Raw genomic sequence first — 57,671 nt, forward strand, 5'->3', positions numbered from 1 at the left:
TTGAAAAAATGCTACATCAACATAGTCCCGATACCATTTACGAGGATGAGAAGACATCGATAATTAGTAAGGAGATTTACCAAGATTTACTATTAAAAATAAAATCATTTGAGGATAGACAAGAATATACTCAAATAGGATTAACATTAAATCAGTTGGCGGCTCAATTCAATACTAATACAACATATTTATCAACTTTTATCAACGAATCAAAAGGCGTTAATTTTAAAAATTACCTAAACAATCTTAGAATTGATTACATTACCAATCTAATGAATACTGATAAAAATTACTTGAAATACACAATTGAAGCATTAGCTGAAAAATGCGGTATAGCATCCCGTCAGAATTTTTCAGATCTTTTTTATGAAATTAATGGGATGCGTCCAACAGATTTTATCAAAAAAAAGAAAGAAGAGCAAAAAAATAATAACGGTAAATAGAAATCGAAAATACTAATCTATAATTTTCAAGTGAATTTTACATAATTTTGATGATCTAATCAGGAGAAGAATCTTCTCGTTTGCAAATTGAAATGTGCGAATCCTAATTAGGATTGCCTTAACTATTTTAAAAAATTGCCAAATGAAAGATTTAAAAACCTCAGGCAGATCAAAGACTGCACGAATTACTTTAAGGCTACATGACGAAGTAAAAGAAAAATGGCTGAATCACTGTAATAAATACAACCTTCATCTTTCCGATTATATCATTAGCGGCGTCGAAGGAAAGCTACTTGATAATGACAGGAAAGAAATCATGAATTTCATCGAAAATCAGGTTAATTTATTCTCTAAAATTGAGAATAATATCAATCAGATTGCAAAACATATCAACACCAACAAGCACTTACCCACTACCCTTTTATCTGATTATAATTCAAAGCTTGAAATTCTCAACAGTCTGAAAATTGAGCAAAACAGAATAATCAAAAAAATCTATATTGAACTTGCAAAATGATTGTTAAAATATTAAACAAATCATCCAGTGAGTTCAATGGTGTGATTTATAATGACAAGAAAATTGAAAAAGGAAAGGGAGAACTTTTATCAATTAAAAATTTCCCGGCTCATCTTAATCACTCTTCGGGAGCTCCAGACATAAAAAACTATCTGAAAGCAGTTTCCAAAAATAATTCAAGAATAAAAAATCCGCAGTTTCACGCTACAATATCCGCAAAAGGACGCGAATATTCTAAGGAACAATTGGCGCTTACAGCAGATAAATTCATGGATAAAATGGGCTATGGTGAACAACCGTACATTGTTGTTTTTCATAATGATACTGCCAACAACCACATTCATATTGTAAGTACAAGGGTTAATAAAGACAGCTCAAAGCGTATTGAGAGAGATTTCGAAAAATATAAAAGTCAAACTGCTTTACAGGAAACAATTAAAGAGTTGTACGGTACTGACGTACATCAAAATTTAGAAAAATTGATTGATTATAATTATAGTACGTTACATCAGTTTAAGACACTGCTGGAACTTAATGGATACGGCTATTATGAAAAAAATGATAAGTTAAATATTACAAAAAACGGCGCTTTTATCAAAGTTTTAAATGTCAATGATTTAAATTTTTCAAAAAAAAGTTTTGACGAGAAAAGAAAAAAACAGATATTTGCTCTATTCAAAAAATACAAAGAGGTATTTTCCAACTCGGTTTTCAGAGTATCGGATAAAAACCATGCCTCCTACCAATCAGAGCTTCAATACCATCTGAAGAAAAAATTTGGGATTGATGTTGTTCTTTCATTCAAAGATGATAAACAGCCTTTCGGCTATTCCATCATCGACCACAAAACCAATACGATTTACAAAGGCAGTGATATAATGAAAATGAGTGACCTATTCATTATCAGCTCCCAAGTATTAGACAAAAAGATCTTTGACATTCTGGCCAATTCAAATTTGACAATCGAAACGAAGAACGTTTTTAAAAAGCATTTGGAACAAGAGTACAAATGCGAAATCCAGGATTATATGCTTTTTTTGAAACAATCGAAAAAGACAAATTATAATATCTGGAAAGACACACGAAATTCAACAATAGATCACATCCTAAACTTAAGGAAAGTAAGTAATAATTCGCAGGATAAAATAAAGATCGTCAGTTTCTCAAATGAGGCATTCGTCATTAATAAGATTGACAATGTTGTCTTTACCGTAAAAGAATTGGTCGGAGATTACTATTACAACCTTTATTTATCTCAATTACTAAATCCTCAAAATCCAGGACACCAGTCTATTGTCAATGGCGTGCAAGCTGCAGAAGCATCAAGTTTAGAAGAAATGTTAAAACGCACTTCCCTATTTGATATTTCAGCAGCTTCTCCGCCATCAAGCGAAGAACTAGAAAATAGAAGAAGAAAAAAGAAAAAAAAGAGATGATTATTACGTTTGCAAATCAGAAGGGCGGAGTTGGCAAGACCACTTTAGCCATTGCATTTGCCAACTATCTTTCTATGTTTACCGATAAAAAGGTAAATGTCATCGACTTTGATTTTCAGCGTTCATTTTACAGGCAATGGTCAGAAGACAAAGAATTAAAAGCAGATTATCTTTATGAAGTAGAGAAAATTTCGGAAGAAAATATTCATCTCACGCAGAATGAAAAAGTTTTAATGCAGTTAAAGGAAAGTCAGGAGGTTATTCTTTTTGATACCGCCGGAAATATTCAGAATAATTACACGCAGGTATTACAATACAGTGATGCCATAATAATTCCTTATGGATACTCCAGTGTTACAATGATGTCTACAGTACTGTTTCTCAATCTTCTTAAGCTTATCAAAGTCAAGGCAAAAATATATTTCATCAGAAATAATATGCGCAAAGACGACAGCTACGAATTGAAACCTGTAATGGATGCTGAATTCAATACGATAGGGAAAGTAATTGGCGGATCAGTTCTAACCAGAAAATGTATGCTTAGCATCAACACAAAAGGACTGACATATGAACAAAAGTTAGCTGTCAAAGAAACATTCGATGAATTAATTTATCATCTATGGGAATTTTAGACCGCTATACGACCGATGAAGATAAAGAGGAATTAGCAAAGAATCTCAATATTCTGAGTGACGAGGCAGTCTTATCGAAAAAGGGCATTAAACACAAAACAGCAGATGCAGCAAAAAACACTCGGACAAAGAAAAAACCAACCAATCTAACCGAACTTGATGATAAAACCTTATGCATAATTAATGAATTTGTTGACTCTTACAAGAGTAATGACAAAACCAGCAGAATGATAAGGATACAGGATCATCATTACAGAAAGTTGGTGGGCCTTCGTGCTGACGGGATATCTGTAAGCGAATTTGTAAGTTTTGCGGTGCATCTCGCTCTAAAATCTGACGATTATGAAAATTTCTTAAACATTTTAAAAAAGTGAAAATTTATGGGAAAAGTCCTAATGATTACTGGTTTACTATACATTCTATATTATACCGGCATTGCAGTTTATGACTTATTTATAAAAAAACAGATCGTAAATAGAAATGAAAATGATGGCGAATTGATCAGCCTTGAGAACTTTATTGAAGAAACTCCAGGAGAAATAATAAATATTTATGAAGATGACGTAGAGAATTTAAACTTACCAAGTTCCTATGATTATGAAGAGACAGAATTATCCTCCGAAGAAAACGGCGAACCTTTTAACCATCGACGTTTTGAGGAAGAGCGGGAAATTGAAAACTTCTATGGCGACAATCAACAGGGCAAAGATGAAAAAGAAGTGCGTCAATCATTTCTTTCAAATTTAAGTTCAGTGATCGGAAGCAAAAATTCGGAGGCAATACCTCATCAGAAGGAAATAATTCCGTCAGTTATTTCGGATGAGATGTTTCGAAATTTCTTTGAAAAAGCATCAAGACATATCGTTGTCGGCTCTGAAAGCGGTCAGAGTTTTTACAAATCAAGTTTAGTTTTTTAATTACATTCAGTCAATGATACGGAAAACGCCGTATCTGTTTCGATTCCAAAGCACTTTATGGAGCTTTGGAATCTTTTTTTACCAGACGGTTTCAAATGAAACAATTCAATTATTGTTCAATTAAAATTTTAAAAATCAAATGAAAAATAATATTACAAGCATTAATAAACACCATAAAATTAAAAAAGCGCTGTTCTCCGCAATCTTGGTATTATGCACAAATTTACTTTTTGCTCAGACAGGAGGCGCCGGAGCTATATCTTCGGCAACATCGGATATCGAAGAGTACGTTGAGCCAGTCTCAAACTTAGTTCAAATGATAGGTGCGATCGTAGGCATTGTCGGAGGTGTCCGAATTTACAACAAATGGAACAATGGTGACCAAGACGTCAATAAAGAACTGATTGGCTGGGGAGGTGCCTGTATCTTCCTGCTTCTCGTTCCCACAGTAATTCAGGCATTTTTTGGAATATAAGAAATGGAAGAAAAGAGTTTCTTTCTATACAAGGGGCTAAAGAAGCCCCTTGTGTTTAAAGGTCTGAAAGGAAAGTATATCTATTATGCCGGTGGTTCATTTGCCGGCACAATGGTTTTAGGCATCATTCTAAGCAAAGTTATAGGATTCTTTATAGGGATAGTTCTTGCTTTAGGTATTGGTGCAGGATTGATTTGGAATGTCTTCAGATTACAGAAAACCAAAGGTCTTTTTAACAAAACGCTTAACAAAAATGAGATTTTTATGATTCCTGTAAAAATAAAACTGAAGCAGAAGTACAAACGTTAGGAAATACACACAATGAAAAAGAAAAGCTTTAGTCTGCCATTTATTGGCTACGACTACGGTTCAGAATTTAATGTTAATTATGATGTTCTTATCGGTGAATTTGGAAACCCGATCATTGCCATCCAAATTAAAAATATTGTCACACAGTATTCGGCAGACCGTGCCTTGTATCTGAAGTATCATTCAATACTACTTAATATTATCAGTATTATTGGAGAAGGATATATCGTTCAGAAGCTGGACATTTTCGATAAAAAGATCTACCAGGCGGAAGCACATGAAGAATATTTACAGCAAAAATATTCAGAACATTTTGCGGGAAGAATTTACAAAACAATCGATAGCATTCTGGTATTTACCCACAGGATCGATCAAAGCAAAAAGAAAAACCAGTACAAATATTCAGATAAAAAGTATAAGGAATTGCGAGACAAAGCAGAAAAAATCTTTATGCTTCTGAAGGAAAATGATTTTGAGCCCCATTTTTTCTTTGAAAAGAATTTTGAGTATTACATCTCCTCTATTCTTTCCATGAACTTTGGCAGATCAACAAAAGCTTTTGACAATATAAGGTCACTTGACAGTAATCTCCAGATTGGTAATTCCTATGTGAAGACCATTTCTTTAGTAGATGTTGAAAATATTGAACTGCCCAATGAAATTTACCCTTACACAACGTTGGGTGGAAACGGAGCTATCAAAGATACCGCAGTTGACAATTTTTCTTTTATTAATGACCTGGAACTGTACAATACCATTATTTACAACCAAATTATTGTCATTCCTGATCAGACGGAAAGAGTTAAATTTTTAGCCAATAAAAAAAATCGTCACGAAGGATTTCAGAATGAACCTTTGAATAGGATCTGCGCCGAAGAAATAGGTATTTTGCTGGATAATATTGCTAAGGACGGTCAGCTTATTGTTGACGCACATTACAGTCTTGTCACCAGCTGCCCAACTATTGAGGATTTGGAAAAAATCCAGTCGATGATTGAGAACCAGCTCTTTCAAAAAGGAGTAATTTCCAGTAAAAATTCTTTCAATCAATTGGAGTTGTTTCGAGCATCACTACCGGGGAATGCCAATGAACTAAAAGAATACGATTTGTTTACCACAACGAGTGAAGCCTCGCTGTGCTTTTTTTTTTAAAGAGAGCTACCCCGTAGATGAACCATCCAGTTTTTACCTGAGATTTACGGACAGACAGGGAGTTCCGTTAAAGGTCGACACCGCTGATCTGCCAATGCAGATCGGCAGAATCAATAATCGAAACAAATTTGTTCTTGGACCGTCAGGAAGCGGAAAATCTTTTTTGATGAATAATATCATTGAACAATATTTAGCCTACAATTATGATGTTGTAATTGTGGACACCGGAGACAGTTACAGCGGGACGGCAAAATATAAGAATGGGAAGTATATTCAGTACACCGAAGAGAAGCCAATCACAATGAACCCCTTTGTAGTCAGCCAATCGGAATTTAATATTGAGAAAATTGAGTTTCTAGGAAATCTTATTTTTCTGATATGGCAGGGTGCAGATTCATCGATGACCACCACACAAAAATCCATTATTGATAATCTGCTCTTAGCGTATTACCATCAGTTTTTCAAAGGTGGTACCAATTGGTATCAGCAAAAGACCTCGCGTGAGCTGATTCTATACCTAAGTAAATACAACATCTACGAAGATGATCTTTATAATGAATTTGAGAGCCAATACAGTGAAAATGAAAATTACTATCAAATTTTAGGAATACCAATGGATGCTGAAAGCTCGGACATTAAAAAGGCGTTTCGAAAATTGGCGGTACAGTATCATCCTGATAAAAATCTTGATAAAGCTGATTTTGATGATTCCATATTCGACAAAATACACGAGGCTTACGAAACATTGGTCAATACCGAAAAAAGAAAGACTTACGATGAAAGCCAACTGATCCTTTCAAATACTAAAATAATTGAAAGACCCAAAATCAACAGTGCGGAGTGGGAAAATGCCTTCAGAAAATCACTCATCAAAAAACTGGTAGAGCTTGAAGAAATGCTAGACGTGGAAGAACTTTCTTTCAACACTTTTTATGAGTATTCTGAAAAATTTCTTCCTATTTATCTTTCCAATAAAAAGTTCAAAATTTCTGAAGCTGAATTCAACCTGAGAACATTCCTTTATGTATTGGCTGATTTTTACAAAGGAGGTAGGTATGGAACGACTTTAAATGAAGATGCAGACAACTCATTATTTTATGAGCCCTTTATCGTCTTTGAGATTGATAATGTTAAAGATAATCCTAAGCTGTTTCCTATTGTAACCCTCATTATTATGGATACGTTTATCCAGAAAATGCGTCTGAGAAAAGATAGGCGAAAAGCACTCATTATTGAAGAAGCCTGGAAGGCAATTGCGAGTAAACTAATGGGAAGTTATATTTTATACCTGTATAAAACAGTCAGAAAATTCTGGGGTGAAGCCGTTGTTGTTACACAGGAGCTGGATGATATTATCGGGAATGCTGTCGTAAAAGACAGTATTATTAATAATTCGGATACCTTCATACTTCTCGATCAGACAAAATTCATCGATAATTTTGATAAGATTGCAAAATTGCTCTCACTTAATGAGGTTGAGCAGAGTAAGATTTTCACCATTAATAATCTAAATAATAAAAGCGGTAGAAGCCGGTTCAAAGAATTTTATCTTAAACGGGGCAGCAAAGGTGAAGTATATGGTAATGAAGTTTCACTACAGCAATATTTGACTTATACTACTGAAAAACCTGAAAAATCTGCACTCGAATACTATGTTAATGAATATCGAAACTATCAGGATGCATTGGAGCAGTTTGTTCTAGATATTGATCATCTGAAAGACGGTCTACCAAACTTGGTATCATTGGTAAATATTTACCAAAAACCTATTGACAACGGGTTAATCGAATACTATCATTCATTCAAAAAGCAAAACCCTAGTAAAGATTTCTTCAAAAGTATCAAACGGCTACTTATAGATCAAGATATAACGCTAAAGGAATTTATTAAAAGCAAAAATCAGACTTATGAAAAAATATAGCATCATACTCATGGTCTTTATCATGAGTTTTTATAAAACACAAACTCCCTATATAGATGTACTGACAGCTCCTGCTATGATTTTATATGCCAATCAAATTAAAAGCGAGCAGGAGAAAACAGTCGACGAGATGAATAAACTGCAGCAGGCGCAGGCGGTTGTCTCAACTCAGATGGTTCTGGCCAACGATCTGCAGAATAAATTGTACAAAGGATTAAAAGAGGTAAATGGTACTTTGAAAAACGGCATTCAAGTTCAGAATATTTACAACAACCTTAGCAAAATAATCACGAATGTTGATGGGATATATAACGAAGTGCAGGATGCACCGGAGTACAGCATATTTGCGACAAAATCAATACAGCTGGTAACTAACAAAGCGACCGACATTTATACTGATGTTGCTGATCTGCTGACAAGTGGTGAGCTGAATCTTGCAACTTCAGGAGATCGGAAAAGGCTTCTGTACAATATTGAAAATAACACCCGTCTGCTGAATGTCTATTTGATCAACGTAAAGATGACGATAAGGAGAGCCAAAAGAAAAGGATTCTGGAAATCTATCAATCCATTTCAGACGTATGTCAATACTGACAGGCATATTTTTCAGCAAATATTGAACAACGCAGGAACATTGGGACTATGAAAACTTTATCAAAAACTAAAGTCTGTTTCCTGATTCTGATTTTTTCAAATATACTTAAAGGTCAGCTTACTGGAGGGAATTATATCTGCTACTACCTTATTAACTCTGAAATTCAAAAAACAATGGATGAAAATGAGAAGCAGAAAGAAATGAGAAATAAGCAGCTGACCAATTTAAGTCTGGAATCAGCCAATAAGGAACAATGGAGCAAATACAGGGATGTGACTGAAAAAATTCGTGGAAGGCTTAACAACCTTTCGTTTGCAGTTCAGGCTATTCCGACATCGGTGAACATCGTCAGAGAAATTGATAAGATTTATGAGATACAGTCGAAAATTTATACTGAATTATCTGATGCCCCAATCTGGATTCCTGTCGCACTCAATGGTCAGTATGAGTTTATAAATAGTCTGCAGTTGTATATCAGGCTGATGGCAGGTATAGTTTTATCGTATGGGACGATAAACGAAATGGAAAAGGCCGAACGTAAAATTCTTCTGGATTTTGCTCAAAGTGAAATCAAGACTCTTCGGCAGCAGTCCTACTCTACCCTTCAGAAAATCATCAATGTCAAGAGAAAAATAAAACTGCGTAATAACCTGCTTCAAAATTGGGTGAACAGGGACAAGAAAATCATTCAGGATATCATTAACAATGCAAATCTTTATTAAAATGAAAACATTTCTAATTGTATTTTTTCTGCTTTTACTGAATAATGCAAAGTCACAAACCTATTATCAGCTCTATTATAATTTAGAACTGCAGGCTCAGGTAACGGCCAACCAGGCTGCAAGAGTAGCTTCTGAAAAGCTTTACCAAAATTCTTACGAGAAACAAAGAAAAGCTTACGATGATATCAAGGAAAAGGCTGTGCAGGTTGTGGTCATAAAAAATCACATATATAATCAGCTTCGTAATGTCAATTCAGCACTGAAGCAGGGAAAACAGCTTGAAGCCATATACTATGATTTTACCAAACTTATTGGAAACATGGAGAAAATGCTGGAGCTTTCAGCTCAAAAACCTCAGTATGCCGTATTGATTATGAATTATTATTCTAAGCTTTATCTGCATGCGATGAACTCATATGAAAATATAAGCGAATCGGTTCTCAATGAAGAAAATGATTTTCTTATGGACAGCTACGATCGGCAGAAAATTCTTTCAAAAATACAGCATGAGATAAAAATTATGAATGGCTGGACAGTTCACATTATCAATTACCTGAGGAATGCTGAAAAAAAACCATACTTCCGTCATATTGGTGTTTTCAACAGCTGGTATATACGGGACAAAGGTTTAATCCAAAATATTATTAATAATTATAACCAGAATTTAAACGGTTGGTAAAATTATAATCTATGAAAAACATACTATTAATACTATCATTTCTTCCCCTTTTATCTTTCGTAAAGGGACAGACCATAAAAAGAGTTAAGGACAAACACATTGTAGGTCAGGAGAAAAGGCAGGTCTTTTATCAATGGGGAGACTGGCAGCCTGAACCAAAATACTTTTTGGGCATACAGACTAATTATGCCTATGCCATGGTATGGGGCTGGCTGGCTCCAAGTCGAAACCGTGATTACAAAGGCGGAAATGACATCAGACCTTTAGGACTGGCGGGATTGCAAAACCAAAGATATGCAACAACCTTGGTACAGCAGGACAAAACAAGCGATATTCAGGAAGAAGCAAAGACAACATATGAAGAAAACCTGAAAGAATTCTATCATTATTCCAGTGCGACCTCAGGGGCTGATCCTCTTTATCTGCTTTATTATAAAGATGTACTGAACAGTCTGGATAATTTTGACACCGGATCTTCGGCATTATCTCAGTGGGGATTTACTTCTTCGAAAGCCTGGGAACGATTCAATAATTACGGCATCATCGGAGAATGCAGGCGAAAGATCAACGTCATTCAGGACAAATACAAATTTGCTAAAAGTGCAGATATGCCGAGAGGCAAAAGGATTCTTGCCTACCATGACTGCCTTATCGAATGGCGAAAAATGAAAAAATACCTAGCGTACTTAAACCAGCAGGGAGAGAACAGGTTTAGAGCCGAAGTTAAACTTGAAAGTTACAAAACAAAAAATCCCGGAAAGATTACAAAAGAACGGAGAGATGCAGAGATATTCATGGATGTAATGACGGGGCATTTATAGTTAAAAAAATTATGAAACGAAAAAAGATTTTAAAAAGCATTATGAAAATAATGCTTTTATTCATTCCGTGCTTTGCATTCTCACAGGATACACACAGTGATGAATATTACCAGAAAGCAATGGATTTTCTGCAGGGTGAGGGCGTATTGGAAGGCTGGTTTACTGAAAAGTTCCTACCGCTTTACGACAGCTTTATGACCGCAGAATATGGACAATTTATATTATTTGGACAGGCTGTAGCGGGTTTAGGCGCACTACTCTATCTGGGGAATATAGGATGGCAGATGATAGGCGGAGATCGTGAATGGGAAATAGTACCGATGCTAAAACCCTTCGCCATTGGACTGGTTATTGTGAATTGGGTATCATTTGTCGGTATTCTCCGTACTCCTCTAATCAAGCTTCAGGACGTCTCAGAGAGCAGCTTTGTTGAGAGTCAGCAGGAATTGAATTCTTTAAGATGGGTACGTTTTAAAAAACAGCAGCAGGTTGTAGACAGAATTGTTGAAGAGCAAGCTAAAGCACAAGCTGAAATCCAACAACAGGAAGCCGGAGACCAATCTTTAATAGAAGAAGGACTGGATATGGTTGGAGATGGATTAACAAGTCTTATGAGTCCTGTCTATGAACTTTATCTCAGATTACAGGTTGGTTTACAATTAGCCATATCGAGCGCGCTGGAATTGATTGGGTTATGGATACTTCGAATATGTGTCTATGGGATATTTTTTATCCAGCTGATATTTTCGACCATCTTAATTATTATCGGTCCTATACCGGTTGGGTTATCAGTTTTTCCTGCGTTTTCAAGTTTTCTTTCTCAATGGGTTTCCAGATTCATCAATGTCAATCTTTACGGATTTGTGGCATTTATTATTTTAAAAATCGGAACCCTCCTTCAGCTATTTGCCTTTGAGGCAGAAATTGAGAGATATGATCAGATTATCAATACAGACGGCAGTATAAAGAACATGGATTTGCTGCTTACCTATTCTAGCAGTGGGATCATGTCATTTGGATTGGTCATCGTCTGTTTTTTAATTACAGCCGTAGGAATATTATGTGTTCCTACCCTGGCCAATTATATCATTCCGTCGGGCGGTGGTAATACAGGAGCCATGAGTAAGATGAAAAAAGCAGGAATGGCAATAGCCACTAAAGGAGTTTCATTATTAAAAGGATAATTATGGCAGTTGTAAAAAACATTGAAAAAAAAATCAAGATCAATAAAGTAACTTCCATTGGCTGCATAATTTTATCAGTCATCGTCGTTATTGCAGGATTTGTTTTCTCATATAAACAGATAAAAGATGCAAGAAAATCCATCTATATTTTAGATAACGGGGTTCCTGTTTTAGTCAAGCAGACCGATTTGCTCCTAAACAGACCTGTTGAATATAAAGCTCAAGTCGATATGTTTCATTCTTTATTTTTCACACTTTCAGCAGATGACGATTATATAAAATCTCAGACACGAAAAGCATTGTATCTGATCGATGACAGTGGTATGAAGGAGTATATGAATCTGAAGGAAAAGGGATTTTACAACCAGATCATTTCTTCCAATAGTGTGATGACTATAAAAGCAGACAGCATTAAACTCGATGAGCAGAACTTAAAATTTATTTACTATGGCAAACAGACCATTAACCGAAAGACGCAGCTTATCGTCAGAAAATTGATCACTGAAGGTTTTTTGCAAGATCTTCCCCGATCTCCCAATAATCCTCATGGTGTTCTGATCGAAAAATGGAAAACATTAGATAACTCGGACATTTCCGTAAAAGAAAAATTTAGATAATGGAACAGCAAAATAAAATCATCAGTAAAAATCCATCAACCATATGGAAAAGTGTGGAACAATTTGCAGAACGTCAGCCGAAGAGAACATTTTATCTCATGTTTGGATTGATTTTTTTGTCCACCCTATTCTCAATTGGAAGCTTGATTTACATACAAAAAGTTTCCATTCCTGAATACGAAACGATGAAAAAGCAAAATGTCCTAAAGGATGCTGCTACCTCATTCAACTCGCCGTTTACAGAGACAGAAAAAATTCTGGGTATAAGAGAAGCGCTGAAAGAACTTGATTACTATCGGAAAAAAAAGATATTGAGTTCTTCCGATAGTTCGAGAATTAAATATCTCCTCGATAAATACAATATAAATAATTCAAGATGAAAAAACTCAATTTAAAACAACCTAAATATGTTCTTCCCCTCATCGCCCTGCCATTCGTTTTAATGATAGGGTATTTTTATGTTCAATTCACGGAAAACTCAGGAAAAGACAAAAATAAACTGGCTGAGAGTAAAGACATTTCCACCGATTTCGGAAAAGTTGGAGAACGCTCTGAAATTAAAGGAAAGGCCGACGCTTATGCTGATTTCTTTGATAAAAGAACCGATGGAAGAACCATGATTGACGGTTTCGGTGATGAGCATGAAAGTCTTGAAAAATTTGATGATGATCTTTCAGAGCGACAGAAAAGGCATATTGACAGTATGAATTATGTCAGAGAAAAAGAACGTCTGAATAATCTTTCCCGACAGGCCAATCGACAGTCCTACTATAACGCGATGGATGCTAAACAGTCGAAAGAACGTGAGGATGATCAGTACGACAGAAGTATGAAAATGTTAAAAATGCTCAATGGTGACAATAACGGGGTAAACAATTCAGGAAAAGCTGATACTCGGAGTGCTGAAAATTCCGACTGGAAAAAGGATCAGATGACCTTGATGAGAGAGCAGATGATGTTAATGGATAGTATCGAAAAAGCAAACAACCCTGAACTTAAAAATCAAGCCAAAGCCATTGAGAAAATGAAGAAAAATGAGAAAGAGATGGATTTTTTTCTCAATTCTACATTGGATGTAACAAAAGCCTCGAAAAGCACAGAATTCAATTCGATCTTCAGACAACGTGAAAATAACTTTATCAAAGCTGTGATCGACGAAAACATTAAGGGCTTTGCAGGAAGCAGAATAAGGATTCGCCTACTCGAAGATGTATACGTCGGAAATGCAAAAATATCGAAAGGTACTCCCCTTTACGCATTGATCAGTGGATTTTCACTGCAAAGGGTGAACCTTAACATCGTATCGGTAATGCATCAGAACGAGATTCTTCCTATCAGTCTCAATATCTATGATGTTGATGGCATGGAAGGATTGTATGTCCCAAGTTCGGCATTCCGTGAAATGACAAGATCTATGGGAGAAAACATTGTGCAAGGTCAAAATCTTTCCAGTGGTAGCGCTGATTTTTTTACCACGACGCTTAGCTCAGTATATCAATCCACCTCAAAAACAATATCGGACGTAATACGGAAAAACAAGGCAAAAATTAAATACAATTCTTTCGTTTACCTCATTGACAACAAAGAACTTGAAAAAAAGAAAAAGAACATTTATAAGAAAAACACCAATCCATAATCTATGAAAAATTTCATTATTATCCTTATGCTGATGCTTGTTTCTACGGAGACATCCGCTCAGAATACAGTACTATCGAGAGTATATAAAAATAATCTTCCCGAAATCTATATTACAGGTAATGTCAATCTTCATTTCAGGAGCCCCCAGCCTATTCAGTTTGTTGATTTAAGTACGAAACACCTTATAGGCGATCTTCCTACAGAAAATGTTGTAAGAATTAAAATACAACAGTTTGAAGAGGAAAGCCATTCCGCTACCGACAGTATTAGAATAAAAGAGGAAACTCCGATTTATTATTATGATAATCAGGAATTAGGAATTGTTACCATTGTCGGACAATCCTTTATGGCTCAGTACAAGCTGATCTATAAAGTTGACAGCAGTGCGACTATAATGACCAACATTGAAATTTTACCTGAAGACATGCAGGCTCTTGAATATCCGGATTACCAGATGTCCAGTGCCGAACTCAGAAAATATTCGGTGGAGATTATCAGAAAAAAAGAAGCAAATAAAATACGTAGAAACAGAGATTTGGGAATCGAATCGCAGCTTAATAATGTATACGCTTTTGGTGATTATGTATTTCTAGATATTAGTTTTAAAAACAATACAAATCTCATCTATGATATTGACAAACTTAAGTTTTCTATCGATGATAAAAAGGTTTACAAAGCCACGAATGTTCAGTCTATTGAGATAGAGCCTGTATTCCGTCTGTATGACTTAAAGACATTTAAAAAGTCTTACAGAAATATTTTCGTTTTTAAGAAATTCACTTATCCGAATAACAAGGTTCTAAACATCAGGCTGATCGAAAATCAAATCAGCGGCAGAACAATTAATCTGGAGATTAAATACTCAGATATTTTACAGGCTGACACTTTTTAATATTCATTTACATCTAAAGTATAGCAGACAGCTGGGAACTCCTGGCTGTCTGCTTTTTATATAATTCAATTTGAGAAACAATGCAGGAAAGTAAAGAACAACAAAAAATCTACGGATTCTTTCAGAAAGCAGTCTATATGCTGGTTTTGATTGAATGCAGCATTATCTTTTTTGGAGGTACTCAGATTCCGATACTTCCAAAGCTATTGAAATCATTTGCGAAAATGCCATTTCTATTTCCTCCGTACCATGCCAAACTTGCTGAACTTCTGTTAATCATACTAATTGCAATTGGTACAAAGCCAAAAAAAAATCAAGATATTAATATTACAAAATCAATCCTTTTACCAATAGTCGTTGGATTACTGATGATGTTTGGTTCATTGGCATTTATAGATGATACATTTAGAAAAGACATCCCGCAGTTTACTCCCTATTTTAATATCTATCAGGCTGTTTACGCATTACTTTCATTCGTAGGTGTTTTAATAACCCTTTTAGGTGCTGACAACATCAGCAAGATTATGAAAATCAAGCTTGGTAAAGACCGCTGGAACATTGAAGAAGAATCATTCGATCAAAACAAGGAATTAATTACGAATGACTTTTCAATCAACATCCCTTACTTATTTTATTATAACAAACGGATGAATCACGGATGGATTAATATCAATCCATTCAGAGGTACACTTGTAATAGGAACGCCCGGTAGTGGTAAATCTTTTGGAATTATTAATCCGGCGATCAGGCAATTGATTGGCAAAGGATTTTGTCTCTGTATTTATGATTATAAATTTCCAGATTTGGGAAAGATAGCGTACTATCATTATCAATTGAAAAGGCAACATGACGAGAGCTATAAGCACGAGTTTGCGGTAATTAATCTTAATGAAGTTGAAAGATCAAAAAGAGTCAATCCTTTAAGAAAAGAATATCTCGCTACATTAGCAGAAGCTCAGGAAATGGCGGAAGCAATGGTGTCTTCACTTCAAAAAGGTGGTGGGTCAGGAGGTGGAAGTGATCAGTTTTTCACCCAGTCAGCCATCAATTTTCTAGCATCATGCATCGCTTTTCTTGCAAAATATGAAGAGGGCAGATTTTCGACCTTACCGCATCTGCTTTCATTTATGAACCGTGGTTACGAGGAAATTTTCAATACTCTTTTCACCAATATAGAGCTGCATTCTCTATTATCAACTTTTAAATCGGCTTTTGATAACAGGGCTTTCGACCAGCTGGAAGGACAGATCGGAACACTTAAGATATTTCTATCCAGATTGGCAACGAAGGAAAGTTTCTGGGTATTTTCAGGTGATGATGTCAAACTTAAAATTTCTGACAGAAAAAACCCTACAATCATTGTCTTAGCGTCTGATCCCAATACACAGGATATTAATTCTGCATTATATTCTACCATATTAAATAGACTATTAAAACAGATTAATTCCAAAGGCAATTTACCAAGCGGAATTATTGCCGACGAGCTGCCGACTATTTATATACATAAGATAGATAATTTAATTGCTACTGCAAGAAGCAATAAAGTAGCTGTACTCCTTGGACTGCAGGAAATTCCCCAGTTCCGCCAATTTTATAAAAAAGAAGTTGCAGACACGATTACAGCAATCATCGGAAATATTCTCAGTGGCAGTGCTCGAGATAAAAGTACACTGGATTGGCTTGAAAAAGTATTTGGCAAAGTAAAACAAAAAAGCCAGTCTATGTCAATCAATAATAATCAAACGACCATTTCAATTCAGGAAAAGATGGATAACCTCATTCCTGCCGGTAAAATAGCAGGATTAAAAACGGGAGAAATGGTGGGTATTATCGCAGGTGATGAAAATAATCAAACTGAAGAATATAAAACTTCGGCCATACACGGCAGAATCAATCTTGATATGAAAAGTATCGAGGATGAGGAAGCTAACTATATTGAAATGCCCGTGTATTATAACTTTAAAGACAAGTCAGGAAAAAATGATAAAGAGAAAATCCTGATGTCGAACTTTCTACGAATCAACAGAGAAGTAGAGTTGATCATTAAGGACTTCAATCCGTAACTCTAACAACATAAAATTTAAAAAAAATGAAAAAAACAGTAATACTGATGCATTTGTTAATTTTTTCAAATTTCCTACCTCAATTTAATACGGCTTCCTATAAAGGAAAACTCAATACTATTCGATTGAACTCCTCTTTACAAAATCAATTCACCACCAGCTTTTTGTCTTACCATATTGCAGGGAAGTTGAATAAAAAATATTTTGAGAAGAGTAAAGATTCATTGAATAATGCAGCAAATGAAACTGAGCAAACAACTACTCCACAAGCCAATTCAATTAAAAAAGATGATGATATTCAAGCGACGTCGGAAGACGATTCATTGTCAGAGAATCATCCATCCGAAAAAAAATACAGAAATAAAAAACTTTCATTATTAGAATACGAAAAATACCCAACTGAAGAACTACAGATTATTTATATGCCTTTAGAAAAAATGAAGATCACCTCGAATTTCGGGCATCGCTTTCATCCCATCGATAAAATTGAAAAATTTCATGCCGGTGTTGACCTGCGGGCTAACAGCGATTATGTATTTGCAGTATTGGATGGAATCATTAGTGATACAGGTTACAGTAATGGTGCAGGAAATTACATCAAAGTACAGCACGGCGATTTTGAGACCATATATCTGCATCTGCAAAAAACTTTTTTTTCATTGGGCGACTTCGTCTATGCCGGTGATATTATCGCTATAAGTGGTAATAGCGGGAAAAGCACTGCACCGCATCTGCATTTTTCAGTGAAAGAAAGAGGAAAATATATAGATCCGGTTCATTTCTTAAATGACTTAATAAAAACAAACAACGCAATTTCAGATTACAATTATGGAAAATACTAGCACCTTACTTACAGATGAACTTAGAAAGTTCGGAATCATGAATCAGCAGGATCATTTTTCCGAGAAACTCTCAAAAAAAGAAATTGATGATTTTCTTAAAGGAGGAATTCTCATTGCCGAAAATGATAAAAACAGGCTCACTTTTAAAATAAATGACGATAAGCTTGATGTCAATGTTTATAATAAAGATATAGTCAATCACAAAGACCTTTCAACTGCCGAACTTTTTGAAATTTCTTCAAGCAATAGAAATCTTTACAAAGTGATGGCTGACTATGGAAACATCACTCATATTGGAACAGGGTACTTTAATAAGAACCCGGAAAACGAAATGACCACATTTGTTGAAATAGAAAACGAAAGGGGAAAAACAATCTTTTTCGGAAACAAGCTTGAAGATAGTCTTAAAGATTTTAAAGTTGGAGATAAAATTCAGATTATTCAGACCGGTGTTGAAAAAACGGTTCTTAAAATAGATGATGCTGATGAAAAGGAACTCGCAAAATTTGATAATGTTTTTATAATAAACCCGTTCAAAGAAAAAAATAAGCAGTTCCAGTCCAGGATTTTTGAATTGGATAAAAAAGACAATACGATAAAAGATGTGGATACAACAAAATACGAGCTCAAAAATGTTAACGGTCACAATATCTCAGAAAAACAGCTTCAGCAATTACGAAAAGGTAAAGAGCTTAAGTTAGATGATGAAACCACCATACAGATAAGTCCGGCATCAAAAAATGAGGCTAAATTGAGCGCAAGTTCAAAATCACTCCTGATACTATCCCTTGCGACGGATGGCGGTCTTAGTTTCTTGATCATAAAAGGCATTCAGAAGCTTGCTAGAATGCAGGAAGAAAATCAACTACAAAAAGAAAGTATAAGATATCAGGTCGAGCTTCAAAAACTAAAAGCACACCTGAAATCGAAATCAGAGCAATATCCTGATAATAAAAATATCATAACTGACCTTAATATTGTCAGCAAAGAAATCTCTGCTTCTCAATCCTCTTTAAATGAAAATACTAATAAGGAAAAAGAAAAGAGCAATATTAATCTTCAGGTTAACGATCCAGATATGTATCAAGATGCTAATCAAAAGAAAGAGGAAGAGAAACGAGATGCAGAAGAAGCATCAAGGTCAACATCTCATTCCAGAGGACGGTAATAATGATAATTATCATGCTCCTAAGCTTAGAAACGCTAAAGATATTTCAGGGAAAAATCAGTGAAAATGGAAATCTCTACTTTTTAGGATTCAGAAAGAATAGCTGGACTATTATTTACAGAGATGGCTCATCACTAGAGACAAAGTCTTTTTACCAGATTATAAATCATTTTGGTGATTTGATCATCCATAATATATACTGTTTCAGATACATTTTGGAAGCAATGCTTTTTTTACAAAATAAACATTGTGATTATCTAAGGAATTCGCTAATTATCATTACCGCGTCAAAAAATAAAAAAGAAATAAAATCCTTTTTATTTAGACGATACATTCAGAAAAATCTTGTCGTACCAAAGATTCATTTATTTCATTCACTGCGAAATTTTGAATTAACTGTACTCTATCTTGAACTTTTAGATAAAGGAGTTGTCTCTGAAACCATTCAGCTAAAAGGTCAAAATTATCTAAAGATAAAGTATAAATCAATTCAGATTATACTTGATACAGAACAGCAGACGAAAAGTAAAATTTTGTTTCTGTTAGGTATAAATGATAAGATCTTTAAAATTCGCAATTATGATCTATCACATTTAATGAGTGATAGAAATCTCTATTGGTAACCTCACATCCAAATATATAGCAATAATGAAAAGCGATGACGCATTAAAATCAGAAGTTGAGATTATATCTGAATACTTTAGAAATACAAACAACAGTATTTGGTTAAAAGAAGGGCTCCGTGGTTCAATCTCAAGTGAAATTGACAGCTATAACTCTCTTATAGAAAATCTTCAAAACAAGAGAAAAATGTTTTCCGGAATTGATCTAACTATTTCACCTTTTAATTCCTCAGGAGCAGACTTCAAAATAATTATAAAAAATGACAGCGAAAGACTGCAGCTACTCTCGGGATTGCTAAATTTTCGATCCAAGCAAATAAATGATTTAGATAACAAATTACATAACAATCATAATATTAACAACATGGAAAATAATGTATTTCAATCCAAAAAAGCCGATTTAGAAGTAAAAATCGAACTGCCCAATCAAGAGAAACCGTTTTTTGAAAAAATGTCCACTCCTAATAATTTGGTTAATATGCTGCAAAAAGCGGGGCAGAAATTAAATCCAAATGAGACACTACGCGTTAATTTGAACGGTACTTCATTAGTGCTCACCAAAGAACAAACCGAGAAGCCAGAAATTCTTCAAAACCTGGAAACAGAATACAATAAAGTTAACAGGCTAAAAAACGGGCATCCTGAAGAAAATAGAAATCTACAAGATTTAAAAGATCAGATCAAGTATTTAGGTTTTGGCGAAGAACAAAAAGTTCATACGGAACTGGCTGATAATTTAGCTTCAGATAAAAAAGAATTTATCATCAATATTTCTTCAGATAAAGCATCTTTCAAAAACAATGAAATCAATTTTGAGCTGAAATTTCAAAAATCTGAAAAAAATGAAAACTTCTACTTAAACTCTTTCCTTGCAAATCTTAAGAACAATGAGAAGGATGTCAACTTAAACCATACATTTTCCGCTAATGGAAACTTTACGGCTAAAGAAGCGATCAATCTTTTAGAAGGCAGATCTGTTAAAACGGAGATTTATAATAAACATTTGGATGCAAAAGAGGATGCTTTTGTAAAGCTACAATTGAATGAAGAAAAGAATGAAAAAGGAAATTTCAAGCTTCAGGTTTTTAATAAAAACTACGGAATTGACATTGAAAAGATCATTGATAAAGCAAAACTTCATTTTGATAACGATAAGCACAGAGAAATTACCACCAAATCACTTGAAAAAGGCAATATTGTTTCGGTAAAATTTTCAGATCTGAAAAATAATATAGTCGAAGGAAAAGCAATTCTCAACCCCCAATACAAGATGCTGAATCTGTATGATAATAAGATGAAAAGATTCAACTCTAATGAGCAGGCCTTTCAAAAGGATAATTCGGAAACTAATGAGGTAAAGAATCAGCAGAGCCATTCCCGAAAAATTTAATATCTATGAGAGTTTTTGCTTTATTATTCTTTTGTTTATTTCTAGTTTCTTGTAATAAGGGAAAAAAAATTCAAAGTAAAAGAGGTGGAATTGATATAGTCACGAATATTTATTACAGTGCTTCAAAAGGTCTTGAAGAGCACCAACAGATCATTTTGTCCAAAATGAACTACCAGGATAAGGACTTAATAGAATTAGTCCCCAATATTCAAATTCCAGAAATAATTGACAGTGTATATTATATCCGTGATTCATTATATTTCAGCATTGGAAATACTTTACAGTCAAAATCTTTGATTTTTAAAGATCAAAAATTTGAAAATGGTAGAAATGTCAAAAATAAAAGGTACGGAGCAATGTGGATTGACTTACCTATATCCAACTATCAGCAACGGAAAAATCTAAATGACACTGTACTTTATGGAAAAAAACACTTTAAAAGATTCCAAATTATAAGTAGAGAGACCTACAGTATTTTCTATCTAAATAAAACCGATACTATTCTACCCTATTCTCTTAATCCGCTTGCTGACAAGGACTATGGAGGACGGCTTGAAAGAATTGACAGCTATGATAAAAAAAGAGATTTATTCACAACAATCGTATTGCTGCCTAGGAAACGATGGGATAAAGAAGCTGCGGATATTTTTGAATATAATCATCAAACAAATATTGATTCCAAATAAAAAATCCCAAGCCAAATTGGCTTGGGATTTTTTATTTGATTGAAGTACGTTTTTTTGAAAGTTTAATCAACACTTGATCTGAATCTTTAATTTCAATTAATTGCTCTTCTATAAATAAAAACACATTTTTATCCAAAATAAAAATATCAAAAACAGTGTATCGCTGTTTTGAAAAAAATTTCCCCGTCAAAATAATGCAATTATTATACTTGACTGGAGGAGAAAGCTTAAGAGTAACTTTTGATTTGTTTGTCTTAGCGTAGAAGACAATAAATTTTCTTTTTTCGCTGTACTCAAGAACAAAATAATGTTTGTTATTTAGAACTTTTAGTGAAGTTAAGTAAAATAGGTTTTGAGCATCAATTTCGATCTCTTTTTTTTGATCATGACTATAAATTACGTTATTAAATATTTAAAAAATCAAATAATTTAGTGATAAATATTGCTTCGACAATACAAAGAAAAAGTTTTAAACAAAAAAATCCCCAAGAAGATGGGGATAAAAACTAATAACCATGAAAACTCAAATTAAACTTGAGAATCGCGGCAAAGGTATAAAATATCAGATGATACTTTGTCTCAGGACAATACAATGGCTCTATCCAATCAATTCTAATTATCAATGGAAGCTCCCACTAAATATTTAAAAGCTCACTAATTATATTGATTACCTTCTAAATTTTCTATATCATCTTCCCAGTGAGGTCTATTAAAGCCACTTACTGAATCAGCCAAAAGCAAATCATTTTTTAGAACAGGATAATGGCTTTGTTTATAAAAACAGGTAGTTTCAGCCCAATCAAAATTATTACTGGAAGCAAGCAGCTGAATACTATTACAATGTATCGCTCGGATATCTTTTTCTTTATAATCAAATCCCTGTATTATTTCCTCCGACTTCAAAAATCTTTTTCTTTCTACATATGGTCCGTCCAAATTTTCATAGCCGATATGAATAATTCCTGGACCATCAAGTGGTATTTGATCTACTGCTTTTACAAGAAGTCGTTTTACGTCCTTTGCTTTCATATTTATAGAATGTTCGGAGACACTTGTCCATTTAAGAATACTTATACTTCCTACTTTGTCAATGTAAAGATTTAGAATATCAAAATTTTTATCCTTACCCAATTTATATAGTTCATCGTGGTTAAATACGGTCACATAATTACCCCCACTTTCATATTTTCCAATGCAAACCTCAATTAATTCCGGTGAATTGTTTCTAATATCTCTTTCTTTTAATTCTCTATTTATAGAAGCCAAGTTCAACGGTCTAAATGAAATTTCAATTTCAGAAGTTTGAATTTGTGCTCTTTTATCTCCACTATGAATTTTAAGATATTCATTAAAACAATCAACTAAAATATTTTCGCCTGTCTCTGAAACTGGAACCTTAAAAATAATATCAATGGAATACGACAATTTATATTCTTGCAAAATGGCAGTCAATCGTAAAGATCTGTTTTGCCATTCTGACCTTTCGCTTTCAGAATAATCCGGAACTTTCTGCATTCTTTTACATTCAACCCAATATTGTTGTCCATCTTTTCTAATCTGCAAGTCCGGAGATTTATAATAAGTGCTTTCAGGTATAAAGGATACTTTCCATCCATTTTTACAATATAAATTTGCAACTGCCAGTTCAAAAAAAATGGTATCAGGGTGATTCTTTTTTTCGTTCAATAATTCCTCAATCTTTTTCTCTATCCCATCAATCTCAAGAAGTGTTGAAAGATTCTTCCCTATCATCGAAAAAAACGGAAATATACGAGCGGATTGTAGAGCGTCACCAGATAAAGGTCTTTCAAAGATACTTTCTACCAGATACATATACCATGCAATCCAGTCATCATAAAAAGCAATTGGCATGACGAGTTTGCCATCTTTACTTTCCGCTTTTTTAAATCCATACTGAATAGCTTCAACCTCACGAAAATATGATACAACTTTGTCTCGTCTTTTCAACCATCTTTCATCTCCCATTCTCGACACAAAAAAATTCAATGCTTTTTTTGCATCTATCGCCCAAGGTTCTTTTATGTAAATATTCACCATTTTAAGTAATTACTATTTTATATCTAATATACTTTAAATTTGAAAATGATTGAGATCATTCTGAATGAGCATTTAAAATATGATTAATTGAGTATTTTAAGTTAAAATTTCAACGAGTTCCGAGTTAGTAATAATCCTTTTGAAAAAAGGCAAGATACTCTTTTGTAGTCTCATTTTATATAAATGGACGTCCAAAAGGACATCTTGCACCACAAAAAAAACAAATTATTTTTACAATATCATCTTCAAAAGCCATTTTTTAAAAGTTGAAATCAACATTTGCAATAATGTGTAAACCTACAATTGAACAATTATATAAATATATATTGACAGTATTATTGAATTATATAAACATATAATTCAACAATTCAATAAATACATACTACCGTATTTATACAATTATATATTTAAATTGATGTAGAAATATAGAATGTTATAATTCAACAGAAAAAAATTCCAAAGGAGTTTTGCTGACAAAAGAAACAAGAAATTCAAAAAAAGCGGAAATAGAATAGCTTGAAGAATCAGATTTTTCATTGATGTAATAAGTGTGCATCAATTCATAATAAAGATCAGAATATTTTAGTGGAAGTAGAAAATTGATACTTTCCAATATTCTTTCTTCTTTTGTATTTTCAATCTTAGTTCCTCTCTTTTTATAAAAAACAAGATACTGCTCATTAGGAGCGGTAACCTTATGATATTTTTGCTGAAAACTCTTTTGAACATTCAGTAATGTGACACATAAATAATGTCTATAGGAAAATAGGGATAACAGGTCGTTATCCTTGTAATAAGTAAAACTGCAAATCTTAAAATTGTCCACTAAAGACTTATCGGTTTTTACCAATAAGTTTTTGGTTGCTTTTTTTGCGCACATAGAATGCTTATTTATTAGCCAACTTGCCGATTCAACGACAACAAATTATTACAAATGTAAAACTAAAACCGAAAAATATAAATCATATTTTTACGGCTTTACAAATTATTTAAAGCACAATAGACAATTTTATTTTGTCTTTTTTAAGTTTCTGAACCATTTCAACAGCTTTCTGTCGTTGGAAAACATAATATGCCAACTCTTTTGAAGGGCTGAAAAGGGGTAATTTTCCATTATAAATTCTTATAAACTTGGAATAATACAATCCTTCGTCAGAGGTAAAAATATATATTTTCCTGTGAGAAGCATAATTAATCCAGTCCGCTAATTTATCTTTCAAAATAGCCGGGTCATTTTTAAGTTTAATGGTAAATGATTCATTTCCTTCAAAAGAATCATCTTTAAAAATAAGATTAAAATTACTGACATAGCAGCTTAAAACAATATTGTTTTCAGTTACCATTAAGGGATTATTGATATCTCCCAGTAAATCAATGGTAACATCATTTGCTTTAAAGAACTGTTTTATTAGAAAATTCCTTCTTGCAATGTCCGTAAATAAATTGTGATTTGTACTCTCTTCCATTTCATTGTTATCAGAATTAAACAAATATACTATTTTTTACCTATTAAACCAATTTAAAATATTTTACCTATTATTTCAAAAATATTTTTATATTTACATATTCTTATTAATCAGAATTAATAATGAAAAGAATAATAAAATTTGTGGTGTACGGAGCAATAGCGTTTTACATATTTCTGTTTGCGTTTATAGGTAATACCACTGACAATAATAATGCAAGAAAAATATCTCTAACTTTAGTTATTATCGTCGTTGGCTGGAATGTCTTGAAGAATCCTTTAAAAAGATTCTTTAGGAAAATATTTAATAATAATTCTTGACGATAATAGAAAAGGCTGCCCTATGGCAGCCTTATTATTTTATCAAAGTTGTTCAAGAAATTTCTTTGCTTTTTTAGATGATGCAAATGCTTTCTTGATATTTTCCTCACGCTTAGATGTATTTTTGACAGACCAGCTTTTAAGATATCTTACGGAATTGATAAACTCCTTAGTAATTCCAAATTGGAGGCAGATTAGCATACTACCCATTTCTGCAATAAGTTCTTCAAAAGAGTAACTTGTTAAATCTGAATGACCTTTTAATTCTCTTTTTAATCTGCTTTCGTGACCAGTCCAGTGAATGATCTCGTGAAATAATGTAGAATAATATTTATCTTCAGATATAAAATATTTCTTTTCTGGAATTGAAATTATATCTGTTAAAGGCGTATAATAAGCTGTACTAGAAAGAGTTTGCCTAACTGTTAGATTACCGTTAGTAATAATTGAATTGATAAATTCTTCACTATTACATTGTTCCTGAAAATCCAGTACTAGATTTTCCTCTTCAATGACAGTATCAATATTTAGATCGGCTATATTTTCAATCAGTTCAGCATTAAAAACGGTATAATTCTTTAAACAGCTGATCTTATTAATATTTTCTCTTTCATTCACCGACATTTCTAATACTTGTTCTCTGCTATAGATTTTACCCGTCTCTCTATGTTTGTAGATGAAGCTAAAAAATTCAATGATTGTACCTTTTGCTCCTTTTTTTAGTCTGCCACCGGCTTTCGAAATAGAGTTGAATGTCGCATAATCGGCGGTTTGGAAATTATTGATTAAAGCATCAATATAAAGAGCTACTGTGTTAAAGCCTTGATATTGCTTTTTTGTAAAAAGATTTTTCGGCATTTGAAATTGCACATCAGCATAATGTTCCCAGTCCTGCGGATTAACTTTATCAAGGTTTTCGAGTATTTTTAAAATGAATCTATCTTCATTTTTTTCTTGTGAAGAATCTTTTGAATTACTTTTTTTTGTGAATGTTTTCATAATACTTTATTTAATATTCTGACTTTTCTATTGTTTTATGTGCATTCCAAAAGAAATCTGTCATTCAATAAAACCGGAATGAAAGAATGTAATGAAGGCTTTGAAATCTTTTTGTTCGAAGAATTCAGGAGTGTCTGAAATTATAGCTATGCTGTAATTATAGAGACCCAAAAAGATTTTTTGATTGGAGGATGGATTTCTAATTTCGCATAAGAAAACCGAGAAAGTCAGAATATAAAGGATTAGAAAACAATTAAAATTATTCAATCCTTATTGATAATAATCTTTGAAGATGCTGTGATTTTTTCAAATCGACATATTTGATAAATTCAGGTGTCTTTTTGAACTTCTGAAGTGCTCTGATAAACTTGAAATCTGATTCAATTACACTTGAGACTTTTATACAGGCAGTTCCAATATCTCCAAAGCAGTTGCCTATTCCAAATAAGAGAGAATAGTAAGTTTCTGTAGTAAGCGGTCGGTCATAATGGGCTAGTATCTTTTTACCTTCTTCATCTTCATTTAAAAATCTAAGTTCTTCATTGAACATTGCCTGTGTAAAGAAAACACCATAGTCAACGCCATTGAAATTTTCATAGTTCAAATCAAAGTTTTCTTTCAGAAAGTTATTTACTTCCTCAGCTAATTGAGCTTCTTTTAAATATATAATTGAATAAGTTCCCATAAAATTTATAAGTATTCTTAAGTTTGGAATTTGATAAAACGATTACCTATACATCGTGAGGTTTTCATATTATTTAGTGTTCGCTTGGAAGTAATAGTACATTACCCTCTTTCCAGATGGTAAATTCTTCAAAAAAGAAGTCAGAGAATGGAATAATGGCTGACATTAACTGATTTTCATTTCCGTCAGATGCAGAAAGACTAAACTGCTCATCCTTGATTCTTTTAATCGTCCATACTTGAAAATCTTCACTTTGAAATTTTTGAGAAGTCTGATAAGATGCTATACAGTCCAGAAACCAGTAGCACTCTTCTTCATATGCCACATTTTTGACTCCGTCAGTCAATAATATTCCAAAGATGTAGGAATAGTACTGCTCAGTTCCTGTAAACTGATTGTAAAAATCATTAGCTGAGATTTTGGGATTTTTCATAATTGCCAATTTTTTGGGTTAATATTTAAATTGTTGAGAGCAGTTGATATTTTAACAGCATTGTTTTATAATCTACTTTCTCCCTGTTTTTCATTGCTTCTGACGAAAGAAATTCAGATTCAATACAAAACCGCAATGAAGTATGTAATGGAGGCTATGAAATATTTTTGTCCTTCGGATTTAGGAGTATCTGAAAAAAATGGCGCAGCATTTTATTTAGAAACCCAAAAAGATTTTTTTGTACAGAAACTGTATTTATAGTTTTGCAAACCGAAAACACGGAACATTTAGATTATAGCAGGTTTAAGAGAACTATTATCTATACAACAACAGCTGGATATTTACTATATTTGGTAGCATATGTGGATAAAAGAAAAACCTCAGCAATTATTGGATTCAGGAAGTACAACAGCCAATTTTTTATACAAAAAAGGAAAGGTTTATGTGATGGATAATCATCTATGTGCAGCGTGGTGCTGGTTACAGGAAACAGATATCACTAAATCATACGACTTCTATCATATTGACAGACATAATGACCTATTATACCCTATTCCATCTATCAAGGAAGATTTATTAAATGATAATGTTGATCTTGAAAAAATTACATTTGAAGAATATGTTGAACTTAATGAAAATCATCCGGAGGAACTCAATATAAAAGCTCCGTTGTTCCGCTGGGATAATTATATATTAAATCTAAATGAAGTATATCCGAATTTCTTTGGAACTACACATTTTATAACCAAAGAGCCATATCCGGAAAATGAATTTATAGATTGGGAGTATAAGATAGAAGACTTTCTTAACAGCTTACATCATTGGCTGAAAGATTCCAAAAATGGCGGTATAGTAAATTTGGATATAGATTTCTTTTATTCTAACAGTAAAGGCTATTATCAGATTTATTCTGATGAATTGATCAGAAAAGTCGGGAATGTATTAGTTGAAAATATGGATAAGATAGATGTCATTACAATTGCATTAAGCCCTGAATGCTGTGGAGGTTGGGAAAATGCCTTTAAAACAATGAAAATTCTTGACGAAGTACTCGATTTAGGTATGGAAATGTAATAACTCTTAGTTGCAACAACTCTATATTTTTTTGATAACAAAATCAAGATTAAAAGTAGTTTAGAATGACAATTGACAACTAAAACGATTAATTTGTATATTTGGTGAAAACAATAACTTTAATAACTTAATGACAGAACTTCATCTTGATCTTACTTTAGATAAGCTACAAGGCCCACCAAAAGAGCATATAAAAGTTCACAATTATTGGGCTGCTGTTGGACTTGATCGCTATCATAAAGACTCTAAGGCTGAATTTGAATTTACCATTGACGGAAAATCCAGCAAAAACATTGTTACTTGGGATTCCAATTTTTCAAAAGTAACAATGAAGGAGGATAAAGATATTGCTAATCACGGTGGTGTTGCATTGGCTTGGTTTGTAATGTCAGTAATAATGGATTACAAATATGTAGAACAAACTGAAATTGGCGATGGCGTTGACTATAGATTTTCTAAAACTGAACCTGATGATGATGATTTGAATTTTCTTGACGAAGAATATCATTATGTAGAAATATCCGGTATTTTGGAGGAAAACAAATCAAATACCTTAATAAATCGCATAAAAAAGAAACACGAGCAAATTAATAGAGGTTCAAAAAGAGACCAATCATCATCTGTCGTTGTCACACTTTTTGCCAAACCTACAACCATAAAAGAAATTCATAAATGAAACCAAAGTTACAACATAGAGAAGCTATGGATTACTCATTTAAGGCTAAGCAGGCTTTAGATGAAGGTGACTTTGATGCTTCATTAGAACTATACAAAACGGCAGCTAAATTAGAAAGTGAGGTTGCAGATTTCTATTTCGACAAACCAGACCTTGAACCCACAAGGAGTATACTGGTAAGAAGTGCTGCGTTTTTAAATTTAAAAGCTGGACAGATAGAGGAGGCACAAAAGTTTATTTTTTTTGGGTTAACTAACAGTAAAGATGAAGAGGTTAAGGAACAATTGTATGACGCCTTAGAGATTTTAGTTTCTTTAAAAAATATTAATCCTTTTGGGCAGACAAAAGAATATACCTATTTAAGTATTCTTAGACAAAATAGCACACATTATACTATTGAGCCTACCAAGCTTGAATTTGGTCATTCTGTTACTTTAGAAATGATTAAAGACTTTACAGATAATTATTTGAAATCATTAAAGGCATATGCACTTACTAAAGTTAGGCGTTTGGTCAAATTTAGAGATGACAGTATAAGTGAACTTCAAAAAGAAATTGATAGAATTATTAATCCGGTCATCACAAACTCAAGTTATGGAAGTTTTCGATTTTCAATTGCTAATGATTGGATGAAAAGAAATGACGAAGAAAAGGAAATTGTTAATTTAAAATCAAATATTGTTAAAAATTTCCATAATGAAATTTTCATTAATCCTCTTGGTGAACAAGAAATTACCGAAATCAAAGAAGAATTTTCAGAGGAGGAAATAAATGAAATATTCAGGCCATTAGCCAAAATCAAATCAAATAATTCCGGTTACAGCATTGGAGTTTATGACACAGATTCATTTTCAAAAAAGTATATTCCAAAAATTGTTAACAAGCAAAAAAAGGAATTACTTACTACAAAAACATTGTCACAAGAGGATATAGGTGAGCTTGTTACTACAATTGCTCATAAACGTGTTTCTGAAAAAGGTAAAGTTTCAAAGAAAACAATTAGATCGGAAGAATTCAAAAAATATGAAACGACTTTCAAACTAAAGGAGATTGTACCAAAAGACAAACCGTCAGTTTTATTATCTGAGGAAATTCTGATAGATATGTTATTTGATTCAAATATCGGTTTTACATTTTCATTTGACGATTTCAAAATATCATACACTGATATCGAATATCAGAAAGCACTTGACGGATTTAATAATAGTTTTTATTCCAAAATAATTTCATTGATTAAAAAGACTGATTTGAACACTGAAGAAAATGATGACCTAAAAATCATAAGTAGATATATCGGAAATCTTGATGCCTTGAATTAAATAATATCTTAAACTACTTTTTTAAAAAAATCAGTAGTTTAAGTTATTATTTGTTATTGTTTCTCCATAAGAATTCAAATTTCAAAGAATTACTTCTTAATGTGTCAACCGTCTGTTTAAGCTCTTCGCAGTAATCACTTAGTCCAAGATTCATTTCAATTTCAGTTTGAATTTTCCAAAGTGATCGACCTAAGTAATTAATTTCGTTCCTTAATTCAACCATTCTATCTTCGGACATTTTAGAGTTCAAAACAAAATTTGACTCAGAACATACGTAGTCATCACCTGCAAGCACATATTCATTATCATCAGTTTGAATAAATCCTAGTTCGAGTGCCACTTTTTTCGACGCATCAGCAAAAGATTTTCCAATTTGATTTTCTGTGATAGTAATTGTTTGCTCATCTCTATTAATAAATAAGTGAAACAAAACTACATCCTTCATTGAGTTGGTCAAATGTCCATTTTTTCTATGTTCTGGTACAACATACCAATGTAAATCACTATACATATCCAAGACTACAGCTACATAAGTTTTAGTTTCATTTTTAATGAAGTAAAATTTTTTGAATCCGTCTGAAGATGTAATATTATCAGTTATTTTCGGTTTATTTATCCAGACCTTAGCGAAATCTACATTCGGGCTTAAAGGTCTAAGATAAATAACACTTTTTGTTCTCTTACCTTTATTATTTAAATCATCTATTAATTTTTGTAAAGCCTTGTTTGTCATAAGTATTTGGTAACATCGCTATGTAATTAAAAAGTCCCTGCAGCTAGTAAATCAGGAACAGATTAAATCTACAAACATTTTTTTTCTCTTATATTTTAATGCATTTTTATTGTAGAATGATTTTACCCAAGCAAGGTAGTCCGTCTTCAAATGCAATGGATTATCGTTCCCTGAAACTTTTCCCGACATTTCTAAAGCTTTAGATCGCGCATAATAATGATTAAAAATTCTTACAAATTCAGTAAAATAAAGATCACTTAAATCCTTATCACCTCTAATTACCAAAGTATTCTCATCATTATTCAAAATTGAATTATCACTATAATTTGCAGAACCGGAAATGACAATAGGATCTTCACCTAGAGGATCAATAAGTATAATTTTATTATGAATGAAATTTGTCCCTACTCCACTTGGCTTTGCATTCAATAGTAAACCTGAATGTTTTTCTGCGAGCCAATCATATAGACCATCTTTTAAATAAGTTCCATAAATTATTACATTATCATAATCGTTTGAAACTAATGTAGTATGTATAGATCTATTATTATCTAAGATGATGTATTTGAGATTTTCTGTATCTTTAGTTATTATTTCTTTCATATGCTTACTAAAAGAAAATGGAAACATTCCACAAATAAGACTTTTTGAATTATCCATATATTCAGCATACGTTTTAAGAATAGTTTTTTGTTCGCGGGGACTGAAAAATACGGTTATACCCTTGTTAAGATTATCATACAATATATCTTCTTGAATTTCCAAAGTTTGCTTACCTAACACTTCGTTAATTGGATCTTGTGCTAAATATTCCCAATATTGATGAAATTTTTGAGCGACCTCTTCATCTCTGATAATGTGAGCAGCGTTACATTGACCAAAAATTCCTTTTGCTGTTATATTGGTAGACCCCGATAATATCTCAATAGGTTTACCATCTTTCAGCAGTATCATAAATTTATTATGAGCAATATAGCTTTTATTTGCTTCTTCTTTTCTTGGAATTAAAATTTGTCTTGGAATGCCTGCTTCATTTATGGCAAGATTATTTGCTTTCTCCTCTCCTCTGGAATCATAAATTATCTTAACATCAACGCTTCTATCTTCATATGCATCTTTCAATGCTTCTAAAATGGGCAAATATTCAAACTCGTAAAAAGCAGCTCTAATACTATATGTTTCATCTTCAGCTTTTTTGATAAAGTTCAACAAAGCATCATCCAAGCCCTTACCAAGCCACTTTAATGCTCTCAAAGAATTCTCTTCAGATACTCCCTCTGACCAAGGTCTGATATTCCCAAACTCTCTAGCATATGCTAGGCTCCCCGCTACCCCACGGTTAAAATACACTGAGTGTTTTGAAGTACTTTCGTCGGGAATATTAACCTTGATTTTACAGCCAGGTCTATGCTCTAAAAATTTAGGCTTTCCATATACAGGAATTATATTGTAGATATAATCGTAGGTTGATTTTACAGTAAAATCCTCCCACATAAATGATTGGATAGGATGCTCAAAGCTGCTGAATAATTCATTTTTTACTGCGCTCCCAACAGTTTCTTCAAAATATTTAAATCCTTTTAAAAAGTACTTTTCATTTTCTATCAAATCTTCTCTTTCGATAGAAAATCCCAGTAGTCCCTCAGTTTGTTGTTGGGGCATATCAATCGAAAGTATCACTGCTGAAGTTCCTGCAACGCAGGTCACTTCAAGTCCGTTCTCTTTAGCACGTGTTCTCATTGCATTATTGTTTTCAAGGTTAATTACCATAAAGATAATAACAAACTATATTACAATGAGTTAAAAATAAATTAATTTTACAATCATATGATAAAATTTAAAAAGTCCGCAACCTTTTTTTAAAATATTAGGAATGGAATTAGATAGGTATATTTTAAAATGTGGTTGCTCCATATAGGCAAAAATGCGTTTTCGACCATAGGAGAAATTGCATTTTTGCCACCCGATTTCCATCAGGCAACTTTTATAGGCTGTGAGTTAAAATTTTGAAGATTCAGAAAAAATCCCCTGTTTTCGGTCATCCCATTTCGAAATAAATTCCAGAGGAGTGAGCCTCCTAATTGGGCTAAAGAAGAATTAATAAATAAATCCTGTTTCTCAAGTGCTTCTGCCAAACTGCAACTTGGAGTATCATCTACTGTTTCTGACTGTCTCAATAAATCACCGTATTCATCGGTTATAAAAGCAAGATTGGAAACCGTTTCATATTTTTGAGAATCAGGCTGTCTAATATCTCCGATTGTCGAGAGTAATACCTGTCCTGTACATTTACTGTTTCCAAAATCCATCCAATATTTTGCTGTATTACGATGTATATAAGTATCATCCAAAGTTTTTAAAACCTCAGCGATTTCAAATCTTGTTTTCACATTATCGACACAGGAAATAAAAATATTGGCGGTCATATTACTCGTAATCCTGTCCGAAGCGTCTCTTTGAAATTTTCTAGTCTCCGCTTTCCAAGCCGTTCCGAAAAATCGGTTTGTCCTGTTGATTAATGCTGTCGCTTTATTAAGTCCAAGTTCGCTTTCAGCAAAAAGCTGTCTGCCGAGATTTGCTTCTTCTACCCTATCATCATCCCATAACATTACAGAAAGTCCGGGATGATCCATTTCGTTAAGCGCATAATTTATTCTGCCCAAAGCAGTAAGCATCTGCGAACCCGTTCCTCCTGCCCCTATCAGATTTATAGATATTGGGTTTGTCGGCTGAATAAAATTACTATAGGTAAAATGAACTCTTGGCTTATTATTTACAATTGAATTATTTTGAATATTCATTACAGTAGGTTTTTTAATTTAAGATTAGATTTTATAAGCACATCATTTGGAAAATCCTTTCTGTTCTGAACAAGGTCTTTCCAAAGCGAGACACAATTTCCCTTTATAGGATTATGATTGTACATTAAGTGACTGAAATAGGAATTGAAAAAAAAATGCTCCCAAGTAGCCGTAAATTCTTCCAAGGAAGCTGACTTTTTAATTTTAGTATCAACGTTCCCCATACAAACACTCCCGTTATCATAGATGTTAAAAAATGGTGCGTGATATAGCGAAGTCTCTTCTGTTGGTCGCTGATTGTAATCAACAGCAAATATCTTCAAATGCAGTTTATCAGCACACCAAATTAAGGATGGTACTTTCGCTGTACCATTTGGTATTTCCAAATCCTTAGAAAAATATAATTCTCGTTCTGAAAATTCTGTGTACCAAATCACTTTTGCATTTTCTGAATTGTCGATGAGTAAAATATTAGAAGAAATAATTCCCTGTGGTTTAAGAAATTCTTTTTCTCTGCAATTTTGAATTTTAAGTCTTTTTGCTAAATATTTAGCTTCGTTGGTTGTAAGTGGATGTGCATTAATGGGACTGCCATCTTCATCCATATCAAAATATTCAACGTACATATCAGAAAGCTTATCATCACTTTCGTAGAAAACTAATGCTGATTTTGGATGATAAAGATTTTCAAAATCTTCTGTTACATCTTTTGCTTCAATATTATTATTTTTTCGTTTCATAACTAATTCGAGTTAAGATTTATAGACTTGAAAAGTCGCCAAGTATTCCTGCAAGCTGATTAAGAATTTCAAAAACTTCACTTTCAAAATCCAGACTGTTATCTGAAACTTCTTTCCCATCAAAAACTTTGAAAACAATAGGTTCTTGAATTTCAGCATATTCATTGAATTCATTATTTACACTATCGATAATACTTTGATATGCCCATCCTCTATCATCAGCAAAAAATGAAATGTATTTATCCATTGAAATAACGGCTTCATCATTTTCATCGTAATCGAATTCATCATCATTAGAGAAGTCCTTATTATTATTAAAATGTATGTTTCTATAGATGCGTTCTTCGGGAAATTTGCTGTATAAGGAGAAAGCTTTATTAGCAAGATTCAAACATTCAACATCAAAACTATCTTTTGCTTTAAATGAAGTTACACGCTGTTGAAAAAATGACAAATTATTGATAGATGCAATCTTCTGCTCCATAATATCACCAATTAATTCAGCCTGTTGTAATTGCTTTTTATATTCACAATTTTCATCCAATTCTTCATCTTGGTCAATCCAGTCGCTTAGCATTTCATATAACCAAAATAAGTATGAAGCTTCCTGTCTGTAATAAGGAATATCAATAATCCGATACAGATAAGTGCATACAGAAAGTAGCATTTGAGCTGTTTTTCTGTATTTCTTATGATGAAGCATATTATGAAGAGGAACGACAGGAATATAGTAAAGAGTCATTCCTGTACTGATTCTTTCTTCGCTCACAAAATATAGGCAGTTACCTTTGTGCTCCAATTTAATATCCTGCCAATTTTTGATACTCGTTTTCATTTGCTTTCGGCAATGATTCAGAGATAGTGAGATGTTATATGGAAATTCAAAATCTTTATGATCAGATTGAGAAAGATTATAATGCTCTGACATTTGGGAAAGGGATTTATAAAAATCCCTCTCCAATTTTATTGTTTTTGATTTTGACAAATTTGATGTTGTGCTACATTCTTTAAGCTTTGGCAGAAAAGCCGTTTTCAGAAAACCATTGGTATTTGTGCCAATGGGACAGACTTTCTCTGGTCTTTCTGTACTTCCGAACTGTCTTTTTCCTGCTTCATCCATTTCATAAAATCGCCTACCTGCTGATGAACCTGTTTTTGTTTTTTTTCTTCCGGAATTACTATTTTTCCTTTTATAATATTTTGTTGCATTCATCTTAATTTTGATTTAATTCATAAACTGTTATCCTTTAGTTCCCATTACACTTTCAAATTGATATTGAATAGTGTCATCTTTAATCAGAGGAGCGGAAACCTTTGCAGTGGTAAGAATTGGATAATTATTAGCATAAAAATTCATCACTGCTTCTACACTCCATTTTGGTTCGGGGTCTGTCAGGCGAATATCCTGTCCATTATCTTTCAGAATGAAAACCCGTTCTAATTGTGTTGCGAGTAACATAATCTATATTTAAATGTTGGAAATTTCTTGTGGTTCTTGTGGCTCGGAAAAAAGACTTGGAGCAAGATGGACTTCATATTGTTCCTGCTTTTTCCTGATGTTATCTGCCTTATCGGGATAATCTGAAATTTTAGGTAGAGCAGACCACGCATCTTTATATTTGCCCTCCTTTTCAAATTGCACTGCCTTTTGTAAGGATTCAGTAAATTTTTTATCCTTTGTTTCCTTTTCTTTTTTCTCCTTATCACTTTTCTCCTTTTCCATTGCAGATTTCTTCTTGGCTTCTTCCATCTGTTTCATAAAGCTTTCCATATTTACCATTAAACCCGAAGCAGTCTGTAATGGTGTGCCTACCGTTTCAAAGAATCCGTTATCAAGCTCTTCTGCTGTTCCCTTTAAATTAACAGGTGGAATCAATTTTCTTGCTTCGTCTCCACACTGCTCATTATTGAGCAATATGGATAGAACAAAGCCATTTTCTTCTGTTGGTCGAAGTATCAACTGCAAGTCACCTTTTAAATTAAGTTTGGCGAGTTGTCTAAAAAAATTGGTCTGCATAGCTTTCAATTAAGTTGTCTGTGTTAATTCGTTCAGAGAAAATTGGAGAGTCCAATATTCAGTACCCAAATGCTTTTCAAAAGCATTATAAATGGCAGTACCATCAGTAAAAACCTGCATCTGATAACAGTTTAATACAAAATCCAATGGTTTCAATTGACTGATTTCTTCTTCATTAGTTTCCACGAAAAACATATCATTGTTTTGAAACCAATCTTTAATTTCAGAGAAGCTTTCATCCGTAAACCTAAAAAAATCAACTGCTTCATCTTTATAATTAAGCCATTTGAAAAAAGTATCATTTTCAAAAGGTTTTACAGAGTCCAATCTTTCAGTACATAATTCTCTCCATTGTTCAGTAGTATGAATGATTGCAAAATCACTAAATTCATTTGAATCGATGGATTTGATAAAAAGATAATCTGTAGGAATTTTTGATATTTTCATTGTTTAAATTTTAAATTAAAATGGTAAATCATCATCCTTATCTCCGACTAAAGCACTTGCTGTTTGTGGTTTGGCTTCGATGGTTGAATTAGTATTAACATCCGCCTTACCTCCTCCTCCGTGAACTTTAATAAATGATGTGAGAAAATTTAGACCCGAACGAATCTCTCCATCTTTTCCTATCCAAGCACTTGCACTTGGTTTTCCTGTCAGCTCTACCAAAGTACCTTTGGTAAGAATTTTAGCTACATTAGAACTAATCCAGTATGAACAGTTATAAAATGTGGTCTGTTCTACTCTATCTCCTTGTTTATTTTTAAAGCTATCATTTATAGCTACTGAAAAATTAACAACTTGTCTGTCATTTGCTAATGCGTTAACTTCCGCATTCTTTGTAATTCTGCCTACGATGTTCATAATAATTGAATTTAAATTGTTTAAAATTATTTTCGTTTTCTAAAAATTTCTTGAGTGAATTGATTTGGTATCGAGGACACTCGGTTTTCTCTATTGTTTTTCCTAATTGGAAATGATTATTTATATATTTTTTTGATATTTCCGAAGATGTCAAAGAGCATAAGTTGAATTGATTTGTATAACTGAGGTTCCGGTTTTTCTTTGCTTATGACCATAGAAAAAGAGCAGGCGCATAAAACCCAAGGAAAAAGAGTCACTAATTATATTTATTTTCAGGGCTTGAAATATTTTTGTCCGAAGGATTTAGGAGTTTCTGACAAATTATCGGAACTGGTGTAGAAAATTTTTTAGATACCCAAAAAGATTTTTTTGTGAGAAAGCCTCTTTTCTACATTTGCAATTGTAAAAACAAAAACACAGTTATTAAATCAACTTATCAATTTACACTGGTGAATAATATCAAACTAATTGCAATACATATTGTTTACAATCGGTTTATTTGTAAAGATGTAAAGACATAATTTTTGTACTAAAAGATTATATTTTTTCTTTAAAAGCAAAAGCTTAAATTCCTTTTAGAGAAAAAAGAACTTTTATATATTTTTAGAAATACTTTTACTGTACTCCACTATTATCCTGCAGCAGCTGTTTGAGAGGATTTTAAGAATGAGTGTGTTTCCGAAAGATAGATGATCGCTTTTCCGAAAAAGAGATCAGTGCTTTTCCGAACATCAATCAAAATACGAATGAGTGCGTTTCCGAATTTTTCAATCCAACATTCAGTATTTATCCACAATTATCAAAATTTCGACAATGTAAAGAGTTCGTTTCCGAATCTAATAGTATAAAAGAGATAATTTTCGTCCGACTAGTTGGGTTTAGGAGCGCTTTTCCGAAATATCCAGAGTGCTTTTCCGAAATAAAATGAGCGCCTTTCCGAATTGAAGAATTTGCTTAAACCGATTATACTTTTAAATGACATAGTCATAGGCGACAAAATAAACTCAATGGTCACATATGTTCAATTCTTAATCATAGATCGCCTTGAATAAAACTTTTGAATATTCAATTATGACTTTTTACAATCATAAAAGTTCACTCCGCCATTTATAACAATTAGTTTAATAGCAGTAATACGGTTAAATATGAATTTTGTAAAATAATTTAACAAAAGAATTACTGATGAAAAACAACTTTTTTATGCTGCTTTGTTTCTGTGTTAATTCATTTCTGTTTTCTCAGGTAGGAATCAACACCTCATCTCCTGAGACTACTTTTGAAGTTGTAGGAAAAGCAGAAGACATCAATCATTATGATGGAATTCTCCCCCCACGCATTACGGGAGATCAGTTGCAGAAAAAAACATACAATTATTCAAAGAAAGGTGCTGTTATATTTGTCACCACTGCACCATCAAACTTATCAGGTCAGGTAGCTGATATTACAGAGCCAGGGCTATATTACTTTAGCGGATATTCGTGGAAATCTATATCCAATCAAAAGGAACCAATAGAATATAGAATTATTCTGTCATTTGATAACAGCAATGATGATGTTCTGACAGAATCATCAAAGTGGTCTGAGCCTCTTAATCTTTCGTCTGACAAAAATGTTTACTTAACATCCTCAAAACATTATTCGATAGGAACAAAAAAATATGGAGGCTTTAAAGGCTCGGTAACTTTAAGGAAATTAGAAGGGATAGTGAATATAAAATTTGAAATTAGCAGAGCATCTGATGCACCTAATGTTTTAGATGATGTTTTATTTGATATTTCGGGAATATGCAACGAAATCGGATACTTTCCTAAAGATATAGTTTTTATGCAAAATGAAAATTCAACTTATGTAATTCCGGTACTGCTTCAAAATAATACCATATATATTATTGCAGGAAACTTAAATATGATAAACTCAAACGCCACTGGTGAAGTGCAAGGCTACTCAAATTGGATCAAACCTCACTCCAAATAGCTATACCACAAAAGTAGATTCTAAAAACATAGTGAACTATAATCAAATAACAAAATGAAAAACAACTTTCTAAAACTATTTTTTTTATTGATAAGTGCCAACTTTTTCTCACAAGTCGGTATCAATACTCAAACGCCTAAAGCTACCTTAGAAGTAGTAGGCAAACCAGATGATGCCAATCATTTCGATGGGATCATTCTACCAAGAATTAGTGGAGATCAATTGGCAACAAAAACTTACACTACAGCACAGAAGGGAGCAATAGTTTTCGTTCTATCACCTGCCACCAATTTATCAGGGCAATCTGTTCATCTTGAAAAGTCAGGTCTATATTATTTCGACGGTCAAAAATGGGTTCCATTACTTCAAAGTGATCCATTGGAAGTTGTCTCTCAAACAGGTAATACTTCCACGCTGGAACTTATTGTAAAAAATAATCTGAAGCTTGATTTTGATCAAAAAGAAAATTATATCATCGGTAAATCTAGAAGCACTATCGCCGGTGAATACAACTCAATTTTTGCAACGGACTCAAACATAACTTCCGGAAAAGGGAATTCGGCCAGTGCCTATGCAATGTCTCAAGGAGAAATTACTGGAAAACTAAATTATGGAGCGGGGGTATCAGCACTAAATGGTATTATTAATGGAACAATTTCCGGAAACAGGAATATTGGAATCGGTGCAGGAGCAATGTCATATATCACATCAGGCAATGATAATATTTCTATAGGATATCTGTCGGGTACAGGCAATAGAACTGGATCTAATAATGTTTTTATTGGTGTCGGTGCAGGAAGCCCCGCATCTGGAAATAGAAGTATTAGTAATAAGCTGGCAATTCATTCAACACCAGTAACCACCAGTTCAACAAATTTTTGGGATAGCATTACAAACAATTATACAGACTATAAGTTTGCGCTAATCTCTGGAGATTTTTCTGAAAGATGGCTCAATATCAATGGAAAACTGAGTGTTACACCTTCACAAATGCCCGATGCAGACGGAGATCCAGCTTACACCAAAAAAGTTGTAGCCAAAGCGGATGGCAGCTTTGGTTTTGCAACTGAAGTAATTCCTATTCCCCCATCAAATGGAACCTTTATATTAAAAAGTGTGAACGGAGTGCCAGGATGGGTTACTCAATAAGATTAATTTCAAAATGAAACCGCTACTATTAAGTAGCGGTTTTGTCTTTACTGAAAACATCATCACCTTATCAGCCACTGATTCACATCTTTATAATGTTGGTACATCCAGGAAAAATCTTCAACATTTTTATAGCTGTTGCGGATCTGCTCTACGACAGTTTTTCCCGTTTTATCATTATCAAGAAATAGAGATATTTTTTTGTATTTCTTTAGTATTTTATCTCCCGCTAAGAGCATCGATGTTGAATTAAAGACTAAATAATCTGCATCTGAAGAAAATTTATCATCTTCTATCGTTTTATATGACAAATAATCAAAAAAGCCCTCAAATACAACAATTTCATTATTTTGCTGATTTCCCTTCTTTATTAACGTCACATCTTTTGGTCCGAGGCAGATTTTAGAATATTTATTACGGACTTCAATACCTCCTGAATTATTAAAAAAAGCAATCGCAAAATAATATTTATCTTCTATTTTGTAATGGATCTCTTTGATAAGACTTTTACAATTCAAAACTCCCCTTGACTTAAGATACTCTAGCAACGCAGGATGCTCGACATCGATTGTTTTTAAAACATTATAAGTAAAGCCATCATTTGTTTCAACCACATTATCTATTGTAGGCGAAAAATCAAGCTTATTTAAATATTCAAGCGCTGTTGAAACATTACATTTATTAATAGCTTGAACTATTGATATAACATCATATATTTTACCTGTTCCAAAATCAAAAGCTGTATTCTTAATGAAATCTACAGACAGGCTGGCTGTTTTCTCTTGTCTATCTAATGCAAAATAAAATGCTGTTCTTTTGTTTTCTTTTACAGGGAATAGACCATAGGATTCCATAACCGTCCTGATACTGACGTTTTGTTTTATTTGCTCACAATTCATTGTAAATAAAATATTAGATTAATTAAAAAATGACGGGATATCCATCCGGAAGAAATTTTCCCATTCTTGTGTCCCGGTAAAGTTCTATCATAAGTTGTTGTATCTCCTTTAAAAATACCTTACCACTAAAATCAGAGGATCGTAGTTTTAATTTTCTATTTTTTTTGATAAAGTAATTGTAAGATTTCTCTATCAGCTCTCTTGTCTGTAATATATTTCGATAATGATATGCGAACTGCAGCATTTCCTGCTCCTGCAATCTGTACCTTTTTTTAAAATAATTAATTCGATAGGTGATGAACAAGTGTTCGCTATCTATATTCAAATCTGCTTCCTGAATTTTTTCAGTGGAATATGGATGAATTGCAATGTTTTCTCCTTTGCATTTGAAATTAAATGACACTGTACTGTATTTATCGAGACTGCCCTTAACCTGTTTTAAAAATTTAAAACAAAAATCATTTGCTGTTCGATAATTTAAGTCAAACTTCGAATTAAATGTTGACAGTTTCAATACAGTGCCAGTTGATGGAAGTTTAGCCAGCCAAATTGCAAATATGATATGTTTATTATTTTTAATATTATACACCAACTGATAAAGCATATAATTATATTCCGGTATTACAATTAATTTCTTCAGCCAATAACTGCTGATAAGAAAAGATGTGTAGCCTCTTTCATCGTAGGTTGGTGTTGATATAAGTCCTGCAAAAGTTTTGATTTCCTTACCTTTTCTATTCTGGGACTTATACCATCCCATCTTAAATTTTGCTAAAAACTCATAGGCATTAATTACCTGCTTTGTTGAGCCACTGGGAGAAATTTTGCTATTCTTAATTTTAAGCAGGGCGAAAGTATTATTTTCAGTCTCAAAATCATCATCGAACAAAGAGAGTTGCTTCGGACGATCTTCAGGTCTGAATTGTTCATTACTTATAATAGAGATTATATTAAATATAACCCTTAGCGCATTGATGGGAATGTTGGCGGCTTGACTATTTTCATCAAAGATAAAATCATCAACAAAATGGTTGCCTATTCTTATACTCTCAGGAATTCTTTCATTTTTAAATTCCTTGCGAATGATTTTCTGACTGCTATCTTGTAACGACATCATCTTTTTCTTTATTGCAGTTTATTAGTTCATATTCATTGTTAATTAGAACTAAAGCTCTCTCAACGTCCAGGACAATTTTTCGCCCCTCCTGAGTGATCGCATCTTTAATTTTACCGCTCTTTTTTAATCTCATAGCAGATGAAATACTGCAATTAAATAACTTGGCTATACCTTTAAGACCATACACATACTTTTCATCAATTATTTTATTTTGCTGCAAGGATCTCTTTGTACGATTTGTTATATAAATATTTTCATATTTAAATAAACTTACTAATTCCTCCCCGGTCATTTGCCAAATAAGCTTTTGCTTTAGTTTATTAATTTCGTTAGACATCGATCGCATTTTTATTAGTTATGTTGTCTTCTGCGATTTTTCTTAAAATCCGCTTCACATTCCTCGGTAATTTCCTGCAAGGTCTTTTTCTTGCCTTTAGAAATCCAGTTCAGTATTTCTTCTTCAAAAAAATATAGTTTCTTACCGTTTTTGTAGCATGGGATTTTTCTTTCTCTAACAAGAGTGTAAATGGTTGGTTTCGCTTTACCGATTAAGGATGCTACTTCATCTATTCCGATTGGAATTTTTTTGAGAGGTATAACAACATCTTCTTTTGATACCAGATGCTTTATCTCAGCAAGTTCACGAATTAAGAAGGCGACTGCTTGTGGTAAATTTTCAAATGAAATATTTTGCAAATCCATAATACTTGATTTTAATTATTATGGTGCAAATGAAAAAAGTGTTTTCGCTGTGTTTGAAAAACACGACGAAAACACTTAAAACACTGTGTTTTTGTAATCGATATTAAGCAATAAGTTTTTACCTACTGTTGAAACTTAATTTTTATAGCTCATTCTAAACGTATTAATCAATTAAAATTTATTTACTAAGATTATTTTAAAAGATTAATTTTCAAATGGTAAAAATGCAGATCTCATACGCTCTTGTTCAGATCTGGGTATTCCAATCTCGCTAGCAATACTTTCCCATCCTCTTACAACCGAAATGACTTTTTCAATGATTTCATCCATTTCATTTTCGTTCAGTCTAAATTGAGCGCCCACTTCCTTAGCAAGTTCAAGATCCAAAGCATTATTATCTGTATCAATATTTAGAGCAAGTCCTTCTTTATCCACAGACGGATTAATGTCATAGGCTGGTGAAAGTATCCATCCTTTTGGGGTTAAAATAAATCCGTGATTTCTAAGGTGATCATCTGTGTTTGATATACAAATACTAAACACGATTCTTCTCCATAATTCCTTCAAATTATTGTTAACATCAATACCGTAGTTCGTAATAAAATCAACGATATCAAGGTAACTTGCAGTTGAATCTCTTAATTTTTCTTCATTGTTTCCTGTCATAGTCATAGCTGACGAAAAATGAATTCTTCCGGAGTTTGTTCTATCAAATCTTTTGGTGAAAAATGTATGATAGCTGTTACTTAATTTTTGAATCTTTGTTTCTGACATATTAATTCCGGCATCAGTAGCTAATCGGTATGCCAGATATTCCCACGCTGCCTTATCAATTGTATCATTTTTTGAAGGAAATTTAGCAATCCATAAATTTTTTTCCTGATCCATAACATTAGCTTTCGGTCTTGCACCCCCTAATGAAGATCCTGGAACTACAAGCAGTGCTAATAACCTTTTCATTTTAGGCTCATCTTCATTTTCAAAACTTTTCACGGCTGCCTCCAACTCTCTTAATGATGACCAGGGTGGTGTAGGGTTATTCTCATCATCATCTAAAAAATTTCCATCTATTGAAGTCTTAAATCGCAGAGCACCCATCCTTGTTTGGTCATACACTCCTAATAAATAATCCAGATCATAAAGTTTCTTTTCTTTCTCTCCAGTTTCTTTGGCTACCTGAATAGATTTTCTTTTCATTAGTGTTCTTCCCCAAGTATCAGGCATACTATCCATAAAAACACCAAAATTTTCTTTATTGGTTGGATATTGTGGACCTCCAAACAACTGAAGATCAGGATCTATTAAATTTTGACCCGCACTTTTAATCCACTCTTTATCATATTCAAAACTAAAGGACTTTTTTCCTTTACCCTGATGAGCTGACAAAATCCCCATTAAATGAGGACCTTGAAGGTCAATCCAATCTGCATATACAAATATGTCAACTTTAGTAGATTTCATTTAATTATATTATTTCAGTAATTCTAAATCTTGCAATTTTCTTCCAAATTCATCATCAGATCCAAGCTTTAAAATATCATCGCTAAGACCCAATACTCTCAAAACATTAAAATATGATCCCATTGCCACACTTGGATCACCTTTTTCAATAAGATGTAGTGTTGAACGTACAATTCCGGCTCTCTCTGAAACCTGCTCTGTAGTTAATTTTCTTCTTTTTCGAGCAAGTTTAATATTCTCTCCCATTTGTTCCAGCAGAGCCAAATACTTGGGTAAAATTATTTGTTTCTTTTTCATAATGTCCGTTATTTCATACAAAATTACACATTTTGTATGAAATAACGGACATTTTAAATAAAAATCTCCTCCATTTGACTTTTCAAATAAAAAAGACTAACTTTGTATTATTTCTTATGTATACATAAGTAAATAATACTACGTACTAATGAATTTTGAAAAGATTGTTGATGCTTATATTGCTGGTAGTCCTCACAGAAAGGCTTTAAATAAAAAGGAATTTGATTATTTGGTACAGGAAATTTCGAGTTTTCGCAAATTCAAAAAATTAAGTAAAGAAATTAGCGAATACATACTTCAAAAACATTACACCTTAGAACAAGATTTATATATTTTCAATGACTCCAATCCTGAAGTTGTTGACTTGGTTTATGCGTATAACAAATATACACACTTTAGCCACCATTCAGCACTAATAATGCATCAAATAAGTACTATTGAAAACAACGCCATCTATTTATCAGAAGAGATCGATAGCATTTCCAGTCCTAAAAACACCTTAACTCAAGGAAATATAGATTTAGCTTTTAGTAAACCTCAGAGAGTCACAAAAAATATAAAGCAATTCAGAGACAAAACATTTTACTTTCTTAAAAATCAAAGCAGTACTACAATGGAAACCTTCATTAATGGAGTAAAAGTTTCAAATCTTGAAAAGACACTTATAGACTGTACTGTAAGACCACTATATTCCGGTGGAACAAAAAATATCCTTAATGCATTTGCTATGGTAAAGCAATTAATTGACGCAGATAAATTACATCATCATTATAAAAAATTATCATTTGTATATCCTTATCACCAAGCTATTGGATTCTACTTGGATAATGCAGGTTATAAAGAAGAGTTTTACAGTAAATTTCTGGCAATGAATAGTGATTATGATTTTTACTTAGACTATCAGTTAACTTCACCTCAGTACAATCCGAAGTGGCGAATCCATTACAATGAAGACATTATCCAATAAAAAAATTACTTATAATTTATCTTTATCTTTTCAAGGAAATTTCTGCACACTTCAAAGAGTTGAAAGATATTGTTTGCTTGGATAATACTATGTCTTTGCTGAAAAAGAGTTTCTCTAAATGATTCTGCATCAAAGACTGCATCAGATGGATCTTTTGTCAGGGCTAAATTAACGCTGATACCAGTTGTCAAATCGTTGTTCAAAATACTTCTGATATCAACAAGGGGCTTTAGATAAAAATTTAATTCTCCAATACGCCCCTGACTTTTTGAAAAAGGGAGATCGTGATTTTTGCCGAGTACATCCATATACTCTGTTAGACGAATCCTCATTAATTCTTTCTGCCTCTGAATATCAGTATAAGATATAAGTTCTTTCTTTATCGGGTCAATTTCACTTTCGATCCGTAAGATTTCGTTTTTGGTCACTTCTATATCAAAAAGAGGATTATCTAATTTATCCTGTTCTATAGATAGCGAATTTAATTTACCTTCAATTTGTTGCAGTAAAAAAGGAATATTCTCTACATTCTTCATTTTATGTAAAATCTATTTATGATAAAATTTCTTCTAAAAAAATTTAACTATTAATAATGTATTATAATTTTTTGAAATATTCCCGACATTTAAGTTCGTAAATGGATAGCTTCAGAAATATTAGTAAATGCTCAATAATCGCTACGACTATGCAAGGAGTTAAGATATTTATTATACTAAAATTTTAAATCTCTTTTTATTTTAATGATACCTTTTTCATCATCATCTTTTAAATGACTTTTAATTGAGTCCGTTTCAACATCTTTTAGTGAATGTTGAAAAACTTCTTTTAAAAACAATGCTACTTCATATTGATTTCGCCTATCAAAGTGCTTCCAAATGTTCCAGCCAAAATGATACAAATCCATATTAGATAATTTGTGAACCCTTACAGGGCTAAAATTTTCTATTTTTTCTTTCTTAGCATACTTTGTAATGTAGCTGCATAGGTTTTCTAAATCATTAACAGATGTGTATAGCGCAAATTGCTCCTTTGTATATCTTAATGCAATCTCAAGCTTATTATCGAACTTTACAACTTCTTTAAATTTTAAATCTTCTTTAATATCAGCAATAGTAACAGGTCCAGAAAAGAATTCATTAACCAAAACTAGATTTTTTCTTTTAGTAATAATTCTGCTTATAATTTCATAGATAGTATGCAAAAACAATGTTAGACCTGAATAAATAACAACACCTACGAAAATCACGACTATAAAAAAGATATTTGCCGTAAATTCATCGGACCCTTTATCGATAAAATATGTTCTGACTTGAGTTCCTAAAAGGATACATACCACTATAATGGGTAAATACATACATATTAATTCAAAATTTTTGACTTTCATATTTATTAGTTTGCTTGTATAATTTCTTGGTTTTCTTCTAAAATATTTTCATCCAGCTTAATAGCTCCAGCTGCTCTATTTTTCAGTTCATCAACTACTTTAGCATAAACTTGAGTTGTTGTAACTTTACTGTGTCCAAGCATTTTACTAACTGTATAAATGTCTGTTCCTAAAGAAAGCTGCAATGTTGCAAAAGTATGTCTGAAGCAATGAAAAGTTATATGCTTTGTTATTCCAGCTGATTTGACCCATTTTTCGAGAGGTCTCGAAATCCAAGAGCTATCTTGTAAATTTTCAAATACTAGCTGTTCGGGAAGTCTCGGAGTTCCGCATAAATGAATTGCTTGTTCAGAAATCGGTGTATACTCGACTCCTTTTGTTTTCTTTTGTCTAAATTGAATTTTGATTCTATTTGACTGAACATCAATTTCTTTCCACTTAAGCCTTTTAATATCACAATGTCTTAACCCTGTCAGTGCAGAAAATAAAGATGCTCTTTTCAATTCATCATTTTCACAAGGAGTATTTACTAAAAGATTAAGTTCCTCCAAAGAGAGATGTTCACGGAAAGATTCTTGCTCTCCAATACCTTTAATCTTTGCTGATAAGTCAATTATAAAATAACCATCAATAAAAGCTTGGGAAACTATTGCCTTAAAAATAGAAAAGTACGTTGCAGCACTATTATTTGAAAGAATTCCTTTCTTTTTTCCGCGATAGGGCGCCGATAAAAGATAAAGCTTAAAATCATCAGCAAAACTCAAATCAATTTTTGAAAATCTTAAATCATCTCCGGAAAACTCTATAATAAATTCAATTAAACACCTCCAGTTAGTTCTAATTGAATCAGAACTATTATTTGAGCCGTGTCTTTTCTTTAGCAACCTATTACAGTAATCTATAAATTTTTCTTTTTGTTTTTCTTGCAATTCGGCCTTAATAGCATCGCTATCACTATACAAGTCGACATTATCATATTCTTTTTGGCGTAGTTTACGAATTCCATCAGCATATAACATTGTCTCCCTGTCACGCTCACTCTTACAAACTATAATTCCATTATCATCACGCTTTGGTTTAAAGGCTTTTGTCCCGTCCTTTAGGTTAGTTCTGCTTGTTCTTTTTTTATCCCATTCAACCGTATAAACAATTCTATTGAGATACTCCCTAGAACGTTGCGGTTTATTTTTTCCAGCAATAAATACAGGATAACTCTCCAAATAGACATACCATTCATTTCTATCCTCAGCTTTACGCAATCTAACTGTAACTTGAGTTTTTGAAAGTTGTTTCATAAGCTTAATCTATAGTACCATTATATAATTTGTCAATCTCGCTTTTTGGAGCATAAACATAATTACCAATTTGACGGGTGGGAATTGAGTACTTTCTGATATGCTTGTATACACTCGTATCGTGTAACTGAAATTTTTTGGAAATCTCACCAATAGTATAGCAATTCTCTTCAGAAAGATCATACAAGTTAGGATTAGAATTTTTCTTTTCAATCTTTTCTTTAGATGCCGGAGGAAACATTTCTTGCAAAACTTCACGATTTACTTTTATTAAACGAGTTCCTTCATTAATAGAAGGTATTACATTTTGTTTGATAAGTCTATAAAGTGTTCTTTTTGCAATGTCAAAGAGTAAAACAGCTTCAGGGACTGTCAAGAGAATTTTATCTAAAGGAATCTGATCAATCAGTTCTTGTCTTTTTAATTCTAATTTTTCTTGACGCTTTCTTTTCTGGTAAGCATTTTTTATACACTGCTCACGACAATAAAATGAAGTTACTGTCTTAGGTATAAATTCCTGCGAACAATGCAGACATTCTCTTTTAATCCTTTTAATCATACATATAGAAAAACTAAAGGTAAGAAAAAAAATCTTAAGTGCCACATCTTCTCTGCTTAAGTGCCGGTACAAATATGGTACAAATGTGTAATAAAAAACACTTAAAAAAGCACAAAATCAAAAATCTTTGAAAAAACAAAAATCCCCACAAACATACGCCTGTGGGGATTTTCTATATTTTGTTAATTAATATTAATCAATAACTACTTAACTTCTTCAAAGTCTGCATCCTGGACATCCTCTGTTCCGTTTGCATTTCCTTGAGACTGCCCTGCATCTGCACCTTGAGCCTGTTGACCTTGCGCATACATTTCTTCTGAAGCTGCCATCCAAGCTGCATCAAGAGCTTCGGTCTTAGCTTTCACATCATCGCTGTTTTTAGCTTCAAAAGCGGTTTTCAATTCTGCGTGAGCAGTTTCGATTGCGGCTTTTTTGTCTGCAGATAATTTGTCGCCAAATTCTTTCAATTGCTTTTCTGTCTGGAAGATCAATCCGTCTGCTTTGTTGAAGATCTCAACTTCCTCTTTCTTCTTAGCATCTGCTGCAGAATTTTCCTGAGCTTCTTTCTTCATTCTTTCGATTTCCTCATCAGAAAGACCTGAAGAAGCCTGAATTTTAATAGACTGCTCTTTTCCGGTTCCTTTATCTTTAGCAGAAACGCTCAAGATCCCGTTTGCATCGATATCGAAAGTAACTTCGATCTGAGGAACTCCTCTTTGTGCCGGTGGAATATCTGTCAGGTCAAATCTACCAATCTCTTTGTTATCATTGAACATTGGTCTTTCCCCCTGTCCTACTCTGATGCTTACAGCCGGCTGATTGTCAGAAGCTGTAGAGAAAATTTCAGATTTTTTAGTTGGGATAGTCGTGTTCGCTTCAATTAATTTAGTGAAAACAGATCCCATTGTTTCGATACCCAAAGAAAGCGGCGTAACATCCAACAAAAGAACGTCTTTTACATCTCCTGTCAAAACCCCACCTTGGATAGCTGCCCCAATGGCTACAACCTCATCCGGATTAACGCCTTTTGAAGGTTTTTTACCGAAGAATTTTTCTACTTCTTCCTGGATGATCGGGATTCTTGTAGAACCACCTACCAAAATTACTTCGTCGATATCTGAAGTAGATAAGCCTGCGTCTTTCAATGCTTTAGCAACCGGTTCCATAGAACGTCTTACCAAGTCTGCAGATAACTGCTCGAATTTAGCTTTAGTCAAAGTCTTAACCAGGTGTTTAGGGCCTGTAGCTGTAGCTGTAATATAAGGAAGATTGATCTCAGTTTGAGGAGAAGAGGACAACTCGATTTTAGCTTTTTCAGCCGCTTCTTTCAATCTTTGTAATGCGATTGCATCAGATTTCAAGTCAACACCTTCTTCAGCTTTGAATTCGTCTGCCATCCAATTAATGATTACATCATCAAAGTCATCGCCACCTAAATGCGTGTCCCCGTTTGTAGACAACACTTCAAAAACGCCATCTCCTAGATCAAGGATAGAGATATCGAAAGTACCACCTCCTAAATCGTAAACTGCGATTTTTTGGTCTTTGTGAGATTTGTCCATACCATAAGCCAAAGCTGCTGCCGTAGGCTCATTGATGATTCTTTCCACTTTAAGACCTGCAATTTCTCCGGCTTCTTTAGTAGCCTGTCTTTGAGCATCGTTAAAGTAAGCCGGAACAGTGATCACTGCTCTTGTCACTTCTTGTCCAAGATAATCTTCAGCAGTTTTCTTCATTTTCTGAAGCGTCATTGCAGAAATTTCCTGTGGCGTATATTCTCTGTCGTCTATCTTTACTTTCACTGTATCGTTTGGTCCAGGAACTACTTCATAAGGAACTCTGGAAATCTCCTGAGCATCTTCTTTGAAGTGTGTCCCGATAAATCTTTTGATAGAATATATCGTTTTCTTTGGATTCGTTACAGCCTGTCTTTTTGCAGGGTCTCCCACTTTTCTTTCTCCATCTTCTGTAAATGCCACGATAGAAGGTGTTGTTCTTTTACCTTCTGCATTAGGGATAACTACAGCATCTTTACCTTCCATTACTGCAACGCAAGAGTTGGTAGTACCTAAGTCAATTCCAATTATTTTACTCATTTTTATATGTTATTTTTTGTTATTATTAATTATTTACAATCAGCAATTCTCAATATTTGTACCACGACATAAAAAGTGACAAATTGTCATTAAGAAAAAAACTCCGTATGGGACGGAGTTTCATTTAAGTCAAATTTTAGTTAGTTTAGTGTTTGATAAATTTCATTGACTTGATGAAATTACCATTATCATAAGTTCTTACATAATAAGTTCCAACTGGAAGACTTTTTACATCAATTTTATCTGTTTCATTATTGATGTTTGCCTTTTTTACCAATCTCCCATCATTACCGAAAATCTCAACCTCATTGATTTTAACCAAAGGAGATGCAATAGAAATATAATTAACAGCTGGATTTGGGAAAACATTAATTGAAATTGATTTTTCTACATCATCAACTGCTAAAAGAGAACAAGCGTTAGAATTCAATAGGCTAGCTCTTGGACCAGCCATTGTATTTTGTGCAATTGTTTTCTGGTCATTGGAGAACATTGCCATTTGTCTATCATAAACGTAATCCATATAATTCATATACATCGCACCAAGCGTGGTAGAAACACAGGTATATATATTCACATTAGTTGGTTTAGTAAAGTGTGGATAGTATGTCGCAGGTGTATCTGCGCAGAAATCATCCCATCCTGTTTTCCCACAATTATTTTTATTTGGAGTATCACCATAATCCTCAACAGAACCCCAAGGATGCTCTAATCCAAAATAGTGGCCAATCTCGTGAGTAGCAGTTCTTCCTAAATTATAAGGATATGCCGCTGTTCCGGTTGTCCCAAATTGTTTGTATCCAATCGCAAGACCATCATATGCCGCACCTGCAGAATCCGGTAAATAAGCCCAGCCAAGATAATCTTCGCTCATATTTCCTACCCAAATGTTGAGATACTTTGTAGGATCCCAAGCCACCAAACCAGATGATTTGTAATAATTGTCATCAAAATTGAAATTGGCAGAAACAGATTTTCTTTCGATACCTGTAGTTGTAGAGCCATCAGGTTTCTTTGTTGCCATACAGAATGCTAATTCCATATCTGCAGCTACACCTTGGAAACCAGCCGGAACAATCGTACTGAAATCCGAATTCAGTTTACGGTAGTCATTATTCAATACTGTTAACTGAGAAGCAATCTGAGCGTCAGAAATATTCATTGTGGTATTTGAATATAGCACGTGGACAACAACAGGAATTGTAACAAGTCCTGCTTTTTTAGATTTGTAGTCATTGTGTACCAAGAAATCTTTCAAAGCTTCCCGGTTAGCTTTTGCTTGTGGATTGGCTGCGAAAAACTCTGCCATCTTCTTATCTGTTCCACAAGTTCTCTGTCCATAAACATTCAAACAAAGAACACTTACTAATGTTAATAGAATTTTCTTCATATTTATATTTTTTCAATAAAAGGGAAGCAAATGTATAAATTTTTTCGAAAAAACAATAGACTTTTATTGATTTTTTAATAAAACTGGGAAAATGTAGATTTTATGGGATATGTTGATGTATTTAAAATTTAATTGACATTTAAGAAACATAATGAACAGGCAAAACATTGTAGTTTACAATCCCAAATTAATACAATGGATTTTACTAATTTTGAGATTATCAAAAACCCTATAATGGCACAAGAATTTAATCCGCGCGACGTCACTTGGCTTGGCTTTAATGCCAGAGTATTGCAGGAAGCAATGGACAAGAGCGTCCCTATACATCTCAGAATTCGTTTTCTTGGAATTTTCTCCAACAATCTGGATGAGTTTTTCCGAGTCAGAGTTGCAGGACTGAAACGTGCGATGGATTTCAAACAAAAAGTTTTGGCAGAGTCTTTTTATGATGCGCCTTCCAAAATTTTACAAAAAATAAATAAGCTTGTTATCCACCAACAAGAGGATTTTGACAAAACGTGGAAAGATGTTCAGCGCGAAATGGCGAAAGAAAAGGTTTTCATCAAAGACCACGAACATCTTACAAAAGAACAAAAGGATTTCGTCGTGAAATATTTTGATGAGGAGGTAGAATCCAATGTGATCCCGATATTGCTTCACGATAACAAACCGATGCCATACCTGCGTGAAAAAAGTCTTTTCATTGGTATTGCAATGCGTAGAAAAGAATGGCAATACGAAAGTCAATATGCTATCATAGAACTTCCTGTGACTGCAAATGGTAGATTTGTCCTGTTGCCGACTCAAAATCCGGAGCAAAAAGATGTAATGCTTTTGGAGGATGTCATCATTCATAATCTTCCCCATATTTTTTCTTATTTTGGTTATGATGAGTTTACAGCACATTGTTTCAAAGTGACAAAAGATGCCGAGTTTGACCTTGACAACGATATCAAAACAACTTTGGCAGATAAAATCGAAAAAGGAATCAAAAGCCGACGAAAAGGAAAACCGACACGTTTTGTCTTCGATAAAGAAATGGACAAGGCCCTGCTGGAATTTCTTATCAAAAAATTAAATCTCACCAAAAAAGACAGTATCATTCCGGGACAGAAGATCCATAATTTCAGACATTTTATGGATTTTCCCGATGTCTTCAAAGCTTATCAAAAGCCTGTAGAAAGAACATCTTTCATCCATCCGGAATTCGCCAACAAACAAAGGGTCACAGATGTCATTATCAAAAAAGATGTTTTATTGACTTTCCCCTATCATTCGTATGATTCAGTAATCGATCTATTGAGAGAATCGGCGATGGACCCTGACGTGAAATCTATACAGATCACAGCTTATAGACTAGCCTCAAGCTCCAAAATTATAAATGCGCTTATCAATGCTGTACGAAACGGAAAAGAAGTAACCGTAATGTTGGAACTGCGCGCCAGATTTGATGAGGAGAACAACCTTGGATGGAAAGACCGATTGGAACTGGAAGGTGTAAAGGTACTTTTGGGAATCCCGAATAAAAAAGTCCACGCCAAACTGTGTGTCATCAAAAAAAGAGTCAATAACAGAACTATACAATATGGCTTTGTAAGCACGGGAAACTTCAACGAGAAAACTGCCAAGATCTACGGAGACCATTTACTGATGACGTCCAACAGGGCAATAATGGCAGATATTAATAAAGTTTTCAATGTTCTGAACAAACCCAAAGCAGACCCAACAGCAGTTCTGAAAACCTGCAAAAGTCTGATGGTCTGCCCACAGTTCATGAGAGAAAAGATCATTGCCCATATCGACAAAGAAATCGAAGAAGCCAGAGCTGGAAGAAAGGCCGAGATGATAATCAAAGTCAATTCATTGAGCGACAAAACATTGATTCTTAAACTCTACGAGGCGGCAAATGCCGGTGTCGATACCAAAATGATCGTCCGGGGAATTTATTGTGCCGTGAATCAAAAAAATTTCAAGAAAAAAATATATGCCATCAGTATTGTGGACGAATACCTGGAACATGCCAGGGTAATGTATTTCTATAATAAAGGTGCAGAAAATATGTACATCTCATCTGCCGATTGGATGACAAGAAATCTGGATTACAGAATAGAGGCTGCCGTTCCGGTCTTACAAAAAAATCTGAAAAAAGAGTTGAAAGAGCTTCTGCAAATCCAATTGAAAGATAATGTAAAAGCCCGAATTCTTGATAAAAATATGAGAAACGAATATGTAGAATCTGATAAGAAAAACGAAAACAGGTCGCAGATTGAAACCTATCATTATCTCAAAAATCAGAAATATTAATAATTTACTTTAATTTTATACTCTAATCCGTCTCAATAAAAATGATAATTGCCGCAATAGATATAGGCAGTAATGCCGCAAGACTGCTCATCAACGAAGTCAAAGAAATAAAAGGACAAGCAGAATTCACGAAACTGAATCTCCTGAGAATCCCTTTGAGATTAGGCTTTGATGTGTTTAGCAACGGTGAGATTGGTACAGAGAGAAAGCAGATGGTGATCAACACGATGAAGATTTTCAGTCAACTAATGACAATGTACAAAGTCGAACATTATCGTGCCTGTGCTACCAGTGCTATGCGTGATGCGAAAAACGGACAAGAGATCATCGACATCGTAAAAGAACAAGCCGGTATCAATATCGAGATCATTACAGGGGACGAAGAAGCAACCTTGATTTATGAAAATCATGTTGCGGAAGGCCTGGACAAAGATTTCGCTTATCTTTATGTGGATGTTGGGGGCGGTTCTACCGAGTTGACATTCTATGAAAACAACAAGATGAAGTACGAACATTCTTTCAACATCGGGACAATCAGACTGTTAAATGGTTTTGTAACTCCAAATATCTGGGAGGAAATGAAAGCCGAGATCAAAGATAAGATCAAGAGCAAACAGCCGATTGTTGCGATCGGTTCCGGCGGCAATATCAACAAAATATTCTCACTCAGCAAAACCAAAGACGGTAGACCAATGCCGGTCTCTGTCATCAAAAAATATCTGAAAGAGATGCAAAACCTGTCTGTAGAAGAGAGAATGCATCGATATCAGTTCCGCGAAGACCGCGCCGATGTTATCGTGCCGGCCCTTCAAATCTTCAACAATGTGATGACCTGGTCAGATATCAGACACATCTATGTCCCAAAAATCTCTGTTGCAGATGGCTTGGTAAAAAGCATCTACTCCAATCTGAAGAAAAAGAAAACAAAATAATCATTTATCATTTATCATTTATCATTTATCATTTATCATTTATCATTTATCATTTATCATTTATCAAAATTACCCTACATCAATGTGAATCAAATTCCTAAGTCCTAATTTTGTTTCTATAAAAAATGAGACTATTATGGAATTAGGAATAGGAATGTTCGGAGATGTTTCTCTTGACACAAAAACCGGAAAATATAGAGATGCAAGCATAAAACTTAACGAGATCCTTGAGCAGGTAAAACTAATGGACCAGGTCGGTCTGGATGTATTTGCGATGGGCGAACATCACCGTGCAGATTATGCCGTTTCTTCTCCTGAGATCCTTTTGGCCGCTGCTGCAAGTATCACAAATAATATTAAACTGGCAAGCGGCGTAACAGTTCTTAGTTCATCAGAACCCGTAAAGGTTTATGAAGATTTCTCGATGATAGATTTGATTTCAAAAGGTCGTGCAGAGATTTTCGTAGGCCGGGGAAGCTTCATAGAATCTTTTCCTTTGTACGGCTATGATTTATCAGACTACAATCAGCTTTTTGAAGAAAAATTGGATTTATTATTGAAGATCAATAACGAAGAAAATGTAAGCTGGAGCGGAATATTAAGAAGACCAATGGAAAACCAGACGGTTTATCCAAGAGCTTTCAACAACGGTGTTTTACCAATCTGGGTTGCTGTTGGCGGAACTCCTGAATCTGTTCTAAGAGCGGCCAAATTAGGATTACCCTTGATTGTTGCCATCATCGGCGGAAGGCCAAAACAATTCAAAAACCTCATCGAGTTTTACAAACAGGAATATCTGAGAGCAGGACACGACGAGAGCAAAATGCAGATTGCCATCCATTCCCACACTTTTGTAAGCGATAACCAGGATGTGATTGACCAATATTTCTTCAACTACAAATCCCAAATGGACAGAATTGGCAGAAGCCGGGGATGGGCTCCATACACCAAAGAGCAATATGATGGCGGAAGAAGCAAAGAAGGCGCATTATTCGTTGGAAGCGCAGATGAAGTTGCGGAGAAGATCAATGATGTGAAAGAGTTCTTTGGACTCTCGAGATTCATCGGTCATATGGATGTTGGGGACCCATCTCACGATATAATGATGAAATCTATCGAATTATTCGGAGAAAAAGTGGCGCCACAAGTCAGATGATCAGATTTTGCAGACGTTACAATTAACAAAAAAATAAAATTCAAATAATGGATGCCAAAAATATTTTGATAATGTTTTTGGC

Annotated in this window: 60 protein-coding genes and 1 pseudogene (1 of these 61 running past the window's edge); 33 read left to right on the plus strand and 28 right to left on the minus strand. The window is 33.5% G+C overall.

What is annotated here, in order from left to right; translation table 11 throughout:
- The 23 genes and pseudogenes from K319_RS0111295 to K319_RS0111410 all read left to right on the plus strand — a co-directional run.
- On the plus strand, positions 1 to 443 hold the 3' portion of the coding sequence (locus K319_RS0111295) for a helix-turn-helix domain-containing protein (RefSeq protein ID WP_169712666.1). Its footprint begins 1,207 nt before the window's first position; the window shows 443 of its 1,650 coding nt (coding positions 1,208-1,650); its start codon lies beyond the left edge, outside the window; its stop codon occupies positions 441 to 443.
- Between the two features lie 142 nt (positions 444 to 585).
- A complete protein-coding gene (locus tag K319_RS0111300; RefSeq protein WP_002977327.1) occupies positions 586 to 960 on the plus strand; it encodes a hypothetical protein in 375 nt (124 codons plus the stop codon).
- Positions 957 to 2,396, plus strand: coding sequence for a relaxase/mobilization nuclease domain-containing protein (locus tag K319_RS0111305; protein ID WP_002977326.1), 1,440 nt, complete (start codon positions 957 to 959; stop codon positions 2,394 to 2,396). Before K319_RS0111300 ends, K319_RS0111305 begins: the two co-directional genes overlap by 4 nt.
- Positions 2,393 to 3,028: a ParA family protein gene (locus tag K319_RS0111310; protein ID WP_002977325.1), complete on the plus strand. Its 636-nt coding sequence runs from the start codon at positions 2,393 to 2,395 to the stop codon at positions 3,026 to 3,028. Before K319_RS0111305 ends, K319_RS0111310 begins: the two co-directional genes overlap by 4 nt.
- Entirely contained in the window at positions 3,016 to 3,402 is a 387-nt protein-coding gene (locus K319_RS0111315; RefSeq protein WP_002977324.1) for a hypothetical protein, read from the plus strand. Before K319_RS0111310 ends, K319_RS0111315 begins: the two co-directional genes overlap by 13 nt.
- A gap of 6 nt (positions 3,403 to 3,408) precedes the next feature.
- Positions 3,409 to 3,945: a hypothetical protein gene (locus K319_RS0111320; protein WP_002977323.1), complete on the plus strand. Its 537-nt coding sequence runs from the start codon at positions 3,409 to 3,411 to the stop codon at positions 3,943 to 3,945.
- 139 nt (positions 3,946 to 4,084) lie between these two features.
- A complete protein-coding gene (locus K319_RS0111325) occupies positions 4,085 to 4,420 on the plus strand; it encodes a DUF4134 domain-containing protein (RefSeq protein WP_002977322.1) in 336 nt (111 codons plus the stop codon).
- Between the two features lie 3 nt (positions 4,421 to 4,423).
- Positions 4,424 to 4,729, plus strand: a complete 306-nt coding sequence (locus K319_RS0111330) for a DUF4133 domain-containing protein (protein WP_002977321.1) — start codon at positions 4,424 to 4,426, stop codon at positions 4,727 to 4,729.
- 12 nt (positions 4,730 to 4,741) lie between these two features.
- Positions 4,742 to 7,802: pseudogene (locus K319_RS20255) on the plus strand (TraG family conjugative transposon ATPase).
- Positions 7,789 to 8,448 carry a hypothetical protein gene (locus K319_RS0111340; RefSeq protein ID WP_027383743.1) on the plus strand — a complete coding sequence of 220 codons (660 nt, stop codon included), beginning with the start codon at positions 7,789 to 7,791 and terminating at the stop codon, positions 8,446 to 8,448. Before K319_RS20255 ends, K319_RS0111340 begins: the two are co-directional and overlap by 14 nt.
- The gene (locus K319_RS20260; protein WP_002977317.1) at positions 8,445 to 9,119 is read left to right on the plus strand and encodes a hypothetical protein; all 675 of its coding nucleotides are present in this window, start codon (positions 8,445 to 8,447) and stop codon (positions 9,117 to 9,119) included. The genes K319_RS0111340 and K319_RS20260 overlap by 4 nt, the downstream gene beginning before the upstream one ends.
- A 1-nt stretch (position 9,120) precedes the next feature.
- Positions 9,121 to 9,798, plus strand: a complete 678-nt coding sequence (locus K319_RS0111350; protein ID WP_050791097.1) for a hypothetical protein — start codon at positions 9,121 to 9,123, stop codon at positions 9,796 to 9,798.
- A gap of 11 nt (positions 9,799 to 9,809) precedes the next feature.
- Positions 9,810 to 10,619 (plus strand): hypothetical protein, encoded by an 810-nt coding sequence (locus K319_RS20265; RefSeq protein WP_002977315.1) that lies wholly within the window; start codon positions 9,810 to 9,812, stop codon positions 10,617 to 10,619.
- Between the two features lie 11 nt (positions 10,620 to 10,630).
- The gene (locus K319_RS20270; RefSeq protein ID WP_002977314.1) at positions 10,631 to 11,803 is read left to right on the plus strand and encodes a hypothetical protein; all 1,173 of its coding nucleotides are present in this window, start codon (positions 10,631 to 10,633) and stop codon (positions 11,801 to 11,803) included.
- Between the two features lie 2 nt (positions 11,804 to 11,805).
- On the plus strand, positions 11,806 to 12,420 hold the full coding sequence (gene traK / locus K319_RS0111365) for a conjugative transposon protein TraK (RefSeq protein ID WP_002977313.1): 615 nt from the start codon (positions 11,806 to 11,808) through the stop codon (positions 12,418 to 12,420).
- Positions 12,420 to 12,800 (plus strand): hypothetical protein, encoded by a 381-nt coding sequence (locus tag K319_RS0111370; protein ID WP_002977312.1) that lies wholly within the window; start codon positions 12,420 to 12,422, stop codon positions 12,798 to 12,800. Before traK ends, K319_RS0111370 begins: the two co-directional genes overlap by 1 nt.
- Positions 12,797 to 14,056 carry a conjugative transposon protein TraM gene (gene traM, locus K319_RS0111375; protein WP_002977311.1) on the plus strand — a complete coding sequence of 420 codons (1,260 nt, stop codon included), beginning with the start codon at positions 12,797 to 12,799 and terminating at the stop codon, positions 14,054 to 14,056. The genes K319_RS0111370 and traM overlap by 4 nt, the downstream gene beginning before the upstream one ends.
- Positions 14,057 to 14,059: 3 nt before the next feature.
- A complete protein-coding gene (traN, locus tag K319_RS0111380; RefSeq protein ID WP_002977310.1) occupies positions 14,060 to 14,950 on the plus strand; it encodes a conjugative transposon protein TraN in 891 nt (296 codons plus the stop codon).
- 80 nt (positions 14,951 to 15,030) lie between these two features.
- Positions 15,031 to 17,013 carry a type IV secretion system DNA-binding domain-containing protein gene (locus K319_RS0111385; RefSeq protein WP_002977309.1) on the plus strand — a complete coding sequence of 661 codons (1,983 nt, stop codon included), beginning with the start codon at positions 15,031 to 15,033 and terminating at the stop codon, positions 17,011 to 17,013.
- Between the two features lie 26 nt (positions 17,014 to 17,039).
- Complete coding sequence (locus tag K319_RS20275; protein ID WP_002977308.1) at positions 17,040 to 17,855, plus strand: M23 family metallopeptidase; 816 nt, start codon at positions 17,040 to 17,042, stop codon at positions 17,853 to 17,855.
- Positions 17,842 to 19,023, plus strand: a complete 1,182-nt coding sequence (locus K319_RS0111395; RefSeq protein ID WP_002977307.1) for a hypothetical protein — start codon at positions 17,842 to 17,844, stop codon at positions 19,021 to 19,023. The genes K319_RS20275 and K319_RS0111395 overlap by 14 nt, the downstream gene beginning before the upstream one ends.
- A gap of 648 nt (positions 19,024 to 19,671) precedes the next feature.
- Positions 19,672 to 21,036: a hypothetical protein gene (locus tag K319_RS21080; protein WP_050791093.1), complete on the plus strand. Its 1,365-nt coding sequence runs from the start codon at positions 19,672 to 19,674 to the stop codon at positions 21,034 to 21,036.
- A 5-nt stretch (positions 21,037 to 21,041) separates the two neighbouring features.
- Positions 21,042 to 21,722 (plus strand): hypothetical protein, encoded by a 681-nt coding sequence (locus tag K319_RS0111410; RefSeq protein ID WP_002977304.1) that lies wholly within the window; start codon positions 21,042 to 21,044, stop codon positions 21,720 to 21,722.
- Between the two features lie 654 nt (positions 21,723 to 22,376).
- Here K319_RS0111410 and K319_RS0111420 read toward each other — a convergent pair.
- The 6 genes from K319_RS0111420 to K319_RS0111455 form a co-directional block, all read right to left on the minus strand.
- Positions 22,377 to 23,780 (minus strand): hypothetical protein, encoded by a 1,404-nt coding sequence (locus K319_RS0111420; RefSeq protein ID WP_002977303.1) that lies wholly within the window; start codon positions 23,778 to 23,780, stop codon positions 22,377 to 22,379.
- A 433-nt stretch (positions 23,781 to 24,213) separates the two neighbouring features.
- Complete coding sequence (locus K319_RS0111425; protein WP_002977302.1) at positions 24,214 to 24,660, minus strand: hypothetical protein; 447 nt, start codon at positions 24,658 to 24,660, stop codon at positions 24,214 to 24,216.
- A 109-nt stretch (positions 24,661 to 24,769) separates the two neighbouring features.
- Positions 24,770 to 25,246 carry a hypothetical protein gene (locus K319_RS0111430; protein WP_002977301.1) on the minus strand — a complete coding sequence of 159 codons (477 nt, stop codon included), beginning with the start codon at positions 25,244 to 25,246 and terminating at the stop codon, positions 24,770 to 24,772.
- Between the two features lie 362 nt (positions 25,247 to 25,608).
- Entirely contained in the window at positions 25,609 to 26,565 is a 957-nt protein-coding gene (locus tag K319_RS21085) for a zincin-like metallopeptidase domain-containing protein (RefSeq protein WP_002977297.1), read from the minus strand.
- A 259-nt stretch (positions 26,566 to 26,824) separates the two neighbouring features.
- Entirely contained in the window at positions 26,825 to 27,250 is a 426-nt protein-coding gene (locus K319_RS0111450; protein ID WP_002977295.1) for a hypothetical protein, read from the minus strand.
- A 73-nt stretch (positions 27,251 to 27,323) separates the two neighbouring features.
- On the minus strand, positions 27,324 to 27,683 hold the full coding sequence (locus K319_RS0111455) for a DUF6876 family protein (protein WP_002977293.1): 360 nt from the start codon (positions 27,681 to 27,683) through the stop codon (positions 27,324 to 27,326).
- A gap of 33 nt (positions 27,684 to 27,716) precedes the next feature.
- Between K319_RS0111455 and K319_RS0111460 the strand changes: the two genes are divergently transcribed.
- From K319_RS0111460 to K319_RS0111475, 4 genes are all read left to right on the plus strand, one after another.
- Entirely contained in the window at positions 27,717 to 27,944 is a 228-nt protein-coding gene (locus K319_RS0111460) for a hypothetical protein (protein ID WP_002977291.1), read from the plus strand.
- A gap of 99 nt (positions 27,945 to 28,043) precedes the next feature.
- Positions 28,044 to 28,757 (plus strand): hypothetical protein, encoded by a 714-nt coding sequence (locus tag K319_RS0111465; RefSeq protein WP_002977288.1) that lies wholly within the window; start codon positions 28,044 to 28,046, stop codon positions 28,755 to 28,757.
- A gap of 130 nt (positions 28,758 to 28,887) precedes the next feature.
- Positions 28,888 to 29,433: a hypothetical protein gene (locus K319_RS0111470; RefSeq protein WP_002977286.1), complete on the plus strand. Its 546-nt coding sequence runs from the start codon at positions 28,888 to 28,890 to the stop codon at positions 29,431 to 29,433.
- Positions 29,430 to 30,752 carry a hypothetical protein gene (locus K319_RS0111475; RefSeq protein WP_002977285.1) on the plus strand — a complete coding sequence of 441 codons (1,323 nt, stop codon included), beginning with the start codon at positions 29,430 to 29,432 and terminating at the stop codon, positions 30,750 to 30,752. Before K319_RS0111470 ends, K319_RS0111475 begins: the two co-directional genes overlap by 4 nt.
- Positions 30,753 to 30,798: 46 nt before the next feature.
- On the opposite strand, the gene K319_RS0111480 is transcribed toward K319_RS0111475, so the two are convergent.
- The 10 genes from K319_RS0111480 to K319_RS0111520 form a co-directional block, all read right to left on the minus strand.
- Entirely contained in the window at positions 30,799 to 31,485 is a 687-nt protein-coding gene (locus tag K319_RS0111480) for a hypothetical protein (protein ID WP_002977283.1), read from the minus strand.
- Between the two features lie 51 nt (positions 31,486 to 31,536).
- Entirely contained in the window at positions 31,537 to 33,225 is a 1,689-nt protein-coding gene (locus K319_RS0111485) for a phospholipase D-like domain-containing protein (protein ID WP_164720334.1), read from the minus strand.
- A gap of 233 nt (positions 33,226 to 33,458) precedes the next feature.
- Positions 33,459 to 34,286, minus strand: coding sequence for a PRTRC system ThiF family protein (locus tag K319_RS0111490; protein ID WP_002977279.1), 828 nt, complete (start codon positions 34,284 to 34,286; stop codon positions 33,459 to 33,461).
- Complete coding sequence (locus K319_RS0111495; protein ID WP_002977276.1) at positions 34,286 to 35,026, minus strand: PRTRC system protein B; 741 nt, start codon at positions 35,024 to 35,026, stop codon at positions 34,286 to 34,288. The genes K319_RS0111490 and K319_RS0111495 overlap by 1 nt, the downstream gene beginning before the upstream one ends.
- 19 nt (positions 35,027 to 35,045) lie before the next feature.
- On the minus strand, positions 35,046 to 35,861 hold the full coding sequence (locus K319_RS0111500; RefSeq protein WP_126358622.1) for a hypothetical protein: 816 nt from the start codon (positions 35,859 to 35,861) through the stop codon (positions 35,046 to 35,048).
- A 197-nt stretch (positions 35,862 to 36,058) separates the two neighbouring features.
- A complete protein-coding gene (locus K319_RS21525; RefSeq protein ID WP_002977271.1) occupies positions 36,059 to 36,235 on the minus strand; it encodes a hypothetical protein in 177 nt (58 codons plus the stop codon).
- A 31-nt stretch (positions 36,236 to 36,266) separates the two neighbouring features.
- The gene (locus K319_RS0111505; RefSeq protein WP_002977268.1) at positions 36,267 to 36,485 is read right to left on the minus strand and encodes a PRTRC system protein C; all 219 of its coding nucleotides are present in this window, start codon (positions 36,483 to 36,485) and stop codon (positions 36,267 to 36,269) included.
- 9 nt (positions 36,486 to 36,494) lie between these two features.
- Positions 36,495 to 37,043, minus strand: coding sequence for a PRTRC system protein E (locus K319_RS0111510; RefSeq protein ID WP_027383749.1), 549 nt, complete (start codon positions 37,041 to 37,043; stop codon positions 36,495 to 36,497).
- Positions 37,044 to 37,052: 9 nt separating this feature from the next.
- Complete coding sequence (locus K319_RS0111515) at positions 37,053 to 37,490, minus strand: hypothetical protein (protein WP_002977264.1); 438 nt, start codon at positions 37,488 to 37,490, stop codon at positions 37,053 to 37,055.
- 15 nt (positions 37,491 to 37,505) lie between these two features.
- Positions 37,506 to 37,907 (minus strand): single-stranded DNA-binding protein, encoded by a 402-nt coding sequence (locus tag K319_RS0111520; protein ID WP_002977263.1) that lies wholly within the window; start codon positions 37,905 to 37,907, stop codon positions 37,506 to 37,508.
- Between the two features lie 1,182 nt (positions 37,908 to 39,089).
- Here K319_RS0111520 and K319_RS0111540 point away from each other — a divergent pair.
- Together K319_RS0111540 and K319_RS0111545 are read left to right on the plus strand one after the other, a co-directional pair.
- The gene (locus K319_RS0111540; RefSeq protein ID WP_002977259.1) at positions 39,090 to 39,881 is read left to right on the plus strand and encodes a hypothetical protein; all 792 of its coding nucleotides are present in this window, start codon (positions 39,090 to 39,092) and stop codon (positions 39,879 to 39,881) included.
- Positions 39,882 to 39,935: 54 nt separating this feature from the next.
- Positions 39,936 to 41,030 (plus strand): hypothetical protein, encoded by a 1,095-nt coding sequence (locus K319_RS0111545; protein WP_002977257.1) that lies wholly within the window; start codon positions 39,936 to 39,938, stop codon positions 41,028 to 41,030.
- Between the two features lie 62 nt (positions 41,031 to 41,092).
- Here K319_RS0111545 and K319_RS0111550 read toward each other — a convergent pair whose 3' ends face one another.
- The 6 genes from K319_RS0111550 to K319_RS0111575 form a co-directional block, all read right to left on the minus strand.
- Positions 41,093 to 41,884 (minus strand): toprim domain-containing protein, encoded by a 792-nt coding sequence (locus K319_RS0111550; RefSeq protein ID WP_235696105.1) that lies wholly within the window; start codon positions 41,882 to 41,884, stop codon positions 41,093 to 41,095.
- 67 nt (positions 41,885 to 41,951) lie between these two features.
- Complete coding sequence (locus tag K319_RS0111555; protein WP_002977254.1) at positions 41,952 to 43,046, minus strand: hypothetical protein; 1,095 nt, start codon at positions 43,044 to 43,046, stop codon at positions 41,952 to 41,954.
- Positions 43,027 to 43,383 (minus strand): DUF3853 family protein, encoded by a 357-nt coding sequence (locus tag K319_RS20290; RefSeq protein WP_002977252.1) that lies wholly within the window; start codon positions 43,381 to 43,383, stop codon positions 43,027 to 43,029. Before K319_RS20290 ends, K319_RS0111555 begins: the two co-directional genes overlap by 20 nt.
- 14 nt (positions 43,384 to 43,397) lie before the next feature.
- On the minus strand, positions 43,398 to 43,748 hold the full coding sequence (locus K319_RS0111565) for a helix-turn-helix domain-containing protein (RefSeq protein WP_002977250.1): 351 nt from the start codon (positions 43,746 to 43,748) through the stop codon (positions 43,398 to 43,400).
- Between the two features lie 204 nt (positions 43,749 to 43,952).
- Positions 43,953 to 45,209, minus strand: a complete 1,257-nt coding sequence (locus K319_RS0111570; protein WP_002977248.1) for a type II toxin-antitoxin system HipA family toxin — start codon at positions 45,207 to 45,209, stop codon at positions 43,953 to 43,955.
- Positions 45,210 to 45,218: 9 nt separating this feature from the next.
- Complete coding sequence (locus tag K319_RS0111575) at positions 45,219 to 45,506, minus strand: helix-turn-helix domain-containing protein (protein WP_002977244.1); 288 nt, start codon at positions 45,504 to 45,506, stop codon at positions 45,219 to 45,221.
- Positions 45,507 to 45,654: 148 nt separating this feature from the next.
- Here K319_RS0111575 and K319_RS0111580 point away from each other — a divergent pair, with 148 nt between their 5' ends.
- On the plus strand, positions 45,655 to 46,473 hold the full coding sequence (locus tag K319_RS0111580; protein ID WP_002977242.1) for a hypothetical protein: 819 nt from the start codon (positions 45,655 to 45,657) through the stop codon (positions 46,471 to 46,473).
- A 5-nt stretch (positions 46,474 to 46,478) separates the two neighbouring features.
- Here the strand turns inward: K319_RS0111580 and K319_RS0111585 are convergent, their stop codons facing one another.
- From K319_RS0111585 to K319_RS21090, 6 genes are all read right to left on the minus strand, one after another.
- Entirely contained in the window at positions 46,479 to 47,009 is a 531-nt protein-coding gene (locus tag K319_RS0111585; protein ID WP_002977239.1) for a hypothetical protein, read from the minus strand.
- A 176-nt stretch (positions 47,010 to 47,185) separates the two neighbouring features.
- Positions 47,186 to 47,857, minus strand: a complete 672-nt coding sequence (locus K319_RS0111590; RefSeq protein WP_002977238.1) for a hypothetical protein — start codon at positions 47,855 to 47,857, stop codon at positions 47,186 to 47,188.
- 5 nt (positions 47,858 to 47,862) lie between these two features.
- Entirely contained in the window at positions 47,863 to 49,152 is a 1,290-nt protein-coding gene (locus K319_RS0111595) for a site-specific integrase (protein WP_002977236.1), read from the minus strand.
- A 4-nt stretch (positions 49,153 to 49,156) separates the two neighbouring features.
- Positions 49,157 to 49,756 (minus strand): helix-turn-helix domain-containing protein, encoded by a 600-nt coding sequence (locus K319_RS0111600; RefSeq protein WP_228370502.1) that lies wholly within the window; start codon positions 49,754 to 49,756, stop codon positions 49,157 to 49,159.
- 158 nt (positions 49,757 to 49,914) lie between these two features.
- Positions 49,915 to 51,807 carry a molecular chaperone DnaK gene (gene dnaK, locus K319_RS0111605; protein ID WP_027383753.1) on the minus strand — a complete coding sequence of 631 codons (1,893 nt, stop codon included), beginning with the start codon at positions 51,805 to 51,807 and terminating at the stop codon, positions 49,915 to 49,917.
- A 145-nt stretch (positions 51,808 to 51,952) separates the two neighbouring features.
- Complete coding sequence (locus K319_RS21090; protein ID WP_051230625.1) at positions 51,953 to 53,197, minus strand: M43 family zinc metalloprotease; 1,245 nt, start codon at positions 53,195 to 53,197, stop codon at positions 51,953 to 51,955.
- 234 nt (positions 53,198 to 53,431) lie between these two features.
- On the opposite strand from K319_RS21090, the gene ppk1 reads away from it, so the two are divergent.
- From ppk1 to K319_RS0111625, 3 genes are all read left to right on the plus strand, one after another.
- Positions 53,432 to 55,501 (plus strand): polyphosphate kinase 1, encoded by a 2,070-nt coding sequence (gene ppk1 / locus K319_RS0111615; protein ID WP_027383754.1) that lies wholly within the window; start codon positions 53,432 to 53,434, stop codon positions 55,499 to 55,501.
- A gap of 41 nt (positions 55,502 to 55,542) precedes the next feature.
- Positions 55,543 to 56,433 carry a Ppx/GppA phosphatase family protein gene (locus K319_RS0111620; protein ID WP_027383755.1) on the plus strand — a complete coding sequence of 297 codons (891 nt, stop codon included), beginning with the start codon at positions 55,543 to 55,545 and terminating at the stop codon, positions 56,431 to 56,433.
- A 136-nt stretch (positions 56,434 to 56,569) separates the two neighbouring features.
- Positions 56,570 to 57,589: an LLM class flavin-dependent oxidoreductase gene (locus K319_RS0111625; protein ID WP_027383756.1), complete on the plus strand. Its 1,020-nt coding sequence runs from the start codon at positions 56,570 to 56,572 to the stop codon at positions 57,587 to 57,589.
- Positions 57,590 to 57,671 lie beyond the last annotated feature (82 nt).

Source organism: Epilithonimonas caeni DSM 17710, assembly GCF_000426465.1.
GTDB classification, from domain to species: domain Bacteria; phylum Bacteroidota; class Bacteroidia; order Flavobacteriales; family Weeksellaceae; genus Epilithonimonas; species Epilithonimonas caeni.

What these genes read in the sequence shown, in the direction of transcription:
- K319_RS20270 (WP_002977314.1), top strand. Translation starts at nt 10,631, where the DNA reads ATGAAACGAAAAAAGATTTTAAAAAGCATTATGAAAATAATGCTTTTA.
- K319_RS0111465 (WP_002977288.1), top strand. Translation starts at nt 28,044, where the DNA reads ATGTGGATAAAAGAAAAACCTCAGCAATTATTGGATTCAGGAAGTACA.
- K319_RS21080 (WP_050791093.1), top strand. Translation starts at nt 19,672, where the DNA reads ATGAAAAGCGATGACGCATTAAAATCAGAAGTTGAGATTATATCTGAA.
- dnaK (WP_027383753.1), bottom strand. Translation starts at nt 51,807, where the DNA reads ATGAGTAAAATAATTGGAATTGACTTAGGTACTACCAACTCTTGCGTT.
- K319_RS0111495 (WP_002977276.1), bottom strand. Translation starts at nt 35,026, where the DNA reads ATGAAACGAAAAAATAATAATATTGAAGCAAAAGATGTAACAGAAGAT.
- K319_RS0111565 (WP_002977250.1), bottom strand. Translation starts at nt 43,748, where the DNA reads ATGGATTTGCAAAATATTTCATTTGAAAATTTACCACAAGCAGTCGCC.
- K319_RS0111550 (WP_235696105.1), bottom strand. Translation starts at nt 41,884, where the DNA reads ATGGAATCCTATGGTCTATTCCCTGTAAAAGAAAACAAAAGAACAGCA.
- K319_RS0111370 (WP_002977312.1), top strand. Translation starts at nt 12,420, where the DNA reads ATGGAACAGCAAAATAAAATCATCAGTAAAAATCCATCAACCATATGG.
- K319_RS0111410 (WP_002977304.1), top strand. Translation starts at nt 21,042, where the DNA reads ATGAGAGTTTTTGCTTTATTATTCTTTTGTTTATTTCTAGTTTCTTGT.
- K319_RS0111490 (WP_002977279.1), bottom strand. Translation starts at nt 34,286, where the DNA reads ATGAATATTCAAAATAATTCAATTGTAAATAATAAGCCAAGAGTTCAT.
- K319_RS0111570 (WP_002977248.1), bottom strand. Translation starts at nt 45,209, where the DNA reads ATGAAATCTACTAAAGTTGACATATTTGTATATGCAGATTGGATTGAC.
- K319_RS0111450 (WP_002977295.1), bottom strand. Translation starts at nt 27,250, where the DNA reads ATGGGAACTTATTCAATTATATATTTAAAAGAAGCTCAATTAGCTGAG.
- K319_RS0111505 (WP_002977268.1), bottom strand. Translation starts at nt 36,485, where the DNA reads ATGTTACTCGCAACACAATTAGAACGGGTTTTCATTCTGAAAGATAAT.
- K319_RS0111425 (WP_002977302.1), bottom strand. Translation starts at nt 24,660, where the DNA reads ATGTGCGCAAAAAAAGCAACCAAAAACTTATTGGTAAAAACCGATAAG.
- K319_RS0111595 (WP_002977236.1), bottom strand. Translation starts at nt 49,152, where the DNA reads ATGAAACAACTTTCAAAAACTCAAGTTACAGTTAGATTGCGTAAAGCT.
- K319_RS0111395 (WP_002977307.1), top strand. Translation starts at nt 17,842, where the DNA reads ATGGAAAATACTAGCACCTTACTTACAGATGAACTTAGAAAGTTCGGA.
- K319_RS0111585 (WP_002977239.1), bottom strand. Translation starts at nt 47,009, where the DNA reads ATGAAGAATGTAGAGAATATTCCTTTTTTACTGCAACAAATTGAAGGT.
- K319_RS0111310 (WP_002977325.1), top strand. Translation starts at nt 2,393, where the DNA reads ATGATTATTACGTTTGCAAATCAGAAGGGCGGAGTTGGCAAGACCACT.
- K319_RS0111590 (WP_002977238.1), bottom strand. Translation starts at nt 47,857, where the DNA reads ATGAAAGTCAAAAATTTTGAATTAATATGTATGTATTTACCCATTATA.
- K319_RS0111455 (WP_002977293.1), bottom strand. Translation starts at nt 27,683, where the DNA reads ATGAAAAATCCCAAAATCTCAGCTAATGATTTTTACAATCAGTTTACA.
- K319_RS21090 (WP_051230625.1), bottom strand. Translation starts at nt 53,197, where the DNA reads ATGAAGAAAATTCTATTAACATTAGTAAGTGTTCTTTGTTTGAATGTT.
- K319_RS0111305 (WP_002977326.1), top strand. Translation starts at nt 957, where the DNA reads ATGATTGTTAAAATATTAAACAAATCATCCAGTGAGTTCAATGGTGTG.
- K319_RS0111480 (WP_002977283.1), bottom strand. Translation starts at nt 31,485, where the DNA reads ATGACAAACAAGGCTTTACAAAAATTAATAGATGATTTAAATAATAAA.
- K319_RS0111350 (WP_050791097.1), top strand. Translation starts at nt 9,121, where the DNA reads ATGAAAACATTTCTAATTGTATTTTTTCTGCTTTTACTGAATAATGCA.
- K319_RS0111315 (WP_002977324.1), top strand. Translation starts at nt 3,016, where the DNA reads ATGGGAATTTTAGACCGCTATACGACCGATGAAGATAAAGAGGAATTA.
- K319_RS0111485 (WP_164720334.1), bottom strand. Translation starts at nt 33,225, where the DNA reads ATGAGAACACGTGCTAAAGAGAACGGACTTGAAGTGACCTGCGTTGCA.
- K319_RS0111320 (WP_002977323.1), top strand. Translation starts at nt 3,409, where the DNA reads ATGGGAAAAGTCCTAATGATTACTGGTTTACTATACATTCTATATTAT.
- K319_RS0111575 (WP_002977244.1), bottom strand. Translation starts at nt 45,506, where the DNA reads ATGAAAAAGAAACAAATAATTTTACCCAAGTATTTGGCTCTGCTGGAA.
- K319_RS0111340 (WP_027383743.1), top strand. Translation starts at nt 7,789, where the DNA reads ATGAAAAAATATAGCATCATACTCATGGTCTTTATCATGAGTTTTTAT.
- K319_RS20265 (WP_002977315.1), top strand. Translation starts at nt 9,810, where the DNA reads ATGAAAAACATACTATTAATACTATCATTTCTTCCCCTTTTATCTTTC.
- K319_RS0111300 (WP_002977327.1), top strand. Translation starts at nt 586, where the DNA reads ATGAAAGATTTAAAAACCTCAGGCAGATCAAAGACTGCACGAATTACT.
- ppk1 (WP_027383754.1), top strand. Translation starts at nt 53,432, where the DNA reads ATGGCACAAGAATTTAATCCGCGCGACGTCACTTGGCTTGGCTTTAAT.
- K319_RS20260 (WP_002977317.1), top strand. Translation starts at nt 8,445, where the DNA reads ATGAAAACTTTATCAAAAACTAAAGTCTGTTTCCTGATTCTGATTTTT.
- K319_RS0111430 (WP_002977301.1), bottom strand. Translation starts at nt 25,246, where the DNA reads ATGGAAGAGAGTACAAATCACAATTTATTTACGGACATTGCAAGAAGG.
- traK (WP_002977313.1), top strand. Translation starts at nt 11,806, where the DNA reads ATGGCAGTTGTAAAAAACATTGAAAAAAAAATCAAGATCAATAAAGTA.
- K319_RS0111385 (WP_002977309.1), top strand. Translation starts at nt 15,031, where the DNA reads ATGCAGGAAAGTAAAGAACAACAAAAAATCTACGGATTCTTTCAGAAA.
- K319_RS0111420 (WP_002977303.1), bottom strand. Translation starts at nt 23,780, where the DNA reads ATGGTGAATATTTACATAAAAGAACCTTGGGCGATAGATGCAAAAAAA.
- K319_RS21085 (WP_002977297.1), bottom strand. Translation starts at nt 26,565, where the DNA reads ATGAAAACATTCACAAAAAAAAGTAATTCAAAAGATTCTTCACAAGAA.
- K319_RS20275 (WP_002977308.1), top strand. Translation starts at nt 17,040, where the DNA reads ATGAAAAAAACAGTAATACTGATGCATTTGTTAATTTTTTCAAATTTC.
- K319_RS0111515 (WP_002977264.1), bottom strand. Translation starts at nt 37,490, where the DNA reads ATGAAAATATCAAAAATTCCTACAGATTATCTTTTTATCAAATCCATC.
- K319_RS0111625 (WP_027383756.1), top strand. Translation starts at nt 56,570, where the DNA reads ATGGAATTAGGAATAGGAATGTTCGGAGATGTTTCTCTTGACACAAAA.
- K319_RS0111620 (WP_027383755.1), top strand. Translation starts at nt 55,543, where the DNA reads ATGATAATTGCCGCAATAGATATAGGCAGTAATGCCGCAAGACTGCTC.
- K319_RS0111470 (WP_002977286.1), top strand. Translation starts at nt 28,888, where the DNA reads ATGACAGAACTTCATCTTGATCTTACTTTAGATAAGCTACAAGGCCCA.
- K319_RS0111520 (WP_002977263.1), bottom strand. Translation starts at nt 37,907, where the DNA reads ATGAACATCGTAGGCAGAATTACAAAGAATGCGGAAGTTAACGCATTA.
- K319_RS0111330 (WP_002977321.1), top strand. Translation starts at nt 4,424, where the DNA reads ATGGAAGAAAAGAGTTTCTTTCTATACAAGGGGCTAAAGAAGCCCCTT.
- K319_RS0111580 (WP_002977242.1), top strand. Translation starts at nt 45,655, where the DNA reads ATGAATTTTGAAAAGATTGTTGATGCTTATATTGCTGGTAGTCCTCAC.
- K319_RS0111510 (WP_027383749.1), bottom strand. Translation starts at nt 37,043, where the DNA reads ATGCAGACCAATTTTTTTAGACAACTCGCCAAACTTAATTTAAAAGGT.
- K319_RS0111545 (WP_002977257.1), top strand. Translation starts at nt 39,936, where the DNA reads ATGAAAAACAACTTTCTAAAACTATTTTTTTTATTGATAAGTGCCAAC.
- K319_RS0111325 (WP_002977322.1), top strand. Translation starts at nt 4,085, where the DNA reads ATGAAAAATAATATTACAAGCATTAATAAACACCATAAAATTAAAAAA.
- K319_RS0111540 (WP_002977259.1), top strand. Translation starts at nt 39,090, where the DNA reads ATGAAAAACAACTTTTTTATGCTGCTTTGTTTCTGTGTTAATTCATTT.
- traN (WP_002977310.1), top strand. Translation starts at nt 14,060, where the DNA reads ATGAAAAATTTCATTATTATCCTTATGCTGATGCTTGTTTCTACGGAG.
- traM (WP_002977311.1), top strand. Translation starts at nt 12,797, where the DNA reads ATGAAAAAACTCAATTTAAAACAACCTAAATATGTTCTTCCCCTCATC.
- K319_RS0111555 (WP_002977254.1), bottom strand. Translation starts at nt 43,046, where the DNA reads ATGATGTCGTTACAAGATAGCAGTCAGAAAATCATTCGCAAGGAATTT.
- K319_RS20290 (WP_002977252.1), bottom strand. Translation starts at nt 43,383, where the DNA reads ATGTCTAACGAAATTAATAAACTAAAGCAAAAGCTTATTTGGCAAATG.
- K319_RS0111475 (WP_002977285.1), top strand. Translation starts at nt 29,430, where the DNA reads ATGAAACCAAAGTTACAACATAGAGAAGCTATGGATTACTCATTTAAG.
- K319_RS21525 (WP_002977271.1), bottom strand. Translation starts at nt 36,235, where the DNA reads ATGCAACAAAATATTATAAAAGGAAAAATAGTAATTCCGGAAGAAAAA.
- K319_RS0111500 (WP_126358622.1), bottom strand. Translation starts at nt 35,861, where the DNA reads ATGAAAACGAGTATCAAAAATTGGCAGGATATTAAATTGGAGCACAAA.